General features: G+C 34.9%; 50 protein-coding genes, 1 rRNA gene, 1 pseudogene and 1 other annotated feature. Of the genes and pseudogenes, 6 read left to right on the top strand and 46 right to left on the bottom strand.

The annotated features are described in order from the left end of the window. The 5 genes and pseudogenes from BB045_RS11885 to tadA all read right to left on the bottom strand — a co-directional run. On the bottom strand, positions 1-2,603 hold a 2,603-nt coding region (locus BB045_RS11885), incomplete at its 3' end, for a fibrinogen-binding adhesin SdrG C-terminal domain-containing protein (RefSeq protein WP_483883058.1). A 1,100-nt stretch (positions 2,604-3,703) separates the two neighbouring features. Further along, a pseudogene (locus tag BB045_RS12565) lies at positions 3,704-3,866 on the bottom strand (YSIRK-type signal peptide-containing protein); the annotation flags it as partial. A gap of 316 nt (positions 3,867-4,182) precedes the next feature. After that, positions 4,183-4,749 carry an NADPH-dependent FMN reductase gene (locus BB045_RS00905; protein ID WP_075140402.1) on the bottom strand — a complete coding sequence of 189 codons (567 nt, stop codon included), beginning with the start codon at positions 4,747-4,749 and terminating at the stop codon, positions 4,183-4,185. A gap of 22 nt (positions 4,750-4,771) precedes the next feature. Continuing rightward, on the bottom strand, positions 4,772-5,641 hold the full coding sequence (locus tag BB045_RS00900; RefSeq protein ID WP_075140401.1) for a Cof-type HAD-IIB family hydrolase: 870 nt from the start codon (positions 5,639-5,641) through the stop codon (positions 4,772-4,774). Between the two features lie 135 nt (positions 5,642-5,776). Beyond that, a complete protein-coding gene (tadA, locus tag BB045_RS00895; RefSeq protein ID WP_033079562.1) occupies positions 5,777-6,250 on the bottom strand; it encodes a tRNA adenosine(34) deaminase TadA in 474 nt (157 codons plus the stop codon). A gap of 63 nt (positions 6,251-6,313) precedes the next feature. Here tadA and BB045_RS00890 point away from each other — a divergent pair, with 63 nt between their 5' ends. Beyond that, positions 6,314-6,931, top strand: a complete 618-nt coding sequence (locus tag BB045_RS00890; RefSeq protein ID WP_053017854.1) for a deoxynucleoside kinase — start codon at positions 6,314-6,316, stop codon at positions 6,929-6,931. Next, positions 6,924-7,586, top strand: coding sequence for a deoxynucleoside kinase (locus tag BB045_RS00885; RefSeq protein ID WP_049395837.1), 663 nt, complete (start codon positions 6,924-6,926; stop codon positions 7,584-7,586). Before BB045_RS00890 ends, BB045_RS00885 begins: the two co-directional genes overlap by 8 nt. Positions 7,587-7,642: 56 nt before the next feature. Here the strand turns inward: BB045_RS00885 and BB045_RS00880 are convergent, their stop codons facing one another. From BB045_RS00880 to BB045_RS00860, 5 genes are all read right to left on the bottom strand, one after another. After that, on the bottom strand, positions 7,643-8,344 hold the full coding sequence (locus BB045_RS00880; protein WP_049395836.1) for an HAD family hydrolase: 702 nt from the start codon (positions 8,342-8,344) through the stop codon (positions 7,643-7,645). A 99-nt stretch (positions 8,345-8,443) separates the two neighbouring features. After that, positions 8,444-8,764, bottom strand: coding sequence for a GNAT family N-acetyltransferase (locus tag BB045_RS00875; protein ID WP_305954530.1), 321 nt, complete (start codon positions 8,762-8,764; stop codon positions 8,444-8,446). Positions 8,765-9,280: 516 nt separating this feature from the next. Further along, on the bottom strand, positions 9,281-9,544 hold the full coding sequence (locus BB045_RS00870) for a TrmB family transcriptional regulator (RefSeq protein WP_142236911.1): 264 nt from the start codon (positions 9,542-9,544) through the stop codon (positions 9,281-9,283). A gap of 149 nt (positions 9,545-9,693) precedes the next feature. Then, positions 9,694-10,770 (bottom strand): branched-chain amino acid aminotransferase, encoded by a 1,077-nt coding sequence (locus tag BB045_RS00865; RefSeq protein WP_070860921.1) that lies wholly within the window; start codon positions 10,768-10,770, stop codon positions 9,694-9,696. A 242-nt stretch (positions 10,771-11,012) separates the two neighbouring features. Further along, positions 11,013-11,969, bottom strand: a complete 957-nt coding sequence (locus BB045_RS00860) for an L-threonine 3-dehydrogenase (RefSeq protein WP_033079552.1) — start codon at positions 11,967-11,969, stop codon at positions 11,013-11,015. A gap of 288 nt (positions 11,970-12,257) precedes the next feature. Here BB045_RS00860 and BB045_RS00855 point away from each other — a divergent pair, with 288 nt between their 5' ends. Beyond that, on the top strand, positions 12,258-15,161 hold the full coding sequence (locus BB045_RS00855; RefSeq protein WP_075140400.1) for a 5'-nucleotidase C-terminal domain-containing protein: 2,904 nt from the start codon (positions 12,258-12,260) through the stop codon (positions 15,159-15,161). A 198-nt stretch (positions 15,162-15,359) separates the two neighbouring features. On the opposite strand, the gene BB045_RS00850 is transcribed toward BB045_RS00855, so the two are convergent. From BB045_RS00850 to BB045_RS00835, 4 genes are all read right to left on the bottom strand, one after another. Further along, on the bottom strand, positions 15,360-16,319 hold the full coding sequence (locus BB045_RS00850; protein WP_075140399.1) for an ornithine cyclodeaminase family protein: 960 nt from the start codon (positions 16,317-16,319) through the stop codon (positions 15,360-15,362). Between the two features lie 460 nt (positions 16,320-16,779). Next, entirely contained in the window at positions 16,780-17,199 is a 420-nt protein-coding gene (locus BB045_RS00845) for an NUDIX hydrolase (RefSeq protein WP_053025244.1), read from the bottom strand. Positions 17,200-17,210: 11 nt separating this feature from the next. After that, entirely contained in the window at positions 17,211-17,717 is a 507-nt protein-coding gene (locus BB045_RS00840; protein ID WP_053022463.1) for a GNAT family N-acetyltransferase, read from the bottom strand. A 212-nt stretch (positions 17,718-17,929) separates the two neighbouring features. Further along, a complete protein-coding gene (locus tag BB045_RS00835; protein WP_053022462.1) occupies positions 17,930-19,120 on the bottom strand; it encodes a glycine C-acetyltransferase in 1,191 nt (396 codons plus the stop codon). 235 nt (positions 19,121-19,355) lie between these two features. Here BB045_RS00835 and BB045_RS00830 point away from each other — a divergent pair, with 235 nt between their 5' ends. Continuing rightward, a complete protein-coding gene (locus tag BB045_RS00830) occupies positions 19,356-20,522 on the top strand; it encodes a M20 family metallopeptidase (protein ID WP_075140398.1) in 1,167 nt (388 codons plus the stop codon). Between the two features lie 207 nt (positions 20,523-20,729). Here BB045_RS00830 and tuf read toward each other — a convergent pair whose 3' ends face one another. The 28 genes from tuf to BB045_RS00690 all read right to left on the bottom strand — a co-directional run bounded on the left by tuf (position 20,730) and on the right by BB045_RS00690 (position 52,020). After that, entirely contained in the window at positions 20,730-21,914 is a 1,185-nt protein-coding gene (tuf, locus tag BB045_RS00825) for an elongation factor Tu (protein WP_037552072.1), read from the bottom strand. A gap of 204 nt (positions 21,915-22,118) precedes the next feature. Beyond that, positions 22,119-24,200, bottom strand: coding sequence for an elongation factor G (gene fusA, locus BB045_RS00820; protein ID WP_075140397.1), 2,082 nt, complete (start codon positions 24,198-24,200; stop codon positions 22,119-22,121). A gap of 121 nt (positions 24,201-24,321) precedes the next feature. Then, a complete protein-coding gene (gene rpsG, locus BB045_RS00815; RefSeq protein ID WP_001137495.1) occupies positions 24,322-24,792 on the bottom strand; it encodes a 30S ribosomal protein S7 in 471 nt (156 codons plus the stop codon). Between the two features lie 70 nt (positions 24,793-24,862). Beyond that, complete coding sequence (rpsL, locus tag BB045_RS00810) at positions 24,863-25,276, bottom strand: 30S ribosomal protein S12 (RefSeq protein WP_016931318.1); 414 nt, start codon at positions 25,274-25,276, stop codon at positions 24,863-24,865. Between the two features lie 89 nt (positions 25,277-25,365). After that, complete coding sequence (locus BB045_RS00805; protein WP_070440607.1) at positions 25,366-25,626, bottom strand: ribosomal L7Ae/L30e/S12e/Gadd45 family protein; 261 nt, start codon at positions 25,624-25,626, stop codon at positions 25,366-25,368. 197 nt (positions 25,627-25,823) lie between these two features. Then, positions 25,824-29,417 carry a DNA-directed RNA polymerase subunit beta' gene (rpoC, locus tag BB045_RS00800; protein WP_178377499.1) on the bottom strand — a complete coding sequence of 1,198 codons (3,594 nt, stop codon included), beginning with the start codon at positions 29,415-29,417 and terminating at the stop codon, positions 25,824-25,826. Between the two features lie 197 nt (positions 29,418-29,614). Then, the gene (gene rpoB / locus BB045_RS00795) at positions 29,615-33,166 is read right to left on the bottom strand and encodes a DNA-directed RNA polymerase subunit beta (protein WP_037552082.1); all 3,552 of its coding nucleotides are present in this window, start codon (positions 33,164-33,166) and stop codon (positions 29,615-29,617) included. A gap of 205 nt (positions 33,167-33,371) precedes the next feature. Continuing rightward, complete coding sequence (locus BB045_RS00790) at positions 33,372-33,980, bottom strand: class I SAM-dependent methyltransferase (RefSeq protein ID WP_075140395.1); 609 nt, start codon at positions 33,978-33,980, stop codon at positions 33,372-33,374. A 172-nt stretch (positions 33,981-34,152) separates the two neighbouring features. Then, a complete protein-coding gene (rplL, locus tag BB045_RS00785) occupies positions 34,153-34,521 on the bottom strand; it encodes a 50S ribosomal protein L7/L12 (RefSeq protein ID WP_011276720.1) in 369 nt (122 codons plus the stop codon). Positions 34,522-34,560: 39 nt separating this feature from the next. Further along, positions 34,561-35,061 (bottom strand): 50S ribosomal protein L10, encoded by a 501-nt coding sequence (rplJ, locus tag BB045_RS00780; RefSeq protein WP_011276721.1) that lies wholly within the window; start codon positions 35,059-35,061, stop codon positions 34,561-34,563. A gap of 38 nt (positions 35,062-35,099) precedes the next feature. Next, positions 35,100-35,251, bottom strand: a sequence feature (ribosomal protein L10 leader region). A 257-nt stretch (positions 35,252-35,508) separates the two neighbouring features. Beyond that, on the bottom strand, positions 35,509-36,204 hold the full coding sequence (gene rplA / locus BB045_RS00775) for a 50S ribosomal protein L1 (RefSeq protein ID WP_011276724.1): 696 nt from the start codon (positions 36,202-36,204) through the stop codon (positions 35,509-35,511). Positions 36,205-36,428: 224 nt separating this feature from the next. Further along, complete coding sequence (gene rplK, locus BB045_RS00770) at positions 36,429-36,851, bottom strand: 50S ribosomal protein L11 (RefSeq protein ID WP_001832298.1); 423 nt, start codon at positions 36,849-36,851, stop codon at positions 36,429-36,431. A gap of 186 nt (positions 36,852-37,037) precedes the next feature. Then, positions 37,038-37,586 carry a transcription termination/antitermination protein NusG gene (gene nusG, locus BB045_RS00765; protein ID WP_037552085.1) on the bottom strand — a complete coding sequence of 183 codons (549 nt, stop codon included), beginning with the start codon at positions 37,584-37,586 and terminating at the stop codon, positions 37,038-37,040. Between the two features lie 17 nt (positions 37,587-37,603). Next, positions 37,604-37,804 carry a preprotein translocase subunit SecE gene (gene secE / locus BB045_RS00760; RefSeq protein ID WP_011276726.1) on the bottom strand — a complete coding sequence of 67 codons (201 nt, stop codon included), beginning with the start codon at positions 37,802-37,804 and terminating at the stop codon, positions 37,604-37,606. Between the two features lie 61 nt (positions 37,805-37,865). Next, on the bottom strand, positions 37,866-38,009 hold the full coding sequence (gene rpmG, locus BB045_RS00755) for a 50S ribosomal protein L33 (protein WP_075140394.1): 144 nt from the start codon (positions 38,007-38,009) through the stop codon (positions 37,866-37,868). 95 nt (positions 38,010-38,104) lie between these two features. Then, entirely contained in the window at positions 38,105-38,695 is a 591-nt protein-coding gene (locus BB045_RS00750; RefSeq protein ID WP_075140393.1) for a sigma-70 family RNA polymerase sigma factor, read from the bottom strand. 70 nt (positions 38,696-38,765) lie between these two features. Next, positions 38,766-39,293 carry an NYN domain-containing protein gene (locus BB045_RS00745; RefSeq protein WP_011276728.1) on the bottom strand — a complete coding sequence of 176 codons (528 nt, stop codon included), beginning with the start codon at positions 39,291-39,293 and terminating at the stop codon, positions 38,766-38,768. Continuing rightward, the gene (gene rlmB / locus BB045_RS00740) at positions 39,290-40,039 is read right to left on the bottom strand and encodes a 23S rRNA (guanosine(2251)-2'-O)-methyltransferase RlmB (RefSeq protein ID WP_037552088.1); all 750 of its coding nucleotides are present in this window, start codon (positions 40,037-40,039) and stop codon (positions 39,290-39,292) included. Before rlmB ends, BB045_RS00745 begins: the two co-directional genes overlap by 4 nt. A gap of 8 nt (positions 40,040-40,047) precedes the next feature. Continuing rightward, on the bottom strand, positions 40,048-40,434 hold the full coding sequence (locus BB045_RS00735; protein ID WP_029376688.1) for a Mini-ribonuclease 3: 387 nt from the start codon (positions 40,432-40,434) through the stop codon (positions 40,048-40,050). Between the two features lies 1 nt (position 40,435). Continuing rightward, positions 40,436-41,836 (bottom strand): cysteine--tRNA ligase, encoded by a 1,401-nt coding sequence (gene cysS / locus BB045_RS00730; RefSeq protein ID WP_075140392.1) that lies wholly within the window; start codon positions 41,834-41,836, stop codon positions 40,436-40,438. After that, complete coding sequence (gene cysE / locus BB045_RS00725) at positions 41,820-42,449, bottom strand: serine O-acetyltransferase (protein ID WP_172458793.1); 630 nt, start codon at positions 42,447-42,449, stop codon at positions 41,820-41,822. The genes cysS and cysE overlap by 17 nt, the downstream gene beginning before the upstream one ends. Positions 42,450-42,904: 455 nt before the next feature. Further along, positions 42,905-44,359: a glutamate--tRNA ligase gene (gene gltX, locus BB045_RS00720; protein ID WP_070839404.1), complete on the bottom strand. Its 1,455-nt coding sequence runs from the start codon at positions 44,357-44,359 to the stop codon at positions 42,905-42,907. Between the two features lie 444 nt (positions 44,360-44,803). After that, positions 44,804-45,871, bottom strand: coding sequence for a PIN/TRAM domain-containing protein (locus tag BB045_RS00715; protein ID WP_075140391.1), 1,068 nt, complete (start codon positions 45,869-45,871; stop codon positions 44,804-44,806). A 25-nt stretch (positions 45,872-45,896) separates the two neighbouring features. Further along, positions 45,897-47,261: a DNA repair protein RadA gene (gene radA, locus BB045_RS00710; protein WP_075140390.1), complete on the bottom strand. Its 1,365-nt coding sequence runs from the start codon at positions 47,259-47,261 to the stop codon at positions 45,897-45,899. Between the two features lie 221 nt (positions 47,262-47,482). Continuing rightward, positions 47,483-49,957 carry an ATP-dependent Clp protease ATP-binding subunit gene (locus tag BB045_RS00705; RefSeq protein ID WP_075140389.1) on the bottom strand — a complete coding sequence of 825 codons (2,475 nt, stop codon included), beginning with the start codon at positions 49,955-49,957 and terminating at the stop codon, positions 47,483-47,485. Positions 49,958-49,972: 15 nt separating this feature from the next. After that, complete coding sequence (locus tag BB045_RS00700; protein ID WP_037552094.1) at positions 49,973-50,980, bottom strand: protein arginine kinase; 1,008 nt, start codon at positions 50,978-50,980, stop codon at positions 49,973-49,975. Further along, entirely contained in the window at positions 50,973-51,536 is a 564-nt protein-coding gene (locus BB045_RS00695) for a UvrB/UvrC motif-containing protein (protein WP_011276738.1), read from the bottom strand. The genes BB045_RS00700 and BB045_RS00695 overlap by 8 nt, the downstream gene beginning before the upstream one ends. Positions 51,537-51,558: 22 nt before the next feature. Then, positions 51,559-52,020 carry a CtsR family transcriptional regulator gene (locus BB045_RS00690; RefSeq protein WP_070443018.1) on the bottom strand — a complete coding sequence of 154 codons (462 nt, stop codon included), beginning with the start codon at positions 52,018-52,020 and terminating at the stop codon, positions 51,559-51,561. A gap of 154 nt (positions 52,021-52,174) precedes the next feature. On the opposite strand from BB045_RS00690, the gene BB045_RS00685 reads away from it, so the two are divergent. Further along, positions 52,175-53,389: a NupC/NupG family nucleoside CNT transporter gene (locus BB045_RS00685; RefSeq protein WP_037552096.1), complete on the top strand. Its 1,215-nt coding sequence runs from the start codon at positions 52,175-52,177 to the stop codon at positions 53,387-53,389. Positions 53,390-53,494: 105 nt separating this feature from the next. Here BB045_RS00685 and pdxT read toward each other — a convergent pair whose 3' ends face one another. Both pdxT and pdxS read right to left on the bottom strand, forming a co-directional pair. Beyond that, a complete protein-coding gene (gene pdxT, locus BB045_RS00680) occupies positions 53,495-54,049 on the bottom strand; it encodes a pyridoxal 5'-phosphate synthase glutaminase subunit PdxT (protein WP_037552097.1) in 555 nt (184 codons plus the stop codon). Between the two features lie 3 nt (positions 54,050-54,052). Then, positions 54,053-54,940: a pyridoxal 5'-phosphate synthase lyase subunit PdxS gene (pdxS, locus tag BB045_RS00675; protein ID WP_011276742.1), complete on the bottom strand. Its 888-nt coding sequence runs from the start codon at positions 54,938-54,940 to the stop codon at positions 54,053-54,055. 101 nt (positions 54,941-55,041) lie between these two features. Between pdxS and pdxR the strand changes: the two genes are divergently transcribed. After that, the gene (gene pdxR / locus BB045_RS00670; protein WP_037552098.1) at positions 55,042-56,403 is read left to right on the top strand and encodes a MocR-like pyridoxine biosynthesis transcription factor PdxR; all 1,362 of its coding nucleotides are present in this window, start codon (positions 55,042-55,044) and stop codon (positions 56,401-56,403) included. An 81-nt stretch (positions 56,404-56,484) separates the two neighbouring features. Here the strand turns inward: pdxR and BB045_RS00665 are convergent, their stop codons facing one another. Together BB045_RS00665 and rrf are read right to left on the bottom strand one after the other, a co-directional pair. Then, on the bottom strand, positions 56,485-56,835 hold the full coding sequence (locus BB045_RS00665) for a DoxX family protein (RefSeq protein WP_075140388.1): 351 nt from the start codon (positions 56,833-56,835) through the stop codon (positions 56,485-56,487). 151 nt (positions 56,836-56,986) lie between these two features. Beyond that, positions 56,987-57,101, bottom strand: a 5S ribosomal RNA gene (gene rrf / locus BB045_RS00660). Positions 57,102-57,118 lie beyond the last annotated feature (17 nt).

The following is a 57,118-nucleotide window of genomic DNA, read 5'->3' as shown; positions in this document are numbered from 1 at the left end:
GCATCTGAGTCAGCATCTGAGTCAGCATCTGCATCTGAATCTGCGTCTGCATCTGAGTCAGCATCTGCATCTGAATCTGCGTCTGCATCTGAGTCAGCATCTGCATCTGAATCTGCGTCTGCATCTGCATCTGCGTCTGCGTCTGCATCTGCATCAGCATCTGCGTCTGCATCTGAATCTGCGTCTGCATCTGCATCTGCGTCTGCGTCTGCATCTGCATCAGCATCTGCGTCTGCATCTGAATCTGCGTCTGCGTCTGCATCTGAGTCAGCATCTGCATCTGAATCTGCGTCTGCATCTGAGTCAGCATCTGAGTCAGCATCTGCATCTGAATCTGCGTCTGCATCTGAGTCAGCATCTGCATCTGAATCTGCGTCTGCATCTGAGTCAGCATCTGCATCTGAATCTGCGTCTGCATCTGCATCTGCGTCTGCGTCTGCATCTGCATCAGCATCTGCGTCTGCATCTGAATCTGCGTCTGCATCTGCATCTGCGTCTGCGTCTGCATCTGCATCAGCATCTGCGTCTGCATCTGAATCTGCGTCTGCGTCTGCATCTGAGTCAGCATCTGCATCTGAATCTGCGTCTGCATCTGAGTCAGCATCTGAGTCAGCATCTGCATCTGAATCTGCGTCTGCATCTGAGTCAGCATCTGCATCTGAATCTGCGTCTGCATCTGAGTCAGCATCTGCATCTGAATCTGCGTCTGCATCTGAGTCAGCGTCTGCGTCTGCATCTGAATCTGCGTCTGCGTCTGCATCTGCATCAGCATCAGCATCTGCGTCTGCATCTGAATCTGCGTCTGCGTCTGCATCTGAGTCAGCATCTGCATCTGAATCTGCGTCTGCATCTGCGTCTGCATCTGAGTCAGCATCTGCATCTGAATCTGCGTCTGCATCTGAATCTGCGTCTGCATCTGAGTCTGCGTCTGCATCTGAGTCAGCATCTGCATCTGAATCTGCGTCTGCATCTGAGTCAGCGTCTGCGTCTGCATCTGAATCTGCGTCTGCGTCTGCATCTGCATCTGCGTCTGCGTCTGCATCTGCATCAGCATCAGCATCTGCGTCTGCATCTGCATCTGCGTCTGCGTCTGCATCTGCGTCAGCATCTGCATCTGAATCTGCGTCTGCATCTGAATCAGCGTCTGCATCTGAATCTGCGTCTGCATCTGAATCTGCGTCTGCATCTGAATCAGCGTCTGCATCTGAATCTGCGTCTGCATCTGAATCTGCGTCTGCATCTGCGTCTGCGTCTGCATCTGAATCAGCGTCTGCATCTGAATCTGCGTCTGCATCTGAATCAGCGTCTGCATCTGAATCTGCGTCTGCATCTGAATCAGCGTCTGCATCTGAATCTGCGTCTGCATCTGAGTCTGCGTCTGCATCTGCATCTGAATCTGCGTCTGCATCTGCGTCAGCGTCTGCGTCTGCATCTGAGTCAGCATCTGCATCTGAATCAGCATCTGCATCTGAATCTGCGTCTGCATCTGAGTCTGCGTCAGCGTCTGCATCTGCGTCAGCGTCTGCATCTGCATCTGCGTCAGCGTCTGCATCTGAGTCAGCATCTGCATCTGCATCTGCGTCTGCATCTGAGTCAGCGTCTGCGTCTGCATCTGAATCTGCGTCTGCATCTGAGTCAGCATCTGCATCTGAATCTGCGTCTGCATCTGAATCTGCGTCTGCATCTGCATCAGCATCAGCATCTGCGTCTGCATCTGCATCTGCGTCGCTGTCATCTCCGTCTGCAGAACCATTACCTTTTTTAATTATATTTTCGTTATCCCAATAATATAATCTTTGATTGTAATTATTATCTAAGTTTGTTTCTGTAACACGTGTTTTAATATTTTTACCACTGTCATCAAAATGTCCATCAACTACAATAACATATGCTTTATTAGTATCTCCAAATTTAACATTAATTGAATTGTTATTAGTATCAGTTATCCAACCCTCAAAATTACTTGTCACATCTTTTAGATTTGGGTCATTTGGATTAACATAGTAACTTTCTGATAGTTTAGAAGTATCGTTAACTTCATACACTTTAATATTTGTATTATCTAAATCTACCTTAGTACTACTATCACTACTATCTGTAGTATATCCTTGAATATTAACATTCATGTTTCTTAAACTATTTTCTTTTGGATTAACATATATAGTTTGTTTATATTCGTTTGCACCAGAATTTTTATCTATTTTAGTAATAAATGAAGTTACATTGGCACCCTGTGCGTCATTTTGACCTTGAAATGGTGAATCATATTGAATATTAATACTTGATTGATATTCTTTACCTGCTATATCAAAATTTAATAGATAGTTACCACTATTTGGAGTGTTCTGTCTATCAGTAAATACTGGTAAATCAAATTGTCCTTTTATATTTTTTTTATTATTAACAAAATTAGTAAATGTATATTTTACTTGTTTTGTTTGAGTATCATAAGTACCAGTAGCTACTGTATCACCATTAGCATTTTTTAAATCAGGCAAATGCATTGTATTATTAACATTACTATAATCTATATCACCATCTAGAGTGATATTTTTAGGAACATTTATAGTGAAATAATCTCCTGATTTAACACTTCCATCAATATTGAATGATGCGTTTAGTTTACTATAGCCATGTTGGTTAGGGTCAATTGTTTTACTGTCAAAATTAAATTGATTGACATTTATTTTATTATTTACATTAGAACCTTCTTGAGTTGCTTCGGCAGCTAAACGATTAACTGGTTTAGCAGTTGATTCAGAGGCACGAGCAGTTGCATATGTTGTTGTAGATTCTTTTTTATTTGAATAGTCTTTTACTAATAAACTTAATAATGTATTTGTATCAAGATTATTATAGTCTAAATCTAAGTCTTTAACTTGGGCTTTAGCTTCTTCTTTGCTTGTATTGTTTGTATCAGCTATATAATTAGTTAAAGTAGCTTGCTTGTCTTGTGTTGTTGTAGCATTTTGAACATCGTTAACTACTGTATCAATATCTTGTGTATCATTTGATTTTTGTGAATTTTTAGATGGAGTATCTTCTTTAGTAGTTTCTACTTTAGTATCTTCTTGAGTTGGTTCTTCTTTAGTAGTTTCTACTTTAGCTTCTTCTTGAGTTGGTTCTTCTTTAGTAGTTTCTACTTTAGCTTCTTCTTGAGTTGGTTTTTCTTTAGTAGTTTCTACTTTAGCTTCTTCTTGAGTTGGTTCTTCTTTAGTAGTTTCTACTTTAGTATCTTCTTGAGTTGGTTCTTCTTTAGTAGTTTCTACTTTAGCATCTTCTTGAGTTGGTTCTTCTTTAGTAGTTTCTACTTTAGCTTCTTCTTGAGTTGGTTCTTCTTTAGTAGTTTCTACTTTAGCATCTTCTTGAGTTGGTTCTTCTTTAGTAGTTTCTACTTTAGCATCTTCTTGAGTTGGTTCTTCTTTAGTAGTTTCTACTTTAGCATCTTCTTGAGTTGGTTCTTCTTTAGTAGTTTCTACTTTAGCATCTTCTTGAGTTGGTTCTTCTTTAGTAGTTTCTACTTTAGCATCTTCTTGAGTTGGTTCTTCTTTAGTATTATTTTCATTTGTTATATCAGTTTGTTCAGGAAAGTCACTATTATTTGTAGTGTGCTCACTCGTTTGAACATCACTTTTTTGTTTAACACCATCATCTTGTGATGACGTATCGTCACTTACTTGTACTGATGTGTCTTCTGTATTATTTTCTGCTGCTTTAGCTTCTTGATTTCCAACACCAAATAATAAAGTAGCTCCTACTAATATTGATGCTGTTCCTACAGTGAATTTTCTAATTGAGTATTTGTTTAATTTGTTGGATAAAAAATCTACTTTTTTGTTAATTGGTCCTTGTCTTCTTTTACTCATAGCTTACCTCCTAATAATTAAATTATTCACATTTTAAAATGTAAACTACATATAATATTATATGCAAATACACTTCTAGAATAATGCATTTTATCATTTAACACAACACTTTTAAAAATTTTTACAATAAAAAAGTAAATATTAGGTCATACAATAGATAGGTGTCTTTAATATTTTTAAGTCAATTCAATTAAACAAGTTATAATTATCTCCAAATGATATACAATCTTTCTCGTTAAATAAAAAAAGAGCGATATCTATCGCTCTTTAAACTCGTTTCTTCCTTTATAAATGTGTTTTTTAACATTATTACAATTTATTTTAAATGTTCATAAGGACTATTATTCACAAATGATACAATTTGGTCTACAAATAATTTTGCACGCAACTGAAATTGGTCATCATCAAGATATAATGTACCATCGTCAAGTTTACTGTAGTCTGAGTCATGTGTAGCAATTTGTGTGGGCACAGCGATACCTAATAAACTGCGTACAATAACACGTAAATGTGATAATGGTTCTGAACTTACGATACCTCCGCTATTACCGATTAATCCTACTGGTTTCATTTTGACATAATCCATATTGATATGATCTAATGCATTTTTTAAGATGCCAGAATATGAACCATGATAATTAGGAGTTCCAAGTACTAAGAAGTCTGCTGCCATTACTTTTTCTTGAAAATCTTTTATATTGGTTTTAATTTCATCGATAGACGGCGTTGTCCCAGAAAAGTCTAATTGATTTAATGGGCGTTCTGCTAAATCATAAATATCAACATCTAAATCATGTGTATCAAACTGTCCCACTAAATATTTAGCTAACGCATTTGTATGTGAGCCAACTTTGGCACTACCAACAATTATAAGTCCTTCCATTTCTACTATACACCTCTTAATATTAATTATTTTCTTCTTTCAATAACTTTGTTATGGCTTTTCCAACACCACTATTTTCATTTGTGTCCGTTACATATTTAGCAACTGCTTTAACTTCAGGCATAGCGTTTTCTACTGCAACAGGATAACCTACACGCTCTAGCATTGATACGTCATTCAAGTTATCGCCTAAAGCCATAACGTCTTTTAAATCAATATTTAATTGATTAGCAATAGACTCTAACGCGATTCCTTTTTGCGCGTCAAAATGTGTAATCTCAAGATTTCCGCGTGAAGATGATGAAATAGCTAAACTTGGAATAGCTGAAAGTTCTACTCCAATGGCATTAATTTTCTCTAAATCCGGATTAAAAGCTAACACTTTCATGATTAATTCGCCCGGGATATCTTCAATTTCTTCATAACTATTTACAACTTTTAATGTCCCATTATTTATGCGCTTTTGAATGCCTTGTTTAATCTTTTCAACATCCGCTTCTTGTCCTGCTTGTTTAGCAATATCTAAGTAAATATCTAAATCTTTGGTTGGATCTTCTGTATAAATCCCTCTATTAGTATAAATTTGATAATATACGTCATTTTTATCTAGAATTGATTTAATGCGTTCCACTAATTCATGATTTAAATTAGACGTATTCATAATATTAAATGATTCATCACGTACTTCTGCACCATTTAAACAAATATATGGTACGCTTAAATCTGTCTCAGCTACAGGTGTATTTGCCTCATAAAATGCACGACCTGTCGCAATGGCAACTGTTATCCCTTGTGATTGTGCATATTTTATTGCATCAACATTTTCTTGAGAAATTTCATGTGCAGCATTTAACAATGTGCCATCCATATCTGTTGCTATTAATTTAATCATACAGTTACCTCGTTTCATTCTCTTAATTAATTGCTATTTATCTTAAAAAAACATTTTAAAGTTAAAATTTAAAATCTCAACTTGAACACTTAATTCACGTGTATTATTTTAACAAATATAGCTCAATTTGTACGCTTACATGTTCGCTTTAGACTTCTTTAATCGTAGCTCACGGAAGAAGTTTCGTAATAAATCACCACACTCTTGCTCAAGTACGCCTTTAATAACTTCAGCTCTATGATTAAATCGAGATTCTTCTAATAGATTCATCAAGCTACCACTACATCCACCTTTAGGATCAGTAGCGCCGTATACCACTTTAGGAATTCTACTCATCACAATGGCACCGGCACACATGACGCACGGTTCAAGTGTCACATATAATTTGCATTCTTCTAAACGCCAACTTCCAACTACTTTTGAAGCACGTTCAATAGCGATATGTTCTGCGTGAGCCGTAGGAAGCTGCGCAGTTTCTCTTAAGTTATGTGCACTTGCTATGACTTCATTGTTTTTAACTATGATTGCGCCTATAGGAACTTCTCCAAGTTTTTGAGCTTTTTTAGCTTCTTCAATCGCTAATTTCATGTAATATTCATCATTTGCCATGTGTGTTATACCTCACTTATGATACAATACTCATTGTCTATTTTAACATTTGGAGATGTGATTATGAACAAACCATTTATCGCAATTGAGGGGCCAATTGGTGTAGGTAAATCTTCCCTAACTCATAAGCTTAGCCAGACATTAAATTACTATGAAGAAAAAGAAATAATTGATGAAAATCCATTTTTATCTGACTTCTACGATGATATTTCTAAATGGAGTTTTCAAACAGAAATGTTTTTCCTCTGTAATCGATATAAACAGGCAAAAGATATCGCTAAAATGACTCAAGGTGTTGTTAGCGATTATCATATTTATAAAAATAAAATTTTCGCTCGTAACACGTTGAGTAATAATGAATTTGATAAATTTGATCGCATTTTCGATATTTTAACTGAAGATCTTGAAATGCCTAACATGATTATTTTCTTAGATGCTGATTTGGATGTTCTGAAACAAAGAATAGCTCAACGTAATCGTAGTTTTGAACATCATATTGAGGATGACTATTTATTGAATCTCAAAGAAGATTATTTAACATTTTATAATGCCATGAAAAGCGAAGGCGCAAATGTCGTCTTAATTAATACAAGTGAAATTGATTTTGTTAAAAATGACTCAGATTATCAATCAATTTTAGAAAAAATAAGACCTATGATAGGAGCAATTGAACATGAATAATTATAAAGTACCTCAAAACGCAATAATCACCATTGCTGGTACCGTTGGTGTTGGGAAATCGACATTGACACAGGCTTTAGCTGACAAATTGAATTTTAAAACCTCTTTTGAAAATGTTGATCATAATCCTTATCTAGATAAATTTTATGATGACTTTGAACGTTGGAGTTTCCACTTACAAATCTACTTTTTAGCAGAACGTTTTAAAGAACAAAAACGTATGTTTGAATATGGTGGTGGATTCATTCAAGATCGCTCTATTTATGAAGATGTTGATATTTTCGCGAAAATGCATGAAGAACAAGGTACTATGAATGAAGATGATTTTAAAACATATTCTGAGTTGTTCAATGCAATGGTAATGACACCTTACTTCCCTAAACCTGATGTATTAATTTATCTTGAGTGCGACTACAATGAAGTAATTGAGCGTATCAAAGCACGTGGTCGTGATATGGAAATTAATACGGATCCTGAGTATTGGCAAAAGTTATTCAAACGTTATGATGACTGGATAAATAACTTTAATGCCTGTCCGGTCGTGCGCGTTAACATCAACGAATATGATATTCATGAAAACCTAGACTCTTTAGACCCAATTATTGATAAAATTGCTCATGTAATTAATACTTATCGCAAGGTAGATAATCGTTAACATAAACAAACGCTACACATTTCAAACTCTTTGTGTAGCGTTTTTACATTTTTATCTTATTTGTTTTCAATATATTGCTTTAAGACTTCGGGCACACTCACAGCTGTCTCTATTATCACATCAGCATCTACTAACTCTTCTTTTTTAGCTATACCAGTAAGCACACCAATTGCTAAACCTAATTCAGCATTAACCTTTGTTTTCATGTCGTTATTAGTATCTCCTACTATAACTACATCTTCAGGTTTGACATCATAAGAATCAAACAGTGGATTTAATACTGCTGGATTTGGCTTTTCCGCTGCATGTGATTCTGTGGAGATAACTAAGTCGAAAGCGTCTTTAGAATTGGTATCTTCAAGAAATTGCAATACTCCTTTTCGTGAATCACTTGTAACAATTCCAATTTTATAGCCGTCTTTTTTTAAAGATTGAATCATATCATACACACCATCAATCCAGTTGTTCTCTGGCACACGTGTATCAACAAGTTCCTGGCTCGTATTACGTGTCCAAGTTGAGACATCTTTACCAACAACGTTATTAAAAGCTTTAATCATTTCATCTAGTGACCCTGAACCCATTACAGAATCAGGAACGATTGCATTATCAAGAACACCTAATTGTCGATGTGCAACTTCTTTATTAGCTACTGGGAATTCATCTAAAAGACTATCCACTAATCTTATACCAATTTTCTCCCAACTCTTATCAAATTCTATTAAAGTCCCGTCTTTATCAAATAATATCCATTCCATTTTCATAACACTCCTGTGAATTATGATTATTAACTCTTCTATTGTAATACAAATTTTTATTTTAGACCCAATAGAATGATTTAATATTCCATCTACCAATTATTCAGTATATGTATCTGTTAGGCGTTTATCTTGATATATAACCATACCAGTTTTCAATTTTTTAAATCCAGCCTTTTGATAAAATTCTAAATTATCGATAGTTGAGATTAAATGGATACATGAAACTGACCCTATTTCCTTAAGAATGTGTTTAAACATATGCATACCAATTTGATTATTTTGTAAATCTTTATTAACAACTAAGTCATAAATAGCTGCATTGAATACACCATCTGATAATGCTCTAGCAAAACCAATGACTTTATTATCATAAATTGCTAAGACTACGTGCGTACTATTCTCGAAAATTTTTCGTATCTTATCTTTATCATGTTTTAACTAACCAACTGATTGATATGTTTCGTAAATTGAATCAATATAGCTTTCATCGAAATAAGTAATTAGTTTAAATTTCATTCAATCCCCCCAATCATCTTTATATTTTATTATACAAACTTATTCAATATCTTTTAAGTTTCAAAAATACGCGAACCAATACCGTTTCATTTATCATTTGCCTACGTTGATTTAATTGAGCGAAATTTATGATTGTGTAATTTAAAAATCGATATAAATAATTCACCCCGAAAATTAGACTTTTAATCTAACACCGGGGTGATTTTTCTTTATAAAAATAATTATTTAGGTTCACCGTGTACTAAAATGCTACTAATAAAGTCAATCGTTTTTTTTATGAAACCGAATACGTCTGTCATTTGATTCCACTCCTTCATTAATATTTAAATTACACTTTAATTGTAAGCACCTGAGGATAAATTTGGCGTTTATTGCGTAATTGCCCATTAATATTGCGTATTTGTATGTTTATATATTTCAATTTATATTGTTTTGCATAGAAAGCAATTCTTGTACGTAACTATCCTTCACCTCGTAAACAACAGGATTACTTTTTAACTTAATTAATTTGCTTTCATATTTTTTTATTACCTCATTAACTTTATTTCTTGAATATCCTGCGATATCTTTGACTCCTTTAATAGTAATTCTAGAATATTTACTTCCCAAAATTTTATCTTGAAGTAATATAAAGAGAACATCTGAATCATATTTATTCAATTCTTGTTGATCAAGTGCCATTGCAAGTCTTTTAATGATTTCTGTATTATTTTCAAAAGTTTCTATCTATTTCTAATAATAAATCAGCAATCTTATATTTAAACCTTCGCAATAAAACAAAAAAACTAGAAACCTCGATTCCTCAGGATTTCTAGTTCTTTAAACTTACCTTATTTATATTCTGGGACAACTACACGCCAACCATGTGTATCTTCTAATTTACCACTTTGGATACCAGTATATGTGTCGTATAATTTTTTAGTAATTTCTCCTGGCTCGTTATTGTTAATAACGATTTCTCTATCTTCATACTTTAATGTACCGACTGGAGAAATAACTGCTGCTGTACCTGAACCGAATACTTCAGTTAATTCACCTTTGTCGTAAGCTTCGAATAATTCATCGATTGACACTTTACGTTCTTCAACCTCATAGCCTAACTCTTTAGCTAATTCAATGATTGATTTACGTGTAATACCTGGTAAGATACTTCCATTTAAAGCAGGTGTAACTAATTTACCATTTTCAACGAAGAAGATGTTCATACTACCAACTTCTTCAACATATTTTTGTTCTACGCCGTCTAACCATAATACTTGATCATAGCCTAAATTATTAGCATTTGTTTGTGCTAATAAGCTTGCAGCATAGTTACCTGCTACTTTAGCGAATCCTACACCACCGCGTACGGCACGAACATATTCATCTTCAACGTAAATTTTAGTTGTTTTTAAAGTGTCTCCGCCATAATACGCGCCTGATGGAGATAAAATAATTAATAATTTATATTGATGAGATGCTCTTACTCCTAAAATGCCTTCAGTCGCAAATACAAACGGACGGATATATAATGATTGTCCTTCTCCCTCAGGTACCCAATCACGTTCAACGTCTACTAATTGTTTTAAACCTTCTAGTAATAATTCTTCATCTACTTTAGGCATTTCTAATCGTGCTAATGAATCATTAATACGTTTGAAGTTTTGGTCTGGTCTAAATAATACAACTTCTCCTTCATGTTTGTATGCTTTTAAACCTTCAAATACCGCTTGTCCATAGTGAAGACCTTGTGCAGCTGGTGAAACTTCAAATGGTGCGTAAGGAACAATTTTTAAATCATGCCAACCTTTATCTACATCATAATCAAAGCTTAACATATAATCTGTAAAGTATTGACCGAACCCTAAATTACCTTCTGGTTTTTCTTTAAGCGAGTCGCGTTGTTCAAATTTAACTTTTTCTGACATGATGAAAGCCTCCTAAATAAATCTTAGTTAGTAATAGTATATTAAATTATAGCAATCTCGTAATGTTGATTCAATGAATTTTCTAAAAATTCAAACTAAATACTAATTGTAAACCCTTTCTTTAAAATAACATACTTTAGTAAATTTTTAATGGCCGTTACTAACTAATTTCGGATAAAAAAGAAAACCTCAAACATTTCGTCTGAGGTTCTGTGTTATATGACTTGTATGACAGTCAAACTTTATTTATTTTGTTCTTTTTCTTCAATTGCTTTTAACATTAATTCAGTCATACCAGCTAAATCGTATTTAGGGTTAAAGCCCCACTCTTTACGAGAATAACTTGTATCAATATTATCTGGCCAGCTATCAGCAATTGCTTGACGTACTGGATCTACTTCATAATCTAATGCGAAGTCAGGATAATGTTTTTGGATTTCAGCTTTAATTTGCTCAGGTTCAAAACTCATAGCACTTAAGTTATAGCCATTACGTGTTACAAGTTTGTCGCTATCTGCTTCCATTAATTTAATAATTGCATCAATTGCATCATCCATATACATCATATCCATGTATGTGTCTTTAGCAATATAGCTTGTGTAACGACCTTTTCTAACCGCTTCAAAATAAATTTCAACAGCATAATCAGTAGTACCGCCACCTGGTTCTTTAACATGAGAGATAAGTCCTGGGAATCTCACACTACGCGTATCGACACCAAATTTTGTGAAATAGTATTGGCATAATAACTCACCTGCAACTTTGTTCACACCATACATTGTAGTAGGTTGTTGAATTGTATTTTGTGGTGTATCTTTCTTAGGCGTTGAATCACCAAATGCACCAATTGAACTTGGTGTGAAGAAATGTAATTCATACGTTCTAGCTGTTTCTAATGCGTTCATTAGACCGCCCATATTTAAATCCCATGCTAATAAAGGATTTTTCTCTGCAGTCGCTGATAATAATGCAGCCATATGCATTAACGTATCTGCTTTAAAGTTCTCAACGATTGCCATCATAGCTTCACGATTTGTAACATCTAATACTTCAAACGGACCATTGTTAACTGGTGAATCTTCTTCCGGCTCTCTAATATCCGTAGCTAATACATTGTCATTTCCGTAAATTTCTCTGCATTTTAATACCAACTCAGTACCAATTTGACCAAGTGCTCCTGTAATTACGATTCTTTCCATAAATAAAAAACTCCCTTTGTGTGTTTACCACGAATTATTGTCCTTTTAGGGTGTACATAATCCCTATTTACATGCTTATTATAATATAAAAGCGCTTTCTTGTATACTCACAAAGTACACTCTTTTAAATTCATTTTATTTTTGAAAAGTCAGAGATACATACTCTTCATAACGTTATATTTATTAATTGTTTTTAAAATTATTGTAAATAATTTAATGAGTAAGCTTAAGGCTTTGCGACTTATGCTAATATGAGAATGTAAATTTCATCTAATAAAGGAGGCAAATATGAAGCGATATCTTATTCCACTTTTAGTTTTATGTTTTATCGTATTTGGTATTACAACTGGTACCTCTTATGCAGCTGAATCACAGGCAACACAAGCTACTAACACAACAGCTACCGCAGAAGTACCACAATCTGCTTCAAAAGAAGCATTATCAGCTAACATTGAATCAACTAATAAACCTTTATCTCTTGAGTCAAACAACGTTTCACATAATTACCAAGCCACACCTTCGTCTGAAACAACTTCACATCTTAATTTTGAAACGTCTACAACACAAAACACTACTTCAGAGAAGCATAATAATTCATCTCAAGGTTCTGCCTTTTCACAAGAAAAAGCTACACCTGAACCTGCTACAAACGAAAATAATACATCTTCACAAGAAAAAGCATCGTCTGAATCCACTTCAAATGAAAATAATACATCGCAATCCCATGATACGGAGGTGAAACCTTCTCCTTCGACGTCGGAGCAAAGCAAGTCTAAGCAAGTAGAAACTACAAAAGAATCTACTTCCACTAAAGTTAAACAAACACCTCAAGAATCAACTCAACAACAGCAAAAGCGTAATGTTCCAGAATCACAACAATCTACACCTGCTTCAAAGCAAGTATCTAAAAATAGCAATACTACATCAGAACAAGCAGCACCTAAATCTCAACATGTGACTGTCAACAAAAGAATGGCAACTACTTCTGACAACACAAATGAACATACAATTTTACATACAAATGATATTCATGGCCGATTTGTAGAGGATGATGGGAGAGTCATCGGTATGGCTAAAGTAAAAGGTCTTAAAGACAAATATAATCCGGATTTAATGGTGGATTCAGGAGATGCTTTTCAAGGTTTACCTGTTTCTAACAATTCAAAGGGAGAAGAAATGGCCAAAGCTATGAATAGTGTTGGCTATGATGCAATGACTGTCGGAAACCATGAATTTGACTTTGGTTATGATCAATTACTTAAATTGCAGAAACAATTAAACTTCCCTATTGTTTCTTCTAATATCTACAAAAATGGTAAACGCGTATTTGATTTTTCAACTACAGTAACTAAAAACAATGTCCGTTATGGTATTGTAGGTGTCACGACACCTGAAACAAAAACTAAAACGTCGCCTACTGCTGTTGAAGGTGTTGAATTTAAAGACCCATTAACTAGTGTCAAACAAGCCATGAATGAGATTAAAAACAATGTCGATGTATTCGTTATCTTATCGCACTTAGGTGTAGATAAATCGACGCAAAAAACTTGGCGTGGTGATTATTTAATTGATCAACTTACGAAAGACGGTTCATTTAAACAACCTATCTTCGTATTAGATGGTCACTCACATACCGTGATTGATAACGGTGAACATTATGGTACTAATAATCTACTCGCTCAAACTGGTACTGCACTAGCAAATGTAGGACGTGTGGATTTTACTTTTCAAAATCAAAAAGCGTCTGATATCAAAGCATCATTAATCAATGTAGCGGACGCCAAAGATATCACACCTGACTCACAAATTGATGCACAAACTAAAAAGGCAAATGACGACTTCTTAAAAGAAACATCAACAGTTGTTATACCTAATAATACAGTGACGTTAAATGGTGAACGTGCTCAAGCGCGCACGCAAGAAACAAACCTAGGTAACCTAATTACGGATGCTATGGAAGCATATGCCTCTAAGAATTTCTCACATCAATCTGATTTCGCAATCACTAACGGTGGTGGTATTCGAGCTTCAATTGAAAAAGGTGAGGTTACTGAAAATGACATCATAACAGTGTTACCATTCGGTAATTTAATTTCTCAAATTCAAGTGAAAGGTTCAGATGTTGAAAAAGCATTTGAACACAGTTTAAGTGCTGATACTGAAACTCATGACGGTAAGAAGGTCTTAGGTGCAAATGGAGGATTCTTACAAGTATCTGACTCACTCAGAGTGTATTATGATATCAATAAAGCATCTGGCCAACGCATTAATGCAATCAAGGTACTGAATAAAGAGAATGGAGAATATGAAGATCTAGATCCTAACCGTACTTACTATGTAACTACCAATGACTTCACAGCTAATCAAGGAGATGGCTATGATATGTTTGGTGGACAACGTGAGGAAGGCATTTCTTTAGATGCAGTTGTCGCTCAATATATTAAGAATACAGATTTAAATCAATACAATACCGAAGAACCTGTACGTATCATTAATGGTCTACCGGAAAGTAATGAACAACCAAATACTGGTAAAGAAGATAATGATAATAATCATTCAACTAATGGACAAGATAGCCAACAACAAACACCAGATTCAAACAATGATGACAAAGACAATACCGGTCATATTAATGACAATGATGACAATACTAAAGACGATAAACAAACTGATTCTTCTAATAAAGATAATGTCATTGAATTCCCTAATAAAGACCATCAAAAAGATAATGACAACGTAATTGAAATCCCAGCTAACAATAATCAAACTCATAATAGCACTGATGATAATATTGTCATTCCAAGCGCTACCGACAAGATGCATACTAACAACATAAAAGGAAATGCAATCGAACATCACCCTACTTCAAACTTAGTGAGTATTTCTAATAACAACAAAGGAACACGAGACCAATTGACTTGTTATGCAAGTCATTCACAACATTATAAAGATGTCATTAAATTCCCAGTTCAAATGAATCCTAAAGATAATTTTTATAATGAGACACTAATAACTACTAATAGTAATGCTTCTAAAAATTCAAATCTTATGTTTACACAAGAACATGACGCCATCACATCATTACCAAATGCAGGTTTGAAAGATGGCAGTTTAGAACATGGTATCGCTATTATATTAGTAGTAGCAGGAACAGGATTAATTTACATCCGAACTCGTAAAAAATCAGCATAATTTCAAATTAAAAACCGTGTAGATGACAGTTAACAATATGTCATTTACACGGTTTATTCATAATTTTGAAAATGTGCAGATAAACACAGTAAGTTCTTTAATGTGAATACTTTAATTTTTAGTGGCCCGGCAGTCTATTTATTTAAGATTACATACTTACACTCGCAATTTCCTCACAATATTAAAGCTACTTCAACATTATACTTCTTTATTTGCTACTGCTTTTTTATAGAAATAATTAGCAACAACGATATCTACAATTGCTAACCCTACTGATTTAAATAGCGTTACTTCCTTATTATCTTCACGCCCTGAAACTTTACCGGCTACGATGTCCCCTAGTTCACCATGTAATGAATCTTTCGTTATAATTCCTTCTTCTTGAGGTACCTTTAAATCACCAGTTTCTTCCATCGCTGCTTCTACTGATTCAACGACAATTTTATTCGCTACTAACATAGACTCTGATGGTAATTCCTGCATATCTGGTTTAAATGAGCCTACTGCGTTTAAATGAACGCCGGGATGTAATGAATGTGAATATACCGGATGATTAGAATTTGTCGCAGTTACAACAACATCAGCCTCTTCCATCGCATCATCCGCTTCTTCAAAGACTTTTGTCGATACATTATAATTATTAGCTACTTCTTGAGCTAAACGTTCTGCATTTTCCTTAGTACGACTCGAAAAGTGAATTGTATCGATATTTCTAACTGCCATTACTGCAGCAATTAGTCCTTGTGCTTGATCACCAGAACCAATAACGCATAGTGTTTTAGCATCTTCACGTGCCAAGTATTTAGTTGCTACTCCAGAGATAGCACCTGTACGAATCTTAGTTAAATAACTACCATCTAATACAGCTAATGTTTCCCCAGTTTCATAATCACTTAATAACACTGATCCTGTAATTGTCTTTTTGCCTTTTTTAGGATTATCTGGCGCAAATGTAACTGTTTTAATACCAACCACTTTAAGATCATCAGATAATGCTGGCATAACTAAATATCTATTACCTTCATTAAACGGTAAGACATACCTTAACGGTGTGTCTGTCTTCCCTCCTGAAAATGCCTTTAATGAATTCGCAACTTCATCAATGACTTCTTTCATGTCTAATAATGATTGCTGGTCTTGTTCATTCAAAACTAACATGTCTGATACCTCCACTTTATATTTAATATCTATTTATCTTTTACCCGTCAAAACACCAAATTGTCATTGTTAAATGGCATTATCAATACCATTATTTCAAAAATGTATATATGTTAAGTTAATTTGATTAAAGTATTAATTTAGTATTGTGCTTATATGTTAATGGTGCTATCTTATTACTATAAATAAAAGGCTTGCACAGAAGTGTAGCCTTGAGATTTCATGCTTATTATGAAACTATTTATAAACTTTTGACGCCTAGAGTGGCACGACGAAATCGTTGTGCCACTCTAATTTGTATTATTCATTAATCTTTTAAATTTTTTAGCTAGATTTCACTCTTAAATGTACTAAAAATTTTGATGTGCTTGATTTAAGTGTCTTTTCAGTTGAGTTAGCTTCTGCAAATGTACTCTGAATGATTAAAATATTATATTTGGCCCATCCTCTTTTTCACATTTCAATCCACGAAACCCTCATCATAATAAGTAGCCTTATTATTTAAAAACGCATTCAAACTATGATGATAATAGATTAACTTTTCATCAGCTTCTGGAATCGAGAACCAACCTAATGTCGAAATTTCATCTTTCATTTGTATGTCTGTTGTATAATCTTGAACCTGTGCTTTGAACATGAAAAAAAGTGTATGAACATTCATTTGTGTCGATTTACCCTCATTAACACTTACTATGTCGTTAACTTCAACTAATAATCCTGTTTCTTCTCTAACTTCCCGATTTAGCGCTTCAACTAAAGTTTCACCGTATTCAACTTTGCCACCTGGTAATGACCATCCGCCACCATCCGTATTATGAACTAATAACACGTTCCCCTCTTCATTTTGTATCAATGCATATACTACTTTTAAATCCTTCATTCATCTAACCTTCATTCATTAGGAATTTCAAATCGACTGACCAAATTTCCATTCTTTTTGACGTAAGATTCAATTTCATAACCACCACTATGTTTGATCACTTTTTGAGAGGCAACGTTTTTGGGATTTGTAGTCATTAACACTTTATCTACGCCTATTTCTTTTAGAAAAGCTTTAGCCTCTTTCAGCATCAACGAAGCAATACCTTGTCCTCTACGTGACCTACACACTCCGTAACCTACATGACCACCTATATTTACTAAGCGTTGATTCAAGTAATGACGAATATCGACTGCACCAACAATCACCTCATTCTCGAAACAAAATAATGTTGTCGTCGGTACCCAGCCATCATCAACTTCAGTACTATTTAGATGGTCTACCATACTCTCAAATGATTCATACCTTGACATGTCTGTGTTTGAAGGCACTATTGGTTCATCATTCACATACCATTCTTGGAGGTACTTCGTTAAAGCATCTTTATCTGCATAACTCAATTGTCTTAAACGTAACACGAGTATCCCTCCTTCTGCACTATAAGCTTATATTGTTTTAGTTTCTCATTTCATATTTTAAAATTATTTGTTATAAATCAATTTTACCAAAATACTAATCTGTTCCTCACATAAAAACAAAGCATAAATTTCAAAATCAGCTTTTTGTCACAATAAAAAGACTGGGACAATGAATATCATCCCAGTCTAAAAATTCTATCTTCTATTTTAATTTATTTAATAGTACCTAATTCTTTACCAACTTTTTCATAAGCAGCAATTGCTTTATCTAACATTTCTTTTGTATGTGCTGCTATAGGCATGTTTCTTACACGACCTGTACCACGAGGTACTGTTGGGAATACGATAGATTTTACATACACGCCTTCATCTTTAAGACGTTTACTAAATTCTTGAGTTTCTTTTTCATCACCAATAATAACTGGTGTAATTGGTGTTTCTGATTCACCAGTATTGAATCCAAGTTTTTCTAAGCCATCTTTTAAATATTTAGCGTTATCCCATAATTGATCGTGTAATTCAGTAGAAGCCATTAATTTTTTCACAGCTTCTGTAATTGCTTTTGTATCTCCAGGTGCTAAAGAAGTTGAGAATAAGAATGGACGTGATTGAGCTTTTAACCAATCAATTAATTCTTTAGTTCCTGCTACGTAACCGCCAACTACACCGATAGCTTTAGAAAGTGTACCGATTTGGAAATCAATTTTATCTTGTAGGCCAAAATGTTTAACCGTACCTGCACCTTTACCCATAACGCCTGAACCATGTGCATCATCAACATAAGTAATTAAACCGAATTCTTCAGCAATTTCAACGATTTCTGGTAATTTAGCAACATCTCCATCCATACTGAATACACCATCAGTAATGTACATTACTTTATTATATTGACCAGATTCTACAGCTTCTTTTGCTTTAGCTCTTAAGTCATCCATATCAGAGTGGTTAACACGGATGATTTTAGCTTTAGATAGACGACAACCATCAATAATTGAAGCATGGTTTAATTCATCTGAAAGAATCGCATCGTTTTTGTTCATTACTGCTGAAATAGCTGCCATGTTACAGTTGAAACCTGATTGATAAGCGATAGCTGCTTCAGTACCTTTGAATTTAGCTAAAGTCTCTTCTAATTCATCGTGTAGGTCTAATGTACCGTTGATTGAACGTACGGCACCAGCACCAACACCGTGTGAATCGATAGCATGTTTAGCAGCAGATTTTAAATCTTCATTTGTTGCTAGCCCTAAGTAGTTGTTTGATGATAAGTTAATATATTGTTTCCCATTGATTGTGATTTCTGGACCATTAGCACCTTCGATAGAATCGATTTCGTTATATAACCCATTATCTTTTAAATATTGAATATTTTCTTCTAAGAAATTGTGTAGTGATTGAACCATATTCATATCCCCTTTGTATTTTTTATATCAACATAATCATAACTGATTTTCCTTCAACATGAAAGCACTATCATTCCAATAAATTCAATATATTGCATATTCTTCACCTCATGTACAATTGTTCATACAACATGTAATTTTCACTTCATTTTTCAAAAAATAAATAATTAAACTATTGAGTTGTATTAGAATTTGATATACTAAAATTCATAATAATTAGGAAGAAGTGGTTAATGTGTTAGATTGGTTTCAATTAGCCAGTAATAAGGAAAATAGAATGATACAGATGCGCCGATATATGCATCAATATCCTGAACCTTCTTTCGAGGAAACTTGGACGCATAATTATATTCTAAATCAGCTCAGTCATCTTGATTGCGAGATCGAATCACCTATTGGGCGTAATGGTATTAAAGCAACGTTTAAAGGAAAAGAAGATGGCCCTACTGTGGCCTTTCGCGCTGACTTTGATGCTTTGCCGGTACAAGAACTTAACGATGTACCCTATAAATCTAAAAATGATGGATTAATGCATGCATGTGGTCATGACGGACATACAGCAATCCTATTGGGTGTCGCTGAAATTGTGCATGAACACCGTCATTTATTAAAAGGAAATGTGGTCTTTATCTTCCAATATGGTGAGGAAATTATGCCTGGTGGTTCTCAAGAAATGATTGATGATGGTTGCTTAAATGGTGTAGACAAAATTTATGGTACACATTTATGGAGTGGTTATCGTACTGGTACAATATATTCAAGACCTGGTGCTATTATGGCATCACCAGATGAGTTCTCAGTTACAATTAATGGTAAAGGTGGACATGGTGCTAAGCCACATGAAACCATTGACCCTATCGTCATCATGGCAGAGTTTATCCTAAGTGCGCAAAAGATTATCCCTAGAACAATTGATCCTGTAAAAGAAGCCGTGCTCACATTCGGAATGATTCAAGCAGGATCATCGGATAGTGTTATTCCTGATAGTGCCTTTTGTAAAGGAACTGTGCGAACATTCAACACAGAACTTCAAACTCATATACACAATAAATTGGATAAGTTATTACAAGGACTTGCGTTAGCAAACGACATAACTTATGACTTGGAATACATTCGTGGTTATTTACCTGTACATAATCATGTAAATGCATATGAAGTTGTTAAACAAGCAGCGAATGATTTACATTTACGTTTTAATGAATCTGAATTAATGATGATTGGTGAGGATTTCTCTCACTATTTAAAAGTACGTCCAGGTGCGTTTTTCTTAACTGGCTGTGGTAATCCAGACAAAGGCATAACAGCGCCACATCATAACCCTCACTTTGACATCGATGAGTCTGCATTTAAGTATGCGGCTAGTGAGTTTTTAAAAATTTTAGAAATTGAACAAGTATTTTAAAATTGAATAAATTTATTTAGATTCTGTATGTCTATGATTACTTTTATATTGAGTTGATCATAGGCATTTTTTATTATTATTAAAAATGAGATTGAAAAAGCATAATCTGAAAACTAGAAATAAGATTAAAATGTAAATATGACATTTACAAAAATAAAAAAAGACTCCCAATAGGGAGTCTCATTTAGAAATAAGGAATAATTAAAATTATTCGAAGATTTCAGTTACAACGCCTGATCCTACAGTACGTCCACCTTCACGGATTGAGAAACGAGTACCGTCTTCAATCGCGATAGGAGCGATTAATTCTACTGTCATTTCAACGTTGTCGCCAGGCATAACCATTTCTGTACCTTCTGGTAAGTTAACAACACCAGTTACGTCAGTAGTACGGAAATAGAATTGTGGACGATAGTTTGTGAAGAATGGAGTGTGACGTCCACCTTCGTCTTTAGATAAAACGTATACGTCTGCTTTGAATTTTGTGTGAGGTGTGATTGAACCTGGAGCAGCTAATACTTGACCACGTTGTACGTCTTCACGAGCAACACCACGTAATAATGCACCGATGTTGTCACCAGCTTCAGCGTAGTCTAATAATTTACGGAACATTTCTACACCAGTAACAGTTGTTTTAGAAGTGTCATGGATACCAATGATTTCAACTTCTTCACCAACTTTGATTTGACCACGTTCAACACGGCCTGTAGCAACAGTACCACGACCAGTGATTGAGAATACGTCCTCAACTGGCATCATGAATGGTTTGTCAGAATCACGTTCTGGAGTTGGAATGTAATCATCAACTGCTTGCATTAATTCTAAGATTTTTTCTTCGTATTGAGCATCGCCTTCTAAAGCTTTTAATGCTGAACCAGCGATTACAGGTACATCGTCACCTGGGAAGTCGTATTCAGATAATAAGTCACGTACTTCCATTTCAACTAATTCTAATAATTCTTCATCGTCAACCATGTCAACTTTGTTTAAGAATACTACTAATGCCGGCACACCAACGTTACGTGATAAAAGAATGTGTTCACGAGTTTGTGGCATTGGACCGTCAGCAGCAGATACTACTAAGATACCGCCGTCCATTTGAGCAGCACCAGTGATCATGTTTTTAACATAGTCAGCGTGTCCTGGGCAGTCAACGTGAGCATAGTGACGTTTGTCAGTTTGATACTCGATGTGTGCAGTATTGATTGTGATACCACGTTCTTTTTCTTCTGGAGCGTTGTCAATCATGTCATATGATTGTGCTACAGTGTCACCATTTTTAGCTAATACAGTTGCGATAGCAGCTGTTAAAGTAGTTTTACCATGGTCAACGTGACCGATAGTACCAATATTGGCATGTTCTTTTGAGCGATCAAATTTTTCTTTTGCCATTATTAAATCTCTCCTATTCTAGTAAAAGTTATTTCAATATTATCTCTCATGATAGTTTCTCACCATCATGAGACATAATGATTGTTAGAATTCATAATTCATTTATAATGCATTTTCAGTAAAAAATCAATTCATAAAGATGTTCACTTAATTAATAAGCTTACGCTGTATTTTACCTAGAAATTCTAGCTAAAACAAGTTTAATTATTCACCTTTATTTTTTTTGATGATATCATCAGCAATTGATTTTGGAACTTCTGCATAGTGATCGAAGTACATAGTGTAAGTACCGCGACCTTGAGTGTTAGAACGTAATGAAGTTGCGTAACCGAACATTTCTGAAAGTGGTACATAAGCGTTAACAACTTGTGCATTACCACGAGGTTCCATACCATCAACACGTCCACGACGAGCTGTTACGTCACCCATGATATCGCCCATGTATTCTTCAGGCATTTCGATTGTTACTTTCATCATTGGTTCTAAGATAACTGGATCACATTTTTTAGCAGCTTCTTTAAGTGCTAATGATGCAGCAATTTTGAAGGCCATTTCAGATGAATCGACATCATGGTATGAACCATCAAATAATTTAGCTTTAACATCGATTAATGGATAACCAGCTAATACACCGTTTTCCATAGCATCTTTAAGACCAGCTTCAACTGATGGAATGTATTCACGAGGAACTACACCACCAACGATAGCGTTTTCGAATTCGAAACCTGCGCCAGTTTCATTTGGTGTGAATTCAATGTGAACATCACCATATTGACCACGACCACCAGATTGACGAGAGAATTTACCTTGAACTTGTGCAGATTGCTTGAATGTTTCACGATATGAAACCATTGGCGCACCTACATTACATTCAACGTTGAATTCTTTCTTCATACGGTCAACTAAGATGTCTAAGTGTAACTCACCCATACCACCGATGATAACTTGTCCAGTTTCTTCATCTGTGTGTGCATGGAAAGTAGGGTCTTCTTCTTGTAATTTAACTAAAGCTTGAGTCATTTTATCTTGGTCAGCTTTAGATTTTGGTTCTACTGATAAGTGGATAACTGGTTCAGGGAATTCCATTGATTCTAAGATAATGTCATTCTTTTCACCACATAATGTGTCACCAGTACCTGTATCTTTAAGACCAACTGCAGCAGCGATATCGCCTGAGTAAACAGTGTCGATTTCTTGACGTGAGTTAGCATGCATTTGTAATAAACGACCTACACGTTCACGTTTGTCTTTAGTTGAGTTCTTAATGTAAGAACCTGATGTTAAAGTACCTGAATATACACGGAAGAAAGTTAATTTACCAACGTAAGGGTCAGTCATAACTTTGAATGCTAATGCAGCAAATTCAGCTGAATCGTCTGGTTTAGCAATTACTTCTTCTTCAGGATTTTCAGCACGATGGCCTACGATTGGTTTAACATCTAAAGGTGATGGTAAGTAGTCAATTACTGCGTTAAGCATTAATTGAACACCTTTGTTTTTGAATGCTGTACCGCAAAGTACTGGGTAGAATTCTACGTCAGTAGTTGCTTGACGAATTGCATCTTTTAATTCTGCTACTGAAATTTCTTCATCACCAAGATATTTTTCCATTAATTCATCGTTAGTTTCTGCAACTGCTTCGATTAAATTAGAACGAGCTTCTTCTGCTCTTTCTTTGTGATCTTCAGGAATTTCAATTTCGTCAATTTCAGTACCTAAGTCATTAGTATATTTGTAGCATTTCATTTCTACTAAGTCGATGATAGCTTCAAATTCGTCTTCGGCACCAATTGGTAATTGGATAGGTGCAGCGTTAGCATCTAAACGATCATGTAATGTACTTACAGAATAGTCGAAGTTAGCGCCTAATTTATCCATTTTGTTTACGAATACGATACGAGGTACACCATAAGTTGTAGCTTGACGCCAAACTGTTTCAGTTTGAGGTTCTACACCTGATTGAGCATCAAGTACAGTAACCGCACCATCAAGTACACGTAAAGAACGTTCAACCTCAACAGTGAAGTCTACGTGTCCTGGAGTATCGATAATGTTTACACGGTGGCCATCCCATTGAGCTGTTGTAGCAGCTGATGTGATTGTAATACCACGGTCTTGTTCTTGTTCCATCCAGTCCATTTGTGAAGCACCTTCATGTGTTTCACCAATTTTGTGGATACGACCTGTATAGTAAAGAATACGTTCAGTCGTAGTTGTTTTACCAGCATCAATGTGAGCCATGATACCGATGTTACGAGTGTTTTTCAAAGAAAAGTCTCTAGCCATTGTTTTTCTCCTTCCAGTAATTACTGAATAAGTACTATTGAATATGGCGATGCCCTAAGCATGAGCCATCTTACTTGGTAAACCAATGTGACGGAACACACTCAGGGTTAAAGCTTTAATCTTACCAGCGGTAGTGAGCGAATGCTTTGTTCGCTTCTGCCATTTTGTGAGTGTCCTCACGTTTCTTAACGGCACCACCTGTATTATTAGCAGCATCTAAGATTTCGTTAGCTAAACGATCTTCCATAGTTTTTTCACCACGAAGACGAGCGTAGTTAACTAACCAACGTAAACCTAGTGTAGTACGACGTTCTGGGCGAACCTCAACTGGTACTTGGTAGTTTGAACCACCCACACGACGAGCTTTTACTTCTAATACTGGCATAATGTTGTTAATTGCTTCTTCAAATACTTCTAAAGCATCACGACCACTGCGTTGTTCTACAAGGTCAAATGCTGAATAAAGAATTCTTTGTGCTGTTCCGCGTTTACCATCTAACATAATTTTGTTGATCAATTTTGTAACTAATTTAGAGTTATGAATTGGATCTGGTAATACGTCTCTTTTAGGTACTGATCCTTTACGAGGCATAATTAAAATCCTCCCTTCCTATTATAGTATATTATTAAAAATTGAAATTAAAATTTACACAATCTTAAACTTAATTTTTAGGTTTTTTAGTTCCGTATAATGAACGGCCTTGTCTACGTCCGTCAACACCTGAAGTATCAAGTGCACCACGTACGATGTGGTAACGCACACCAGGTAAGTCTTTTACACGTCCACCACGTACAAGTACTACACTGTGTTCTTGTAAGTTATGGCCGATACCAGGGATGTATGCGTTGATTTCAATATTGTTTGATAAACGCACACGTGCATATTTACGTAACGCTGAGTTAGGTTTTTTAGGTGTCATAGTACCTACACGAGTACAAACACCACGTTTTTGAGGTGAATTTAAGTTAGTAAATTGTTTCTTTTTACTATTAAAACCTCTGTTTAAAGCTGGTGAATCTGATTTTTTAGATTTGCTTTGTCTAGGTTTACGTACTAATTGGTTAATAGTTGGCATTGAAATGTCCTCCTCTCTTCACTTTTTAATTCCACACATCCAGGTGGTTCATTTTTAGGTTAAATAAAATTTAGTAAGCAATATACTTACTAATTCTCATTCAATAACGCAACAATTGTTGCATTAACGTTAATACCTACATAACTTCCTAAAGCATGCTTACTTTGAAAATAAGTAATAGGCATATTTTTATGATTGATTAAACTAAATACGTGAGCTAACAAATGTACCTCAACGTCTTGAGCAATAATCAAAGATGCAACTTGATCTCTATTTAACGCTTTAAGCGTTTCTTTAAGACCAACTACATAGTGTTGTTTGTTAAAGCGTGCAACTTTTTCATTAGACATTAAAATATCCTCCAAAGTTCTGCTTGCATCAACCTTTACAATAATAACACTTAAATCAGAATTAAGTCAACATATTTTGCAGACTTTTTACTAATTATAAAAAATAAAGAACGAGAACGAGACTATCGTCTTAAAAGATTGATAAGTCCCGTCTCGTAGATATTGAAATGAATATAAATTCAGTGTTATTTCATTTATTATTCAATGATTTCTGCTTCTTCAGTTTCAGTAACTGGTGTTTCAGCTTTATCATATTTAACGTCACTATAACGTCTCATACCAGTACCAGCTGGAATTAACTTACCAATAATAACGTTTTCTTTAAGTCCAAGTAAGTCGTCGCGTTTACCTTTGATTGCTGCATCTGTAAGTACACGAGTTGTTTCTTGGAATGATGCTGCTGATAAGAAGCTTTCAGTTTCAAGAGAAGCTTTTGTAATACCAAGCAATACTGGTTTAGCAGTTGCTGGACGTTTACGTTCTTTAAACGCCTCTCTGTTTGCATCTGTGAAGCTATGAATGTCAACCAATGAACCAGGTAATAACTTAGTATCACCAGCTTCGATGATTCTAACTTTACGTAACATTTGTCTTACCATTACTTCAACGTGTTTATCGTCAATTTCTACACCTTGCATACGATAAACTTTTTGAACTTCTTTAAGTAAGTAGCTTTCAGTCGCATTTAAACCAGCAACAGCTAGGAAGTTCTTAGGTTCGATTGAACCTTCAGTTAATACTTCACCACGTTCAACTGATTGACCGACTTCTACTTTTAATCTAGAAGTACCTGAAGCTAAGTAAGATCTTGTTTCATTAGCACCTTTAACAACAATTTCTTGTTGGCGATCTTTTGCTAATTTAATATCTTCAACGACACCTTCGATTTCAGTAATCACAGCTTGACCTTTTGGATTACGTGCTTCGAAGATCTCTTGGATACGTGGAAGACCTTGAGTGATATCGCTACCTGCTACACCACCTGTATGGAATGTACGCATTGTAAGTTGGGTACCAGGTTCACCGATTGATTGGGCAGCGATTGTACCAACTGCTTCACCCACTTCAACTTTTTCACCAGTAGCAAGGTTCTTACCGTAACATTTTTCACATACACCGTGACGTGTGTTACATGTAAATGCTGAGCGGATGTACATTTGTTCAATACCGGCATCAGTGATTTTTTTAGCGATTTCAGCAGTGATTAATTCGTCTGGACGGATGATGATTTCATCAGTTTCAGGATGACGAATTGTTTCTTTAGAATAACGTCCTTCAATACGTTCGATGAATGGTTCGATCATTTCTGTACCTTCTTTGATATCAGAAACTAGTAAGCCGCGGTCTGTGCCACAGTCTTCTTCACGAACAATAACGTCTTGAGCAACGTCAACAAGACGACGAGTAAGGTAACCAGAGTCAGCTGTTTTAAGGGCTGTATCGGCAAGACCTTTACGCGCACCGTGTGTAGAGATGAAGTATTCTAACACTGTTAAACCTTCACGGAATGAAGATGTGATTGGTAACTCAATAATTTTACCTGATGGTGCGGCCATTAGACCACGCATACCAGCTAATTGTGTAAAGTTAGATGCGTTACCACGTGCACCAGAATCACTCATCATGAAGATTGGATTTGTTTTCTCAAGAGATTGCATTAATTCGCCTTGAATTTGATCTTTGGCATCTGTCCAAATTTCAACAACGGCATTATAACGTTCATCTTCAGTAATTAAACCACGATTAAATTGTTTAGATACACGTTCTACTAATTTTTCGTGCTCATCTAAAATGTCTTGTTTATCTGGAAGTACAACAATATCTGCTACACCAACAGTGATTCCAGCTTTAGATGAGAATTTGAAACCTAAATCCTTCATACGGTCAAGCATCATAGATGTATCAGTGATACTGAATCTATTGAAGACTTCGGCAATAATATTACCTAAGAATTTTTTATTGAATGGTTCAATAAGTTCTTGTTCATCAAAGTATGCTTTAAGTCCACCTTCACCTAATTGAGTTGGATCAATAAAGTATTTGTCAGGTGTTTTACCTTCAAGATTTGTTTGACTAGGTTCATTGATGAATGCGAATGAATCAGGAATGATTTCATTGAAAATTATTTTACCTACTGAAGTAGCTAAAATTTTGTTGTTTTGAGCTTCTGTGAATGTAGGGTTGTTAAATGATTTCGCATGTACACCAATACGAGTGTGTAAATGAACATAGCCATTTGCATAAGCTTTAAGCACTTCGTTAGTATCATTAAAGATAGTACCAGTGTTCACTGCATCTTTACGTTCTAATGTTAAGTAATAGTTACCTAATACCATATCTTGTGATGGTGTTACGACAGGTTTACCATCTTTAGGATTCAAGATGTTTTGAGCAGCTAACATTAACATACGTGCTTCAGCTTGTGCTTCTTTAGATAAAGGAACGTGAACGGCCATTTGGTCACCGTCAAAGTCCGCGTTGTAAGCAGTTGTTACAAGTGGGTGTAGACGGATAGCACGACCTTCAACTAATGTAGGTTCGAATGCTTGGATACCTAATCTGTGAAGTGTAGGTGCACGGTTAAGTAATACAGGGTGTTCTCTAATTACATCTTCCAATACGTCCCATACTTCATCGTCCATACGCTCAATTTTACTTTTAGCATTTTTGATGTTAGTAGCAATTTCACGTTGAACTAATTCCTTCATTACGAATGGCTTGAACAATTCAAGCGCCATTTCTTTAGGTAATCCACATTGATACATTTTTAAGCTTGGACCAACAGCGATAACTGAACGACCTGAATAGTCAACACGTTTACCAAGTAAGTTTTGACGGAAACGACCTTGTTTACCTTTCAACATATGTGAAAGTGATTTCAATGGTCTGTTACCTGGACCAGTAACTGGACGACCACGACGACCGTTATCGATTAAAGCATCAACTGCTTCTTGCAACATACGTTTTTCGTTTTGAACGATGATGCCAGGAGCACCTAAGTCTAATAAACGTTTTAAACGATTATTACGGTTAATAACACGACGGTATAAATCATTTAAATCACTTGTTGCGAAACGTCCTCCATCTAACTGAACCATTGGACGGATTTCAGGTGGAATAATTGGAAGTACGTCTAAAATCATCCACGCTGGATTATTACCAGAGTTTCTGAATGATTCAACAACTTCTAAACGTTTAATCGCACGTGTCAATCTTTGACCAGTTGCAGATTCTAATTCGTCACGTAATGATTTTAATTCTTCGTCTAAGTTAATTTCTTCTAATAGGTCTTTAATACCTTCAGCACCCATTTTAGCTACAAATTGACCTGGGTATTTATCATAATATTCTCTGAATTCAGCTTCAGATAATAATGATTTTTTCTCTAAGCCTGTTGGACCTGGATCTACTACAACATATGAAGCGAAATAAATAACTTCTTCTAATGCTCTAGGAGACATGTCTAATAAAAGACCCATACGACTTGGAATACCTTTGAAATACCAAATATGTGAAACTGGAGCAGCTAATTCAATGTGTCCCATTCTTTCACGACGTACTTTAGATTTAGTTACTTCTACACCACATCTGTCACAAACCATGCCTTTGTAGCGTACACGTTTGTACTTACCACAACTACATTCCCAGTCTTTTGTAGGTCCAAAAATTCTTTCACAGAAAAGACCATCTTTTTCTGGTTTCAATGTACGATAGTTGATTGTTTCTGGTTTTTTTACTTCACCGTATGACCATGAACGGATTTTTTCAGGTGAGGCTAAACCGATTTTCATATAATGGAAATTATTTACATCAATCAAGGAGCCTACCTCCTTCAATTTAGATTAGCTGTGCTATTTGATTGATTTACATCTATTGAAACTAAAACAAGTCATATGATTGTAGGGAAGAAATCAGCACGATTAGCTTATTTTAAGTTTAAATCGAACTGAGTTTCTAATCCCTTACTTTGTATAACTTCAAATTCTAATTAGTCAGTAGTTTCTTTTTGAGTTTCAGGAACATCTTTTTGTTGTAAATCTACTTTGCGCTCAGTTGCATCTTCATCATCAACATCAGCCATTTCGATTTCATTATCTTGTTCATCCATAACTTTGACATCTAAACCTAAACTTTGTAATTCTTTCATCAATACGCGGAATGATTCTGGAACACTTGGTCTAGAGATGTTTTCACCTTTAACGATAGCTTCGTAAGTTTTAACACGTCCTACTGTATCGTCAGATTTGTAAGTTAAGATTTCTTGTAATGTGTAAGCAGCACCATATGCTTCTAGTGCCCATACCTCCATCTCACCGAAACGTTGTCCACCGAATTGTGCTTTACCACCAAGCGGTTGTTGTGTAACTAGTGAGTATGGACCAGTTGAACGAGCGTGTAATTTATCGTCAACCATGTGTGCAAGTTTAAGCATGTACATAACACCAACAGAAATACGATTATCGAATGGTTCACCAGTTCTACCATCGTATAAGACTGTTTTACCGTCACGAGCCATACCTGCTTCTTCGATTGTTGACCATACATCATCATCGTTCGCACCATCGAATACTGGAGATGCAACATGGATGCCTAAGTTTTTAGCAGCCATACCTAAGTGTAATTCTAATACTTGTCCGATGTTCATACGAGATGGTACACCAAGTGGGTTTAACATGATATCAATTGGACGTCCATCTGGTAAGTAAGGCATATCTTCTTCAGGTACAATCTTAGAGATAACCCCTTTGTTACCATGACGACCACACATTTTGTCCCCAACATGGATTTTACGTTTTTGTACGATGTATACACGTACTAATTGGTTAACGCCTGGAGATAAAGTATCATCGCCTTCTTCACGGTTAAACACTTTAACATCTAGAACGATACCACCAGCTCCGTGAGGTACACGTAATGATGTATCACGTACTTCACGTGCTTTTTCACCGAAGATAGCGTGTAATAATCTTTCTTCAGCTGTTAATTCAGTCACACCTTTAGGCGTTACTTTACCTACTAAGATGTCACCGTCTTTAACTTCAGCACCAACGTAGACAATACCACGATCATCTAAGTTTTTAAGTGCATTTTCTGAAACGTTTGGAATATCACGAGTGATTTCTTCAGGTCCTAGTTTAGTATCACGGGCTTCTGATTCATATTCTTCAATATGAATTGAAGTATAAACGTCATCTTTAACTAGACGTTCACTCATAATAACAGCATCCTCATAGTTGTAACCGTCCCAAGTCATGAAACCAACGACAACGTTACGACCTAATGCCATTTCACCTAATTCCATTGATGGTCCGTCAGCTAAAATTTCATTATATTCAACGACATCGCCAACTGAAACAATTGGACGTTGGTTGTAACAAGTACCAGTGTTTGAACGTTTGAATTTAGCTAATGGATAACGATCTAATTCACCTTCATGTTCAGTACCGTTTTCTTCTACTAAACGACGAACTAAGATTTCTTTAGATTCAACATGTTCAACGCGACCTCTATATTTAGCTGTAATTGCAGCGCCTGAGTCACGTGCAGCAACATGTTCCATACCTGTACCAACAAATGGCGCTTCTGTGTTCATCAATGGTACTGCTTGACGTTGCATGTTTGCACCCATTAATGCACGGTTAGAGTCATCATTTTCAAGGAAAGGAATACATGCTGTCGCAGCTGAAACTACTTGTTTAGGAGATACGTCCATGTAGTCCATTTTCTCTTTAGCCATAACTGTGTTATTACCACGGAAACGACATACGACTTCATCATCTAAGAAACGACCATTTTCATCTAAGCGAGAGTTCGCTTGAGCAACTACATAGCTATCTTCTTCATCAGCTGTTAAGTAGTCGATTTGATCTGTAATAGAGTTAGTGTCTAAGTCTACTTTACGATATGGTGTTTCAATGAAACCAAATTCATTCACACGTGCATAACTTGATAATGAGTTAATCAAACCAATGTTTGGTCCCTCTGGAGTCTCGATTGGACACATACGACCATAGTGAGAGTAGTGAACGTCACGTACTTCCATTTGAGCACGTTCACGTGTTAAACCACCAGGTCCTAATGCAGAAAGACGACGTTTATGCGTTAACTCAGCTAATGGATTGGCTTGGTCCATGAATTGTGATAATTGAGAGCTACCGAAGAACTCTTTAATTGACGCAATAACTGGACGGATATTAATTAATTGTTGTGGTGTGATAGAGTCTGTGTCTTGAATTGACATTCTTTCACGTACAACTCGTTCCATTCTTGATAAGCCGATACGGAATTGGTTTTGTAATAATTCACCAACTGAACGTAAACGACGGTTTCCTAAGTGGTCAATATCATCTGTATAACCAATGCCATTTAACAAGTTAAAGAAATAACTCATTGAAGCAATAATATCTGCTGGTGTAATACATTTAACTTCTGAATCTGGTAATGCATTACCAATTACAGTAGTCGTACGACCTTCTTCATCATTTGGTACGTAAACTTTGATTGATTGAATCTCAACAGGTTCATCAATAACTGTACCTTCTAATTCAAACACTTCACTATTAGCATTTGTTTCTAAAACTTCCATAATTTCGTCTAATTTACGACGGTCTAAAACTGTACCTTCTTCGGCAACAATTTCACCAGTTTCGCTATTAACGATTGGTTCTGCTAATTTTTGGTTAAATAAGCGGTGTTTTAAGTGTAATTTTTTATTAGCTTTGTAACGACCAACACTTGCTAAATCATAACGTTTAGGGTCGAAAAAGCGTGAATAAAGTAAACTTTTCGCATTTTCAACTGTTGGTGGCTCACCAGGACGTAAACGTTCGTATATTTCTAATAATGCTTGCTCAGTATTTTCAGTGCCATCTTTTTCAAGCGTATTACGTAAATATTCACTGTCTCCTAATAAATCAATAATTTCTTGATCATTTGAGAAGCCTAAAGCACGTAATAATACTGTTAATGGTAATTTACGCGTTCTATCAATACGTACATAAACTACATCTTTAGCATCTGTTTCATATTCTAACCATGCACCACGGTTAGGGATAATTGTCGCATCATAGTTTTCACGACCGTTTTTGTCAATTTTTTCATTGAAATAAACGGATGGTGAACGTACTAATTGAGACACGATTACACGTTCTGCACCATTGATTACGAATGTGCCTGTATCTGTCATTAATGGGAAGTCACCCATAAATACTTCTTGTTCTTTAACTTCGCCAGTTTCTTTGATTATTAGACGTACTTTAACACGAAGAGGTGCAGCATAAGTAGCGTCACGGTTTTTTGATTCTTCTAAATCATATTTTGGTTCACCTAATCGATAATCTACAAACTCTAAAGAAAGGTTACCTGTGAAATCTTCAATTGGAGAAATATCACGGAACATTTCTAATAAACCTTCTTTTAGGAACCAGTCGTAAGATTTAGTTTGAATTTCTATTAAGTTTGGTAATTCTAATACTTCTGAAATTCTCGCATAATTTCTACGTTTACGATGTCTTCCATATTGGACAACTTGACCTGCCAAACAGATTCACCCCTCAAATATTGTGTGATGAACCAATACGCGTAAAATCGTATAACAAGACAAAAAGAAAACGGCAACACAGTTGATGACACCATTTTCGATTCTACATTTATTCTTGTTTATCGTACTCTTTTCGCGTAAAAGTACACACTTATTGAACATAAATTTTTACATTTTATAACTATATCAGAATACGACTTTGAAATCAACCTTTTCGGCTTTTCAATATATAGTATCCTTTATTCTTGTTAACAACTTCGACATTATTGAAAATTTCTTCCATTTTCTTTTTAGCAGAAGGCATACCTTGTTTCTTTTGAATCACAGCGTACAACTCACCTTGTGAATTTAACTGTTGATATGCTTCTTCAAAAATACGATGAACAACTTCTTTGCCAGCTCTAATGGGAGGATTGGTTAGTACATAATCAAAATGACTATCTTTTAGTTGTGATAAACCATCACTTTCTTTGATAATGACGTTATCAATTTGATTTGCTTTTTTATTCTTTTCAGCAAGATTTAAGGCACGATGATTCACATCAACCATAGTAATTTGATGATGTGGCGAAACTTTTGCAATCATTAATCCTATCGGACCATACCCGCATCCGACATCAGCAATCGTCTTACTTGGTCCAGGAGGATGCTCGTTTAAAAATGTTTGTACTAACGTATCTGATCCAAAATCTACTTGTGCTTTTGAGAACACACCTGCATCTGTAGTTAAATTTAATTGATGGGAATGATAATGATATTGAATGACTCTTTCATCACTTTGTACATTTGGATTTTCATCATAATAGTGTCCCATAACGTCACCTCTTTTTTCATTGTTCATCTTTATTTTACTAGAAAATGAAGTAAAAACCCCGTTATCGTGATAACGGGGTTTTAATTTCTCAAAGAATTCGGGTTAGTTCTGATAATGCATTATTAATACATCAAAAACACATAACCTTCGATATTAAGTTAAGATACTAGAATTATTTTAATTCTACAGTAGCTCCAACTTCTTCTAATTGTTCTTTAAGTTTTTCAGCTTCTTCTTTAGCAACGCCTTCTTTGATTACTTTAGGTGCGTTATCTACTAATTCTTTAGCATCTTTTAAGCCTAAGCCAGTTGCTTCTTTAACTGCTTTAACAACTTTGATTTTTGAAGATCCAGCTGAAGTTAACTCAACGTCAAATTCAGTTTTTTCTGCTGCTGCGTCTCCGCCACCAGCTGCACCAGCTGCTGCTACAGGAGCTGCTGCTGTTACACCAAATTCTTCTTCAATTGCTTTTACTAAATCGTTTAATTCTAATACTGACATTTCTTTAATTGCTTCAATGATTTGTTCTTGATTAGCCATTTTATATTTCCTCCAATTATTTTAATTTTTTATGCGCAATTATTCAGCGCTTTCTTCTTTTTGTTCTCCAACAGCTTTAACCGCATAAGCGAAGTTGCGTACTGGAGCTTGTAATACTGATAAAAGCATAGAAACAAGACCATCGTGTGAAGGTAATGAACCAACAGTTTTAACTTCTTCTGCTGAAATAACGCTACCTTCCATAACGCCTGTTTTGATTTCTAAAGCTTCATGTTCTTTAGCAAATCCTGCGATAACTTTCGCTGGTGCTACTACATCTTCAGTTGAAGTTGCAACAGCTGTAGGACCTGTTAAGAATTCATCTAAGCCTTCGATACCTGCTTGTTCAGCTGCACGACGAACCATAGTGTTTTTGTAAACTTTGTACTCAACACCAGCTTCACGTAATTGTGAACGTAGTTCAGTTACTTCTGCAACTGTTAAGCCACGGTAGTCAACGATAACAGTTGAAACTGAATTTTTAAGTTGTTCAGCAATAACATCAACTTGTTGTTTTTTAGCTTCGATAATAGCAGACATTCAGACACCTCCATTTTTATTTTTGGTGCTTTTTAAATTTCTCAATAAAAAAAGCACTTTCTACCCACGGCAAAAAGCGCTTGAAAGATCATTTTTATGATCACACGTTCAAGTCAATTTTAGCCTCGGCAGGATAATTTTTAAGTTATACTATAACTCCTACTGTCTTAGGTAAAATAATCACAATAAATAATATAACCTCATTATTGTAATATGTCAATCACTTTTCCAATTTTTCTATAAATGAGGTAAAGTTATTACTTCTCTATCGACTAATTATTTCTTCGCCATCATATATGAAGACATAGACTTCAATATGTTCGGAATAAATAAATTCCATTTATAGATTACATCATGTTCACACAAAAGTTATTTCTGTATATACATAACAATAACCTGTGACATTCGAAAGTCACAGGTTCTATAATCAAATAAGTTTACACTTAATTATAATTTGAATGATGAAGTATCAATTTTAACTCCAGGACCCATTGTTGTAGTTACAGCAACAGATTTGAAGTAAGTACCTTTAGCAGATGATGGTTTAGCTTTAGCTAATACATCTTGTAAAGTTTTGAAGTTTTCAACTAATTTTTCATCGCTGAATGAAACTTTACCGATTGAAGCATGTACAATACCTGCTTTTTCAGCACGGTATTCAACTTTACCAGCTTTGATTTCTTCAACAGCTTTTTTAACGTCCATAGTTACTGTACCAGTTTTAGGGTTTGGCATTAAACCTTTAGGTCCTAATACACGACCTAATTTACCTACTTCGCCCATCATGTCTGGTGTAGCTACTACTACGTCAAAGTCGAACCAACCTTGTTGGATTTTTTGTACGTATTCAGATTCACCTACGTAATCTGCGCCTGCTTCTTCTGCTTCAGTGATTTTGTCACCTTTAGCAAATACTAATACACGTTGTGATTTACCAGTTCCGTTTGGTAATACTACTGCACCACGGATTTGTTGGTCATTTTTACGTGTATCAATTCCTAAACGGAAAGCAACTTCAACTGATGCGTCAAAATTAGCAATGCTTGTTTCTTTAGCTAAGCTGATTGCTTCTTCAACACTATAATGTTTAGTACGATCAACTTTATTAGCTGCTTCTTGATACTTTTTACCTTTTTTAGCCATTTATTGTTCCTCCTTTAGTGGTTTTAGCGGAATTTCCTCCCACGCTTACTTGTGCCTAACACAAGTTAAGAGCAGATAACAGATGAATGTCTAATGTTTGAGTAATCTTAAGAAAGATTACTAGTCACCCAGACTAATCATAGACAATATTGTCGTTGTCATTTCTGTTACCTGCTATCGTCTATCAGTTTATTTCAAAATTAAACTAACTTTGTATTCATTAATTATTGTACAGTGATACCCATACTACGAGCAGTACCTTCGATAATACGCATAGCTGCTTCTTCGTCTGCAGCGTTTAAGTCTTGCATTTTAGTTTGAGCAATTTCACGTACTTGATCTTTAGTTACTGTAGCAACTTTAGTTTTGTTAGGTTCACCAGAACCTTTTTCTACGCCAGCCGCTTTTTTAAGTAGTACTGGAGCCGGTGGAGTTTTAGTAATGAATGTAAATGAACGATCTTCATAAACACTGATTTCTACCGGAATGATTAAACCTGCTTGTTCTTGTGTACGTGCGTTGAATTCTTTACAGAATCCCATGATGTTCACACCTGCTTGACCTAATGCTGGACCAACTGGTGGTGCTGGGTTCGCTTTACCTGCAGGAATTTGTAATTTAACTACTTTTTCTACTTTTTTAGCCACGATGTGCACCTCCTTGATATCGTGATGTGGTCACAGGGCTCAGTTTTGCCCTCCCACTCATAAACATTTCGTGACGAAATGAGCGCTATAAAAACGCGACCACATTATTTTAACACTGAACCAACTTAAAAAGCAATAGTAAAATTTCATCTTTTTTGTTGTTCAATGTTTTTAAAATTTAATTGATTATAGTTTTTCTATTTGATCAAATTCAACTTCAACTGGTGTTTCTCTTCCAAACATATCAACTAATACTGTTAATTTAAATTTATCAGGTTCGATTTCTTGAACTTCTCCAACTTGATTAGCGAACGGTCCAAATTTAATACGAACTTGTTCTCCGACTTCTAATTCTACGTCGATTGTTTTTTCTTTAAGTCCCATTTGTTTTAAAATGAATCGCATTTCTTCAGGTAATAATGGGTTTGGTTTAGAACCAGCTCCAGCTGAACCAACGAATCCTGTAACACCTGGTGTGTTACGTACTACATACCAAGATTCATCAGTCATCACTAGTTCTACAAGTACATAACCAGGGAACGTTTTTTTTAGTTGCTTTTTAGCTTTACCATCTTTAACTTGTGTTTCTTCCTCTTCAGGTATGACAACTCTAAAAATCTGTTCTGTCATATTCATTGATTCTACTCTTTTTTCTAAATTCTTCTTAACTTTATTCTCATATCCAGAATACGTATGCACAGCATACCAACGCTTTGCGCCAACTTCTTCAGACATGTTGTCACTCCTTATTCTTATCTAAATAGTTCAATTAAATTCCCAATACCTATATCTAATACCCAGAAAAAGACCATAAAGAAGATTACTGTAGAAACTACAATTACAGTATATTTAAAAAGTTCTTCTTTTGTTGGCCAACTCGTTTTTTCCATTTCACTTTTAACGCCTTGGAAGAAACTGTCTTTTTCTTTGTTTGTGCCCTTATCTTTAGCCATCAAAATTACCTCCATACTCACAGTTAGTTAACCGTTAACTTTAATAGCAATACTTTCACTATTATTTAGACTCTTTATGAATCGTATGTGCATTACATCTCGAACAATATTTTTTTATTTCTAGTCTCGTTGCAGAAGTTTCTTTTTTCGGTACGTTATAATTTCTAGTACCACAAACATCACAAATTAAAGGTACTTTTTTCAAATCAGTTCACCTTTGCTCATTTTAATACCAGTATACTATACATAAACCTAACATTAAATGTCAAACAAGCGCCGTTGTGTATGAGTTGATACAACTTAATAAAGACGCCTCAATAAATAGTACTTCATTTTCATTTTACAACGTTGAATACTATTGTAAACCACTTTATCTTTAATACCTAGCTGTTTTGCAATTTCACTAGGCGAATAATCAGACATTAGTAATTCAGCTACGCTTCGCTCGAATCGACTTAATACTGTTAAACTACTCACTAGCAATTCTCGCTTCTCTTTTATCATAAAGATATCTTCAATATGTTTACTTGATTGATTCAATTTGTAATCAATAACATAGTCATTAATGATGCTTTCGTGCTTATCAGTCTCAATATATTTTCTTCTCCAAAAATCATTTCGCATCGATCGTACGATACAATTCAAATAGTGTTCGAAAGGAACATCTGTACTAAAATCAAATGTATGAAGTGCTAAATAAATCCTGATTAAAGTTTCTTGTACTAAATCTTCAATATCTTCATTTTTCATTCCATAACTTTTAAATTTTATAAAAAGTTTAGGTTGTATGTGGTTTACTATATCTATAAATAATCTCTCTTGTTCGTGACTACTACGACTATTTTGGAATGCTTTAAAGATCTTCTCTAGTTGTATAAATTGATGCGCCATAAACCTTACCTTTCAAATTAAGTTAGGCAAAGTTTATATGAAGTCATTTTCAAAAGACAAGTGGACGATTTTAATCTTTGTTATGATTCCCACGTCTAATCTTTTCAAATTCTGCTAATACATCATTTGATAACGAAATGCGAGTTCTCGGTTTACTTTCTGTGAAATCATCTAATGACTTACTCACTGTGATTTCATTTTCTCTTAAATCACGCCACATCTCTCTCGAAGATACACGATATGCGCCAGCACCAAATATTGCATGTTGCTCGCTCATATCACTGGTTACAACGGTAATATGTGTCGTGTGCTTGTTATATAAATTATAAACATAACGTTCTATATAGCTATCCGCAGTCTCTTTTTCTTTTGTAAATACTGTTTTTACACCATGATAAATGTATTCTCTTTCTATACCTGATTGTTCATACGCATCAAACACACATACAATTTCATCAGCTACAACAGCATTATAGTTTGCTATAGCATCTAATAATTGCTCTCGTGCTTCTTGCAAATTATCTTTTGCAATTTTACCGAGTTCAGGTGACTGTCCAATCATATTGTAGCCATCAATTATCAAATATTTATCTTTCATGCGTTATCTCCGATTTGATGACGTTTACGATATACTTCATACATCATTAAACTAGCAGCTACCGATGCATTGAGGCTATTAACATGTCCAACCATAGGTATTTTAATGTAAAAATCACATTTATCTTTCACTAATCTACTCATGCCTTGTCCTTCACTACCGATAACGATAGCTAATGGCATATCCGCCGCCATTTCTCTATAGTCTGTTGCATTATCCGCTTCAGCACCTGCTACCCAGTAGCCATGTTCTTTCAATTCGTCAATTGTTTTTGCTAAATTCGTAACACGCATAACTGGAACATGTTGTATCGCACCTGTTGACGCTTTAGCAACTGTTTGCGTTAATGCTACTGAACGTCTTTTAGGAATAATAACACCATCAACACCGCTAGCATCTGCCGTTCTCAATATAGAGCCTAAGTTATGCGGATCTTCAAGGCCATCTAAAATCACTACAGTTGATAAACCTTCTTTATCCTTTTGAGATTGAATAAATTGATCGAAATCAGCATATTCATATGGTGCAATAAGTGCAGCAACACCTTGATGAGGTGCATTTGCTAAATTATCTAATTTGGATTTTGGAACTGTTTGCACAATCAATTTTTGCTCTTTAGCATTTTGTAAAATATCATTGATTTGTTGCTTTCTGATTCCCTCTTGTATCCAAATTTTATTAATTGTATGACCAGAAACAATCGCTTCTTTAACAGCATGCCTACCGACAATAACGATATCTTCCACTGTTTTCACTACCTTTCATTGACTGTTTGAACAATCATATCAAGTAAATTTTCCAATCTTTCTTCTTGATGATCTAAATATAAATATCCAATGACTGCTTCTAAACCAGAACTTTTACGATAAGTTTGAATATCCGTATTTTTAGCCTTAGTGTGACTTTTAGCATTACGACCTCTTTTAACAATATCTAATTCTTCATCCGTGAACCAACCCATTTCAAATAATGTTTCTAAAGTTTGCGCCTGACTTTTCGCAGACACATAACTTTTCGAAACTTGATGCAATCGATTAGGCTTACTTTGTAATTTAAGAACGATATATTCTCGCACGTGCTGGTCCAACACTGCGTCACCCATGTAGGCTAATGTTAACGGGTTTAACAATTTAATATCCATATTATCCACGTTTAAAGCGTACACCTTGTGGCGTATCCTCTAATATAATGTTTTGTTCTTTAAGCATATCTCTTATTTCATCTGCACGTGCAAAGTCTTTATTTTTACGCGCTTCATTACGTTCTTCGATAAGCTTTTCAATATCTTCATCAAGTAACATATCTGATTTATTACCTTTTAGTGGAACTCCAAGTACATCACTAAATATCTGATAAACTTCTTTGAATCGAGAAATGACTTGAGTAGATGTATTGTTCTCTAAAACATATTTATTCGCAAGTTTAGATAAATCGTACCAAGCCGTAACAGCATTAGCAGTGTTGAAATCATCATCCATTACTGTCTCAAATTGCTCTAAAATAGCATCGATTTGTTCGATATATTTAGATTGGTCAACGATGTCTGTCGCGATTGTTTCACGTTCTTCTATCAATTGATAGCTATTACGAATGCGTTCTAAACCATTCTTAGCTGCATTAACAAGTTCTAGATTATAGTTAATAGGACTTCTATAATGTACGCTAATCATGAAGAATCGTAGTACGTCAGGATCTACTTCTTTTATGATGTCATGAACTAGTATAAAGTTACCTAACGATTTACTCATTTTCTCGTTATCTATATTTATAAAACCATTATGCATCCAGTAATTAGCAAATGGGGCATGATTATGCGCTTCTGATTGCGCAATTTCGTTTTCGTGATGAGGGAATTGTAAGTCAGAACCACCAGCATGAATATCAATTGTTTTGCCTAGTTCATGAAACGCCATTACTGAACATTCAATATGCCAACCTGGACGCCCTTCACCAAAAGGACTTTCCCAACTAATTTCACCTGGTTTTGCTTTTTTCCATAAAGTAAAGTCTAACGCATCTTCTTTTTGTTCCCCAGCTTCTATTCTTGCTCCTACCTTCAAATCATCTAATGACTGATGGCTTAATTTACCGTAACCTTCAAATTTGCGTGTTCTAAAGTAGACATCGCCGTCACTCTCATAAGCGTAACCTTCATCAACTAGCTCTTTAATAAAATCAATAATCTCATCCATATGATTCATTACACGTGGATTCGAAGTCGCTTTCTTAACGTTTAATGCACCAACATCTTCATAAAATGCTTTAATGTATCTATCTGCAATATCCGGTACACTCTCATTCAATTCCTTAGAACGGTTTATTAATTTATCGTCTACATCTGTGAAGTTTGAAACATAAATCACTTCGTATCCTTTATATTCAAAATATCTACGTACAACATCATAATTTATGGCAGGACGTGCATTACCAATGTGAATATAATTGTATACTGTCGGACCACAGACATACATTTTCACCTTACCTTGTTCGATAGGTTCAAATGTCTCTTTTTGACGCGTTAATGTATTATATAATGTAATCATCTTTAATCTCTCCGTTCTTCGCTTTTTCAAGTTGTTTTTCTAGTTGCTTAATTTGTTCATATAAAGGGTCGGGTAAATTACGGTGATCAAATGTTTTACCGATACGTTTACCCTCTTGTTTAACAATATGTCCAGGAATACCGACTACAGTCGTGTAACTTGGAACTGATTGTAATACCACTGAATTCGCACCAATATTCACATTTGAATCAATTTGAATATTACCTAACACTTTTGACCCAGCTGCGATTAATACATTATCGCCAATATCAGGGTGACGTTTTCCTTTTTCTTTGCCCGTACCCCCCAGTGTTACACCTTGATAAATAGTCACATTATCACCAATTGTACAAGTCTCACCAATTACTACACCCATACCATGGTCTATAAATAAGCGTTTGCCAATTTTCGCGCCTGGATGTATTTCAATACCTGTAAAGAAACGTGATACTTGAGATATAATTCTCGCCAATACGTAGCGTTTCTTATTATATAGTTTGTGTGCAATAAGGTGACTCCAAACTGCATGTAATCCAGCATATGTTGTAATAACCTCAAATGTTGTACGAGCTGCTGGGTCTTGTTCGAATACCATTTTCACATCGTCTCTCATTCTTTTTATCAAGACTGTCGCCCCCCTCAGTTTTTTAAAAAGTTTAAAAATTTCCAAATTTAATAACAAAATACTTAAATACACTCTAAATAAAATAATTAGCGCCCCTAACACTTAAGATGCTAGAGGCGCTACTGCACGGTTCCACTCTGTATTCTAGATAAATGCAAGCTAGTATATATATATAACTATAGATTACTAGATTCACTTTATCATACTCATTTACTATATTTAGTTGATTATACAAAGGTGCATTCAACATCGTCTATGGCGTACTCACAGCAACCGTACACTCTCTGAAATCATAGTCCAATATTTACTAATCCTTCGCCTTTAAATACTCATACCAAAATGGCTTCGCCATCTTTAACATTATCATATTTGCTTTAATGTGAAATTTCAAGTGTTAGATAAGTTAAATTAGCATCTCATTCGTGCAACTTGCCTGATGTCCTTTACACGAATTTTTTCAATCGTAAAAGTACTTTATCTTTACCTAATACTTCAATTGTATTAGGTAATTCAGGACCATGCATTTGACCAGTTACGGCAACACGAATAGGCATGAATAATTGTTTACCTTTAATACCTGTTTCCTTTTGTACTTCTTTAATTGTTTTCTTAATGTCAGCCGCTTCAAATGGTTCTAAAGCTTCTAATTTACCATATAAATGTGTCATCAATTCAGGAACTTGTTCTCCATTAATGACTTCTTGTTCTTCTTCTCCTAATTCAGGCATTTCATGGAAGAACATTTCAGATAAAGGTACAATTTCGCCAGCATAGCTCATTTCTTTTTGATATAGTGCCACTAATTTGCGACCCCATTCTTTATCATCTTCACTTGGAGATTCTGGGATTAAATTAGCTTTAATAAGATGAGGCAATGCAAGTTCAAATACTGTGTCAGTATCTTTTGTTTTCATATATTGGTTATTAACCCATGCTAATTTTTGTCTATCGAACATCGCTGGTGATTTAGAGAGACGTTTTTCATCAAAGATCTTAATAAATTCTTCTTTAGAAAAGATTTCTTCCTCTCCTTCTGGAGACCAACCTAATAATGTAATAAAGTTAAATAACGCTTCTGGCAAGTAACCTAAATCACGGTATTGCTCAATAAATTGTAAAATTTGGCCATCACGTTTACTTAATTTTTTACGTTCTTCATTAACAATTAGCGACATATGACCAAAGCGTGGCGCTTCCCAACCAAATGCTTCATAAATCATAAGTTGTTTTGGTGTGTTAGAAACGTGATCGTCACCACGAATAACATCGGAAATTTCCATGTAATGATCATCGATAGCTACAGCAAAGTTATAGGTAGGAATGCCATCTTTTTTAACGATAACCCAGTCACCTATATTGTTTGAATCGAATGAAATTTCACCTTTAACCATATCATTAAACGTATACGTTTGATCTTGAGGCACACGGAATCTAATTGATGGGCGACGACCTTCAGCTTCAAATTGTTGACGTTCTTCTTCAGTTAAATGTGCATGTTGACCACCGTAACGAGGCATTTCACCACGTGCGATTTGATCTTCACGTTCTTTTTCAAGCTCTTCTTCAGTCATGTAACATTTGTACGCTTTATCTTCGTCCAATAATTGTTGAATAAGTGGATTATAGATATCACCACGTTCTGATTGGCGATAAGGTCCATAACCTTTGTCTTTATCGATTGATTCGTCCCAATCTAATCCTAACCATTTTAAGTTATCAAATTGAGATGACTCACCATCTTCAAGATTACGTTTACTATCCGTATCTTCAATACGCACTACGAAATCACCATCATAATGCTTAGCAAATAAATAATTAAATAATGCAGTTCTTGCATTACCAATGTGTAAATATCCCGTTGGACTTGGCGCATATCTCACTCTAATGCGTTCACTCATCGTATTCACTCCTATAAATATTAGTTATGTTTTAACTTCGAATTTATACGCTTTATCTAATACAGGCTACAAACTTTACACTCTAACCGAGTCGTTCTACGCCAGTAAGAAACATCTTCAAACCATTAGAAAAAAGCTATTCTAAACTATCATTTTAGACATGTTCCCGAATAACTTTCCACTTTACATTAACCTTAGATAAAAGTTCGCATTTCTTCATTATTGTAGCACTAAATCAACACTTTGATAAGTCACTTGTTTGCGCTATAGATTATCATTAATTCATAAATATACTTTATGTAAATAGGTTCCATGCTTCGCTTCTTGAAAAGAGTGCCCTCCACATTTAGCGTTTCACATGAAACCTAATCACTTACAATAATTTAATTTTTTTATAATTGAACATATCTTCTTAATCTATAAGTTTAAAGAACATATTTATCATTATTTTGAATCGTCTATTTTTTTAGCGAAAATAATACGTCCTGATGATGTTTGTAATAAACTGATGACTTCTAAATCTACATATTTACCTACAAGTGATTTCGCATTGTCAACGACTACCATTGTGCCGTCATCTAAATAGCCTACACCTTGACCAGGCTCTTTACCCATTTTAGTCAATAGAATATTAATGCGGTCACCTTGATGAACATTCGGTTTAATTGCTTCAGATAAGTCGTTTACATTTAAAGCTTTAATTCCTTGAACGTGACATACTTTATTTAAATTAAAATCGGTAGTAATCACATGCGCATGATAAGTTTGTGTTAACTTTACCAATAGTTCATCAATATCACTGTGAGACTTTTGTGGATGTATCACGCGTGTAGGATACTCTAAGTCATACAATTCATTTAATATATCTAAACCGCGTTGTCCTTTCTCACGTTTCACACTATCATTCGCATCAGCTACAACTTGAAGTTCATTAATAACACCTTGCGGTATAAGGATTTCACCATCTATAAAACCACAACGAATGACATCTAAAATACGTCCATCGATAATTGCACTTGTATCTAAAAGTTTAGGTACAGCACTAATATTACTTTTAGACATAGAGCGTGCCATATTTTCCGGCAAGAACATTAACATTTCGTCACGCTTTTTCAAACCAAATTGGAAACCTAAATAACATAGCAATAATGTAATAATAAGTGGTACTAGATGATTTAATATCGTGTTTCCAATCATTTCTAGAATAAACGAAGCCATAACTGATATAAATAATCCAATGATAAGTCCAAGTGTTGCAAATAAAATTTCAACAGCACTACGTTGCATAATCCAATGTTCAATGGCTTTAAAAGTTTTCGTAACTTTATTAATAAAGAAGCCAAAAATCAAGAAAAATACTACTATTCCAATTAAGCCATCAATATAATAGTTATGTAAAAATGGGTAACCATCAATATTAAAATCCTTGAGTATTTCAGGTATTAACAAAATACCAAGTGCGGCACCTAGAATAATATATATGATGATTACAATTCCTTTTAATACTTTCATAAGTCTCACCTCTTTTTCACTTTATTTACGATTTGAATGCATATTTTAGTGCATCATGTACTGTAGACACTCCTACTACTTTAATGCCCTCAGGAAATTGCCATCCACCGATATTTGTCTGTGGAATAATAACACGTTCAAAGCCTAATTTAGCTGCTTCTTGAACACGTTGTTCAATTCGAGAAACACGTCTCACTTCACCGGTCAAACCTACTTCTCCAATATAACAATCAAGCCCATCTACTGCTTTATCTTTAAAACTTGAAGCTGTTGCTACTATAACACTTAAATCAACTGCCGGCTCTGTCAATCGAACGCCACCAGCTACTTTAATATATGCATCTTGTTGTTGTAATAAATAGTTTTCTTTTTTCTCTAATACAGCCATTAATAAACTCAAACGATTATGATCTATACCTGTTGCCATACGTCTAGGGTTATTAAATGTTGTAGGCGTCACTAAGGCCTGAACTTCTATTAATAGAGGTCGTGTACCTTCCATAGTTGCTACAATCGTTGATCCCGGCACATTGGTAGAACGTTCCTCTAAGAACATTTCAGAAGGATTATGAACGCCTTTTAACCCGCTTTGTTTCATCTCAAAAATGCCCATTTCATTAGTAGAACCAAAACGGTTCTTAACCGCTCTCAAGATACGATAAGCATGATGCTCATCTCCCTCAAAGTACAGTACAGTATCAACCATATGTTCTAATAGACGCGGTCCTGCAATTTGACCTTCTTTTGTAACATGTCCGACGATAAATGTTGCAATATTCATTTGTTTAGCAATATTCATTAAACTCTGTGTACTTTCTCTAACTTGAGACACAGAACCAGGTGCCGAACTAATTTCAGGATGATATATTGTTTGAATGGAATCCACAACTAAAATATCAGGTTGTGCTTGTTGAACTGTTTGATGTATTACCTCTAAATCTGTTTCTGCTAACACATTTAAATTACTCGAATCTTCATCTAGTCGATCGGCACGTAATTTAGTTTGATTTAGTGATTCTTCACCTGTAATATACAGTACATTTAATTTTTGTGACAATGATGCACAAATTTGCAGCAATAACGTTGATTTACCGATACCAGGATCTCCACCTATTAACACTAAAGAGCCACTTACAATGCCACCACCTAAAACGCGGTTGAACTCTTTTGATTCTGTCTGAGCTCTCGGTGTCACTTCATTCTTGATATCATTTAATTTCTGGACTTTTGCGCTAGACGTTGATGTCTTTACGCCGTGTTTAGGATTTGAAGCTTTTTCAACAATTTCCTCCATTTGATTCCATGACCCACAATTAGGACACTTTCCCATCCATTTTGGAGATTGATAGCCGCAAGCCATACACTCAAAAATCACTTTCTTTTTGGCCAAAATTGCACCCCCGATTTTTCTTTGAACAAATCTATTTTATATGTAACGTTGCACAATGACAAATGTAAACTTAAGCAAATTAGTATAAATTTGATTCTATTTATTTTAGTGATAATTAATACTTATAATGATTAAAATTGATTCATTGAAATCAAAAAATTAAAGCTGAGACATTCGAATATGATATGTCTCAGCTTATATTTAACATTAATTTTATAGTATTATGCTTTAGTTTCAGTTACTTCGTTGTCTTCATCTGAAATACCATTATTTTTTTCATTGATATTATATTTAAATTCATCACCATCATGGTCGATGACAACTTCTTTACCTTCAATTTGGTTACCGTCTAAAATTAATTCACTCAAGTTATCTTCAACTGTTTTTTGAATAGCTCTGATTAATGGACGGGCACCGTATTCTGGATCATAGCCTTCTTCAGCAATTTTTTCTTTTGCTTTATCAGTTACAACAATATTAATATCTTGCTCAGATAGTCGTTGTGTTAGTTTATTAACCATCATTGTAACGATTTCTTTCAATTCATCTTTAGAAAGTTTGTGGAATACGATGATGTCGTCAACACGGTTTAAGAACTCTGGGCGGAATGAATTTTTCAATTCTTTCATCATTGTCTTGCGAATTGTTTCATAGTCATGACCTTCAGAACTGCCACCGAAACCAGCAAAGCGTTGATCTTGTAATTCTTGAGCACCAACATTTGAAGTCATGATAATCACTGTATTTCGGAAATCAACTTGACGTCCTTTTGTATCAGTTAAATGACCATCGTCTAGAACTTGCAATAGAATATTAAATACATCTGGATGCGCCTTTTCGATTTCATCAAATAAGATAACTGAGTATGGTTTACGTCTTACTTTCTCAGTTAATTGGCCACCTTCATCATGACCTACATAGCCTGGAGGCGCTCCAACTAAACGACTCACAGCATGTTTTTCCATAAACTCACTCATATCAACGCGAATCATTGCATCTTCTTCACCAAACATTGATTCTGCTAATGCTCTAGCTAATTCTGTTTTACCTACACCTGTTGGACCTAAGAAGATAAAACTACCGATTGGACGTTTAGGATCTTTCAATCCTGCACGAGCACGGCGTACCGCTTTACTAATAGAAGTTACAGCATCATTTTGGCCTATAACTCTATCATGTAACGTTTGTTCAAGATTTAATAATCGATCTGATTCAGTTTCATTAATTTTTGTAAGCGGGATACCTGTCCAACCTGCAATGACTTCACCAATATCTTCTTTAGATAGAGAAGTGGATTGATCGCCTTGAGTTGTTTTCCACTCATTTTTGGCATCTTCATATTGTTTTTCAAGTTTAGTTTGTTTATCACGTAAATTAGCAGCATTTTCGAATTCTTGAGCATGAACTGCTGCGTCTTTTTCATTTTTTACTTTTTCAATTTCTTGCTCAATTTCTTTCAAGTTGTTAGGTGTTGTATGACTTTTCAGTCTTACTTTTGAACTTGCTTCATCAATTAAATCAATCGCTTTATCGGGTAAGAAACGATCTGATACATAACGATCACTTAATTTAGCAGCCGCTTCAAGTGCTTCATCTGAAATATTGATGCGGTGATGCGCTTCATAACGATCACGTAATCCCTTTAAAATTGCAATTGTGTCTTCAACTATTGGTTCATCAACTTGAATAGGTTGGAAACGACGTTCTAACGCTGCATCTTTCTCGATGTTTTTACGATATTCATCTAATGTTGTCGCACCGATACATTGTAATTCACCACGTGCTAATGCTGGTTTTAATATGTTTGACGCATCGATTGCGCCTTCAGCTCCACCAGCACCAACTAATGTGTGTAATTCATCAATGAATAAGATTACGTTACCAGCTTGATGAATTTCTTCCATTACCTTTTTCAAACGTTCTTCAAATTCACCACGATATTTAGTACCAGCTACAACTGTTCCCATATCAAGTGACATCACGCGTTTACCTTTAAGTGTCTCAGGTACTTCATTATTAACAATAGCTTGAGCAAGTCCTTCTGCAATTGCAGTTTTACCTACACCGGGTTCACCAATTAGTACAGGATTGTTTTTAGTACGACGACTTAACACTTCAATTACACGAGTAATTTCTTGATCTCTACCAACAACTGGATCTAACGTTCCATCTTTGGCAATGACAGTTAAATCACGTGCTAATCCATCTAATGTAGGGGTATTATTTGATTTATTTGCTGTAGCATTTTTATTGCTCATTTCAGGACTACCTAGTGCTTTGACGACTTGGGCACGCGCTTTTGTAATATTTAAATCAAGATTAGCAAATACGCGAGCAGCTACGCCTTCATTTTCACGAATTAAACCTAGTAATATGTGTTCTGTACCTACAAAGTTATGGTGTAACTTTCTTGCTTCATCCATTGAAAGTTCAATTACTTTCTTAGCTCTTGGTGTATAATGCAATGTTCCTGTTTGATCTTGTCCGTGACCGATTAATTTTTCGACTTCTTCAATCACTTTATCTTCGGTAATATTAAAGCTTTCTAATACTTTAGCAGCAATACCTTCTGGTTCTTTCATTAAACCTAATAACAAATGTTCTGTACCTATATTAGAATGATTTAAACGTATTGCTTCTTCTTGTGCGTGTGCTAGCACACGTTGTGCACGTTCAGTTAATCTACCAAATAGCATATATTTTTGTACCTCCTATTGAGTATATTCTCTTAATATATTGGCTCTCTTTTCATTTACAGAGATTGTTTCATCTTCATCGTTATAGATAAACGCTGATTGAATACTTACCATTAATTCATTAAATTTAAAATCACTCAATGTTAAATACCCTAAATCGATACCTAATTTCACTTCACTTAAACGATAAGAAGCTTCTTCCATTGAAATGATTCGACTATTTTGTAAAATACCCAATGACCGATAAATACGGTCTAGCGTTTCTAATTCATTGTATTGAGTTAAACGTTCACGAATTTGCATTTCTTCATTTATGATTTGTTGAACAACTTCAGTTAAATTATCTATGATTTCATCTTCAGTCTTACCAAGTGTTAATTGATTTGAGATTTGATAAATATGGCCATACACTTGCGAGCCTTCTCCATATATACCTCGAATTGTAAAACCGAAACGATTAATTGTCTGTGCAATACGATTCATACGTTTCATAATGGATAATCCTGGCAAGTGTAACATCACACTTGCTCGCATACCTGTACCAATATTTGTTGGACACGTAGTTAAATATCCTAAATGTTCATCATAACTAATGTCTAGTGATTGATCTAAAGTATCATCAATCTCACTAGCTTTGTTATATAAGTCGTGTAAAGATAAATCGGTGCCCATTGCTTGTATGCGTATATGATCTTCTTCATTAATCATAATACTTATTGATTCATCTTTATTCAATAACACTGCTGATGCGGGTTGTTTAATCAGTTCAGGACTAATTAAATGTTTTGCAACAAGTTTCATTTTGTTTTGTTGATCCATTGTATCCAAACGCATTAAATCTAAATCAGGCAATACATCTTGTACTTCATTTATAACTCTGAAGCCATCTTGTTCTGATGGAAACATGAGTGGGTGAACGTGATTTTCTAAATTTCTAGCCAATCGAACTCTTGATGACATAACAATTGGTGATTCTTCAGTTTCCTTCATCCATTCACTGATATGTGCATTCATATCACTCATTACGTTCCACCCCGCTCTCGTCTTTCAATGCTTTTATTTCGTCTCTAACGATAGCAGCCTCTTCAAAGTTTTGTTCATCTATTAGTACATTGAGATATTTTGTTTTTTCCTCAATTTGTTTCTTGATGGCAAGTTTCTTATGAGACGAACGAGGCGTTTTACCTACGTGTTCAAATTGTCCACCTTGAACGCGTCTTACTATATCTACGATGTCATCTTTGAAAGTGGCATAACAATTTGCACACCCGAATTTCCCTACATGCGCAATATCTTTTAATGTCATCTTACACGTTGGACATCGCTTCTCTTCTTGAAAAGCTACTTCATGGAAATTAATACCATGTTTCGTTGCCAAATGTTGCAATATTTGTTTGACGACAAATGCTTCTTCAATATCGTCTTGAAACTGAGAATGCGGGGATGGCGTTTCATTTTGTTGCCAAGGGTTTTCACCTTGAGCACATATAGAACATACCCATTTCTCAGAAGTGCCTTCTTTACTTTTTACTGTAAGTTTAACCTCTGCTTCATTTAAATGGCAGTTTTCGCAAAGCACACATAGACACCTCGCTTTTCTATTAATAAAAACTAATGATTGGTAACAAACGTTTTAAAATATTCGCTCTAATAATATCTCGAGCAACAACATCCATTTTCAAAGTCTCTCGATCAACTATAACTTGAATCATTCTTGCTTCTCTTTCACTAATGAGACCTTTATCTAGCAAACCATCTAAAATATAGTAAGCTTGTTGCTGGGAAATGGATGGCCCAATGATTTGCAACAGATGATTAATATACCCCGTTGCATCTTTATTTTCAATTTTGGTGATTCGGATATAACCTCCACCACCTCGTTTACTTTCTATTTCATAACCATGTTCGTTTGTGAATCTAGTTTTAATGACATAATTTAATTGAGAAGGTACACAGTCGAACCGTTGAGCAATATTTGCTCGTTGAATTTCTACCACGTCTTCATTACTTTCTTCGAATAACTTTTTAATGTATTGTTCTATGATGTCAGACATGTTGTGCATGATTTACCACCTCTTTTGACCTTCTTTGACTATATTATATGAGCATCTTTGACCTTTTTCAACCAATTTGTTTTTTAATTTTCTAAAATTATTGATGTTACATGTAAGAATTTATTGTATTATATTAGTTAAGTAAATTTAAAGGAGTAGAATTATGCATATTCTTATTGGGATTATAGGGATAATTTTCTTTTTGGCACTTGCATTTTTGTTTAGCTCTGACAGAAAAAATATCCGCTGGCAATATGTTGGTATTTTATTAGTTATCCAACTTGTGTTCGCGTTTATTTTATTGAAAACGACAGCAGGTATTACAGTTATTGGGGGCATTTCGGAAGGATTTAACTACTTATTACAAAAAGCTGCAGAAGGGGTTAACTTCGTGTTTGGCGGATTTAAGTTCGTAGATCCTAAAAACCCACCATTCTTCTTCAGTGTGTTACTACCAATTGTATTTATTTCAGCATTAATTGGTATCTTACAATATACTCGAATCTTACCATGGATTATTAATGTTTTAGGATTCTTAATTTCTAAAATTAATGGTATGGGACGTTTAGAATCATACAATGCAGTTGCTGCTGCAATCTTAGGTCAATCTGAAGTATTCATTTCATTGAAACAACAGTTACCTTACATACCTAAACAACGTTTGTACACATTAACAGCTTCAGCAATGTCTACAGTATCAGCGTCAATTATTGGTGCATACTTCACATTGATTGAACCTAAATATGTTGTTACAGCTGTTGTTTTAAACTTATTTGGTGGTTTCATTATTGCTTCAATCATTAACCCTTATAAAGTTAATGAAGAAGACGATAAACTATTAGTAGACGAAAGCGAAACTAAAAAACAGTCATTTTTCGAAATGTTAGGAGAATACATTTTAGATGGTTTCAAAGTTGCAGTAATCGTAGGCGCAATGTTAATTGGTTATATTGCAATCATCGCATTATTAAACGGTTTAGTAAGTGGTGCATTTAGCTTAGTATCAGGTGGCGCAATTAAATGGGACTTCCAAACATTAATCGGATTTGTCTTTGCACCATTAGCATTCTTAGCTGGTGTACCTTGGGAAGACGCTGTTAAATCAGGTTCCGTTATGGCAACTAAATTATTATCTAATGAATTTGTTGCAATGCAATCATTAGGTAACTTAAAAGATATATCTGAACATACAAAAGGTGTAACGTCTGTATTCTTAGTATCATTCGCAAACTTCAGTTCAATCGGTATTATCTCAGGTGCCATTAAATCACTTAACTCTGAAAAAGGTGATGTCGTAGCGCGCTTTGGACTTAAGTTATTATTTGGTGCAACATTAGTATCATTCATTTCAGCTGCAATTGCTGGTTTCTTTATCTAATATCGAAATTAAATAACCTAGAACTTCCAATATATAAAGAAGTTCTAGGTTATTTTTTTGCAAATTAAAGACTTTTAAAACATCCCCAAACTTGCCATTATTCATTTATTTAACCATATGATCAATAAAGTATTGCGTTACTCTGTAATCATCTGTTAATTCCGGATGGAATGATACGCCCAAATATTTGCCTTGCTTTACTGCTACAATCTTATCGCCAACTGTGCTTAATATTTCTACGCCCTCTTCAACACTAGCGATATGAGGTGCTCTAATAAATACACCTTCAATGTCTTCAGCAATACCTTTAATATCTAACTCTGCTTCAAAACTATCTACTTGTCGTCCAAATGAATTACGTTCAACAGTTATGTCTAATTTCTTCAAATAGCCAGTTTCACCTTCGACATCTTTCGCCAGTACGATAAGACCTGCACATGTGCCAAACATTGGTAAATCAGATTGTTGTAATTTTTCTTTAAATCCATATAAATCCATTAATCTTCGCAATGTAGTAGATTCGCCACCTGGAAGAATTAACCCATCTATCTCATCTAATTGTTCAACCTTTTTAACTGCAATACCTTCGTGACCACTAAGTTCAATATGACGGATGTGTTCACGTACGGCACCTTGCAATGCTAATACACCAATCTTCATATATTACCAACCACGCTCTTGCATACGTTCTTCTAATGAGATTTGATTAATATCTAAACCTTTCATTGCTGTGCCTAATTCTGAAGCTAATTTGCCAATAAGCTCATAATCTTGGTAATGCGTTGTAGCTTGAACAATTGCTTTAGCAAATTTCTCAGGATCTTCAGATTTGAAAATACCTGAACCAACAAATACACCATCAGCACCTAATTCCATCATTAAAGCAGCATCTTGAGGTGTAGCAACACCACCAGCTGCAAAGTTAACTACTGGTAAACGTCCGTGATCTTTGATTTGTTTTAAAACTTCATAAGGTGCACCAAGTTCTTTAGCATAAGTCATAATTTCATCGTCATTCATCACAACTAAGCGACTAACTTCTGAATTAACTTTTCTCATATGTCTAACTGCTTCTACAATGTTACCAGTACCAGGTTCACCTTTAGTACGTAACATTGCAGCACCTTCACCAATACGACGCGCAGCTTCACCTAAGTTACGACAACCACATACAAAAGGAACCGTGAATTGATCTTTTCTTAAATGATATTCTTCATCAGCAGGTGTTAACACTTCTGATTCATCAATATAATCTACGCCCATAGCTTCTAACACACGTGCTTCAGTAATATGACCAATACGTGCTTTCGCCATAACTGGAATTGATACAGCATTCATTACTTCTTCAACAATTTTAGGATTAGCGCTACGTGCTACCCCACCAGCTGCTCTGATGTCAGATGGTACACGTTCTAAAGCCATAACCGCAACTGCGCCAGCTTCTTCTGCAATTTTAGCTTGTTCTGCATTAACAACGTCCATAATAACGCCGCCTTTTTGCATCTCAGCCATTCCTCGTTTAACTCGATCTGATCCTACGATTTTTGACATAAAATTAACCCCTTTTCCAATTTGATTAAATTCATTTTAAGTTATAAACTGATATTTAAAAAGGTACAATTTATTTATAAAATTAGGGGTCAGTTATTAAAATGAAAAAGCAAAAATTATATATCTCACTTTATGAACAATTAAAAAACCAAATTATAGAAGGTCAATACCAAGCACAAGACAAATTTCCATCGAAACGCCAGTTAAGTGAACATTTATCTCTTAGTCATACAACGATTGAACACGCCTATCAACTCCTACTTGATGAAGGTTTTATATACTCTAAACCACGTTCTGGCTATTATGTTTCCGATATTCAGTCATTACCTGTCATCAATATTAATAATCAATTTATAGAAACCGAACCTAAGACACCTGAGAGTAAACAATACAAGTATGCTTTTAATTTAGCTGAAATTGATGCAGAATACTTCCCCCTCAACCTTTTCCGAAAGTATGCAAAAGAAGCCTTTGAAGATAATGAATTAGCACTTTTAGAAAAAGGTGATATCCAAGGAGAATTAAATTTACGTCAACAAATTGCCCATTATCTATTTAATAGTAGAGGGGTTTCGTGCCATCCCAATCAAATCGTCATTGGATCCTCTACAGAGCAGCTGCTAAACATGATTACAGATTTACTTAAAACATCATCTTTTATAATAGAAAAACCAAGTTATCCGCCCATAAAACATGTTTTAGATAAAAACAAGCATGATTATATACAGGCAACAGTTGAAAAAGATGGAATTAATATGATTGACATCATAAATTCTAATAATGATATTGTTTATATAACACCGTCACATCAGTTTCCTACAGGATATGTCATGAATTTAAAGAAACGAACACAGTTAATTAAATGGGCACATCAACAAAATAGCCGATATATAATTGAGGACGATTATGATTCAGAATTTAGATATTACGGTAAACCTATTCCAGCTTTACAAAGTTTAGATAAAAATGACAAAGTGATTTATATTAGTACATTTTCAAAGTCACTTTACCCGAGTTGCCGTATTGCTTATATTGTTTTACCTCAAAAATTATTACAATCTTATCTGTCAATGCCTTATAAAGAAAGCAACACAGTACCTGTGCATATCCAACAAATTATTGCTAACTTCATGTCATCTGGAAGTTTTGAGCGTCATTTAAATAAAATGAGAAAGATTTATAGAGAGAAACTAAATTATATATTAGAACGTTTGAAGCCACATGAAGATCAATTAAAAATCGAAGGTGCTTTAACAGGAATGCATTTTACTATAACTGTTGACAATGGACTTACAATGTCTCAATGCCTCCACAATGCTGAGAAACTGAAATTAAAATTGAACGTTTACAATTATGCGGAAGAAAATGAACTACTTCCAAAATTTATTATTGGATTTGGTGGTATTCCGAATCATAAACTTAAAGAGCACACTGACGTTTTAATAAAATCATTAACTGTATAGTAAAAAAAGCACGTCCATAAGTTAAAAACTTGTCGACGTGCCATCGTTTATATTAAGTAATAATTAGACATTAATAGTTTCTTAATACAGTTCAAGTGCTTTCTTCCAATTATAAGAAATCAATAAGGCTACACTCATCACCAATAGTATAATCACAAGTTCAGATGCCATATAACCTTGTGACAGATGGACAGTAAATAAAGCTCCAAGCATAATTACGATAAAGCCGGCAGCTACATAATTAGCAAATAAACCAATGATCATTAAAATGCCCCCGATGAATTCAAATAATCCTAAAATAACACCGAAGAAGGCAGGGAAACCTAAATCAGACATCATTGCCATTGGCTCTTTAAAGCAACCAAATACTTTTTGAGCACCATGTATTGTAAATGTAATACCTAACCTAAGTCTTATTAATAATAAACCAATATTCTTAATTCATCGACTTCAAATGCTTGCTCTTCGTAAAGCTATAACACTTTTATTTGTTGTTATCTTATTAAACCTTCGATTTTGTTTTTTATGCATAAAAAAAAAGACCTTTCGGTCTCGATATCGGCTCATCGCATCCATACGATTTGCCTAGCAACGTCCTACTCTAGCGGAACGTAAATCCAACTACCATCGGCGCTAAGGAGCTTAACTTCTGTGTTCGGCATGGGAACAGGTGTGACCTCCTTGCCATTGTCACCAGACAAGAGAATGATTATAC

It is taken from the genome of Staphylococcus sp. MB377, assembly GCF_001922505.1.
Classification (GTDB): domain Bacteria; phylum Bacillota; class Bacilli; order Staphylococcales; family Staphylococcaceae; genus Staphylococcus; species Staphylococcus haemolyticus.
The sequence above is the reverse complement of the archived record's forward strand: the minus strand, read 5'-3'. Positions and strand labels throughout refer to the sequence as shown.

Bases quoted from the DNA above. Each gene is read 5' to 3' on its own strand.
- BB045_RS00905 (WP_075140402.1), bottom strand. From the start codon at position 4,749: ATGGAAGGACTTATAATTGTTGGTAGTGCCAAAGTTGGCTCACATACA.
- BB045_RS00900 (WP_075140401.1), bottom strand. From the start codon at position 5,641: ATGATTAAATTAATAGCAACAGATATGGATGGCACATTGTTAAATGCT.
- tadA (WP_033079562.1), bottom strand. From the start codon at position 6,250: ATGGCAAATGATGAATATTACATGAAATTAGCGATTGAAGAAGCTAAA.
- BB045_RS00890 (WP_053017854.1), top strand. From the start codon at position 6,314: ATGAACAAACCATTTATCGCAATTGAGGGGCCAATTGGTGTAGGTAAA.
- BB045_RS00885 (WP_049395837.1), top strand. From the start codon at position 6,924: ATGAATAATTATAAAGTACCTCAAAACGCAATAATCACCATTGCTGGT.
- BB045_RS00880 (WP_049395836.1), bottom strand. From the start codon at position 8,344: ATGGAATGGATATTATTTGATAAAGACGGGACTTTAATAGAATTTGAT.
- BB045_RS00870 (WP_142236911.1), bottom strand. From the start codon at position 9,544: ATGGCACTTGATCAACAAGAATTGAATAAATATGATTCAGATGTTCTC.
- BB045_RS00865 (WP_070860921.1), bottom strand. From the start codon at position 10,770: ATGTCAGAAAAAGTTAAATTTGAACAACGCGACTCGCTTAAAGAAAAA.
- BB045_RS00860 (WP_033079552.1), bottom strand. From the start codon at position 11,969: ATGGAAAGAATCGTAATTACAGGAGCACTTGGTCAAATTGGTACTGAG.
- BB045_RS00855 (WP_075140400.1), top strand. From the start codon at position 12,258: ATGAAGCGATATCTTATTCCACTTTTAGTTTTATGTTTTATCGTATTT.
- BB045_RS00850 (WP_075140399.1), bottom strand. From the start codon at position 16,319: ATGTTAGTTTTGAATGAACAAGACCAGCAATCATTATTAGACATGAAA.
- BB045_RS00845 (WP_053025244.1), bottom strand. From the start codon at position 17,199: ATGAAGGATTTAAAAGTAGTATATGCATTGATACAAAATGAAGAGGGG.
- BB045_RS00835 (WP_053022462.1), bottom strand. From the start codon at position 19,120: ATGGTTCAATCACTACACAATTTCTTAGAAGAAAATATTCAATATTTA.
- tuf (WP_037552072.1), bottom strand. From the start codon at position 21,914: ATGGCAAAAGAAAAATTTGATCGCTCAAAAGAACATGCCAATATTGGT.
- fusA (WP_075140397.1), bottom strand. From the start codon at position 24,200: ATGGCTAGAGACTTTTCTTTGAAAAACACTCGTAACATCGGTATCATG.
- rpsG (WP_001137495.1), bottom strand. From the start codon at position 24,792: ATGCCTCGTAAAGGATCAGTACCTAAAAGAGACGTATTACCAGATCCA.
- rpsL (WP_016931318.1), bottom strand. From the start codon at position 25,276: ATGCCAACTATTAACCAATTAGTACGTAAACCTAGACAAAGCAAATCT.
- BB045_RS00805 (WP_070440607.1), bottom strand. From the start codon at position 25,626: ATGTCTAATGAAAAAGTTGCACGCTTTAACAAACAACACTATGTAGTT.
- rpoC (WP_178377499.1), bottom strand. From the start codon at position 29,417: ATGAAAATCGGTTTAGCCTCACCTGAAAAAATCCGTTCATGGTCATAC.
- BB045_RS00790 (WP_075140395.1), bottom strand. From the start codon at position 33,980: ATGGGACACTATTATGATGAAAATCCAAATGTACAAAGTGATGAAAGA.
- rplL (WP_011276720.1), bottom strand. From the start codon at position 34,521: ATGGCTAATCAAGAACAAATCATTGAAGCAATTAAAGAAATGTCAGTA.
- rplJ (WP_011276721.1), bottom strand. From the start codon at position 35,061: ATGTCTGCTATTATCGAAGCTAAAAAACAACAAGTTGATGTTATTGCT.
- rplA (WP_011276724.1), bottom strand. From the start codon at position 36,204: ATGGCTAAAAAAGGTAAAAAGTATCAAGAAGCAGCTAATAAAGTTGAT.
- nusG (WP_037552085.1), bottom strand. From the start codon at position 37,586: ATGTCTGAAGAAGTTGGCGCAAAGCGTTGGTATGCTGTGCATACGTAT.
- secE (WP_011276726.1), bottom strand. From the start codon at position 37,804: ATGGCTAAAGATAAGGGCACAAACAAAGAAAAAGACAGTTTCTTCCAA.
- BB045_RS00750 (WP_075140393.1), bottom strand. From the start codon at position 38,695: ATGGCGCATCAATTTATACAACTAGAGAAGATCTTTAAAGCATTCCAA.
- BB045_RS00745 (WP_011276728.1), bottom strand. From the start codon at position 39,293: ATGAAAGATAAATATTTGATAATTGATGGCTACAATATGATTGGACAG.
- BB045_RS00735 (WP_029376688.1), bottom strand. From the start codon at position 40,434: ATGGATATTAAATTGTTAAACCCGTTAACATTAGCCTACATGGGTGAC.
- cysS (WP_075140392.1), bottom strand. From the start codon at position 41,836: ATGATTACATTATATAATACATTAACGCGTCAAAAAGAGACATTTGAA.
- cysE (WP_172458793.1), bottom strand. From the start codon at position 42,449: ATGAGAGACGATGTGAAAATGGTATTCGAACAAGACCCAGCAGCTCGT.
- gltX (WP_070839404.1), bottom strand. From the start codon at position 44,359: ATGAGTGAACGCATTAGAGTGAGATATGCGCCAAGTCCAACGGGATAT.
- BB045_RS00715 (WP_075140391.1), bottom strand. From the start codon at position 45,871: ATGAAAGTATTAAAAGGAATTGTAATCATCATATATATTATTCTAGGT.
- BB045_RS00705 (WP_075140389.1), bottom strand. From the start codon at position 49,957: ATGCTATTTGGTAGATTAACTGAACGTGCACAACGTGTGCTAGCACAC.
- BB045_RS00700 (WP_037552094.1), bottom strand. From the start codon at position 50,980: ATGAGTGATATGAATGCACATATCAGTGAATGGATGAAGGAAACTGAA.
- BB045_RS00690 (WP_070443018.1), bottom strand. From the start codon at position 52,020: ATGCACAACATGTCTGACATCATAGAACAATACATTAAAAAGTTATTC.
- BB045_RS00685 (WP_037552096.1), top strand. From the start codon at position 52,175: ATGCATATTCTTATTGGGATTATAGGGATAATTTTCTTTTTGGCACTT.
- pdxT (WP_037552097.1), bottom strand. From the start codon at position 54,049: ATGAAGATTGGTGTATTAGCATTGCAAGGTGCCGTACGTGAACACATC.
- pdxS (WP_011276742.1), bottom strand. From the start codon at position 54,940: ATGTCAAAAATCGTAGGATCAGATCGAGTTAAACGAGGAATGGCTGAG.
- pdxR (WP_037552098.1), top strand. From the start codon at position 55,042: ATGAAAAAGCAAAAATTATATATCTCACTTTATGAACAATTAAAAAAC.